57 protein-coding genes (2 of these 57 cut by a window edge) are annotated in these 57671 nt (G+C 52.5%); 40 read left to right on the forward strand and 17 right to left on the reverse strand.

The genetic code is table 11. From position 1 onward, the window contains the following. Positions 1 to 346, reverse strand: the beginning of a protein-coding gene (locus HALA3H3_RS07830; RefSeq protein WP_053856930.1) for a glycosyltransferase family 9 protein. 752 nt of this gene lie to the left of the window's left edge; only the first 346 of its 1098 coding nucleotides appear in the window; the start codon lies at positions 344 to 346; its stop codon lies off the left edge, out of view. Between HALA3H3_RS07830 and HALA3H3_RS07835 the strand changes: the two genes are divergently transcribed. The 8 genes from HALA3H3_RS07835 (at position 345) to HALA3H3_RS07870 (ending at position 9195) form a co-directional block, all read left to right on the forward strand. Next, a complete protein-coding gene (locus HALA3H3_RS07835; protein ID WP_022521015.1) occupies positions 345 to 1064 on the forward strand; it encodes a 3-deoxy-D-manno-octulosonic acid kinase in 720 nt (239 codons plus the stop codon). The genes HALA3H3_RS07830 and HALA3H3_RS07835 overlap by 2 nt on opposite strands. A gap of 102 nt (positions 1065 to 1166) precedes the next feature. Further along, a complete protein-coding gene (locus HALA3H3_RS07840) occupies positions 1167 to 2540 on the forward strand; it encodes an O-antigen ligase family protein (protein WP_022521016.1) in 1374 nt (457 codons plus the stop codon). Continuing rightward, positions 2537 to 3481 (forward strand): glycosyltransferase family 8 protein, encoded by a 945-nt coding sequence (locus HALA3H3_RS07845; RefSeq protein ID WP_022521017.1) that lies wholly within the window; start codon positions 2537 to 2539, stop codon positions 3479 to 3481. The genes HALA3H3_RS07840 and HALA3H3_RS07845 overlap by 4 nt, the downstream gene beginning before the upstream one ends. After that, the gene (locus HALA3H3_RS07850) at positions 3478 to 4632 is read left to right on the forward strand and encodes a glycosyltransferase (RefSeq protein ID WP_053856932.1); all 1155 of its coding nucleotides are present in this window, start codon (positions 3478 to 3480) and stop codon (positions 4630 to 4632) included. The genes HALA3H3_RS07845 and HALA3H3_RS07850 overlap by 4 nt, the downstream gene beginning before the upstream one ends. After that, on the forward strand, positions 4629 to 5411 hold the full coding sequence (locus HALA3H3_RS07855) for a glycosyltransferase family 2 protein (protein ID WP_022521019.1): 783 nt from the start codon (positions 4629 to 4631) through the stop codon (positions 5409 to 5411). The genes HALA3H3_RS07850 and HALA3H3_RS07855 overlap by 4 nt, the downstream gene beginning before the upstream one ends. Before the next feature lie 3 nt (positions 5412 to 5414). Next, the gene (locus HALA3H3_RS07860) at positions 5415 to 6467 is read left to right on the forward strand and encodes a glycosyltransferase family 4 protein (RefSeq protein ID WP_022521020.1); all 1053 of its coding nucleotides are present in this window, start codon (positions 5415 to 5417) and stop codon (positions 6465 to 6467) included. Then, positions 6467 to 7444, forward strand: coding sequence for a glycosyl transferase family 90 (locus HALA3H3_RS07865; protein ID WP_022521021.1), 978 nt, complete (start codon positions 6467 to 6469; stop codon positions 7442 to 7444). Before HALA3H3_RS07860 ends, HALA3H3_RS07865 begins: the two co-directional genes overlap by 1 nt. A gap of 170 nt (positions 7445 to 7614) precedes the next feature. Then, complete coding sequence (locus HALA3H3_RS07870; RefSeq protein WP_101148389.1) at positions 7615 to 9195, forward strand: sulfatase-like hydrolase/transferase; 1581 nt, start codon at positions 7615 to 7617, stop codon at positions 9193 to 9195. Here HALA3H3_RS07870 and waaF read toward each other — a convergent pair. Beyond that, entirely contained in the window at positions 9185 to 10228 is a 1044-nt protein-coding gene (waaF, locus tag HALA3H3_RS07875; RefSeq protein ID WP_022521022.1) for a lipopolysaccharide heptosyltransferase II, read from the reverse strand. The two genes, HALA3H3_RS07870 and waaF, sit on opposite strands and share 11 nt — an antisense overlap. Beyond that, entirely contained in the window at positions 10221 to 11177 is a 957-nt protein-coding gene (gene rfaD / locus HALA3H3_RS07880) for an ADP-glyceromanno-heptose 6-epimerase (RefSeq protein ID WP_022521023.1), read from the reverse strand. The genes waaF and rfaD overlap by 8 nt, the downstream gene beginning before the upstream one ends. 109 nt (positions 11178 to 11286) lie before the next feature. Between rfaD and glyQ the strand changes: the two genes are divergently transcribed. From glyQ to gmhB, 3 genes are all read left to right on the forward strand, one after another. Next, positions 11287 to 12258: a glycine--tRNA ligase subunit alpha gene (glyQ, locus tag HALA3H3_RS07885; protein ID WP_022521024.1), complete on the forward strand. Its 972-nt coding sequence runs from the start codon at positions 11287 to 11289 to the stop codon at positions 12256 to 12258. Continuing rightward, the gene (glyS, locus tag HALA3H3_RS07890) at positions 12258 to 14324 is read left to right on the forward strand and encodes a glycine--tRNA ligase subunit beta (protein ID WP_022521025.1); all 2067 of its coding nucleotides are present in this window, start codon (positions 12258 to 12260) and stop codon (positions 14322 to 14324) included. The genes glyQ and glyS overlap by 1 nt, the downstream gene beginning before the upstream one ends. Before the next feature lie 167 nt (positions 14325 to 14491). Beyond that, entirely contained in the window at positions 14492 to 15040 is a 549-nt protein-coding gene (gmhB, locus tag HALA3H3_RS07895) for a D-glycero-beta-D-manno-heptose 1,7-bisphosphate 7-phosphatase (RefSeq protein WP_022521026.1), read from the forward strand. 256 nt (positions 15041 to 15296) lie between these two features. Here the strand turns inward: gmhB and gyrB are convergent, their stop codons facing one another. From gyrB to dnaA, 4 genes are all read right to left on the reverse strand, one after another. Then, the gene (gene gyrB / locus HALA3H3_RS07900; RefSeq protein ID WP_009286362.1) at positions 15297 to 17717 is read right to left on the reverse strand and encodes a DNA topoisomerase (ATP-hydrolyzing) subunit B; all 2421 of its coding nucleotides are present in this window, start codon (positions 17715 to 17717) and stop codon (positions 15297 to 15299) included. Positions 17718 to 17774: 57 nt separating this feature from the next. After that, the gene (recF, locus tag HALA3H3_RS07905; protein ID WP_022521027.1) at positions 17775 to 18878 is read right to left on the reverse strand and encodes a DNA replication/repair protein RecF; all 1104 of its coding nucleotides are present in this window, start codon (positions 18876 to 18878) and stop codon (positions 17775 to 17777) included. A 125-nt stretch (positions 18879 to 19003) separates the two neighbouring features. Beyond that, complete coding sequence (gene dnaN / locus HALA3H3_RS07910) at positions 19004 to 20107, reverse strand: DNA polymerase III subunit beta (protein WP_022521028.1); 1104 nt, start codon at positions 20105 to 20107, stop codon at positions 19004 to 19006. A 60-nt stretch (positions 20108 to 20167) separates the two neighbouring features. Beyond that, positions 20168 to 21634, reverse strand: coding sequence for a chromosomal replication initiator protein DnaA (gene dnaA, locus HALA3H3_RS07915; protein WP_022521029.1), 1467 nt, complete (start codon positions 21632 to 21634; stop codon positions 20168 to 20170). Between the two features lie 533 nt (positions 21635 to 22167). On the opposite strand from dnaA, the gene rpmH reads away from it, so the two are divergent. The 4 genes from rpmH (at position 22168) to mnmE (ending at position 26009) form a co-directional block, all read left to right on the forward strand. Beyond that, a complete protein-coding gene (rpmH, locus tag HALA3H3_RS07920) occupies positions 22168 to 22302 on the forward strand; it encodes a 50S ribosomal protein L34 (protein ID WP_008959105.1) in 135 nt (44 codons plus the stop codon). A 7-nt stretch (positions 22303 to 22309) separates the two neighbouring features. Continuing rightward, the gene (gene rnpA / locus HALA3H3_RS07925) at positions 22310 to 22708 is read left to right on the forward strand and encodes a ribonuclease P protein component (protein WP_022521030.1); all 399 of its coding nucleotides are present in this window, start codon (positions 22310 to 22312) and stop codon (positions 22706 to 22708) included. A 121-nt stretch (positions 22709 to 22829) separates the two neighbouring features. Beyond that, complete coding sequence (yidC, locus tag HALA3H3_RS07930; RefSeq protein WP_022521031.1) at positions 22830 to 24518, forward strand: membrane protein insertase YidC; 1689 nt, start codon at positions 22830 to 22832, stop codon at positions 24516 to 24518. Between the two features lie 120 nt (positions 24519 to 24638). Further along, entirely contained in the window at positions 24639 to 26009 is a 1371-nt protein-coding gene (gene mnmE / locus HALA3H3_RS07935; RefSeq protein ID WP_022521032.1) for a tRNA uridine-5-carboxymethylaminomethyl(34) synthesis GTPase MnmE, read from the forward strand. Positions 26010 to 26027: 18 nt separating this feature from the next. On the opposite strand, the gene HALA3H3_RS07940 is transcribed toward mnmE, so the two are convergent. From HALA3H3_RS07940 to rdgB, 4 genes are all read right to left on the reverse strand, one after another. After that, positions 26028 to 26873: a 23S rRNA (adenine(2030)-N(6))-methyltransferase RlmJ gene (locus HALA3H3_RS07940; RefSeq protein ID WP_009286356.1), complete on the reverse strand. Its 846-nt coding sequence runs from the start codon at positions 26871 to 26873 to the stop codon at positions 26028 to 26030. Positions 26874 to 26960: 87 nt separating this feature from the next. After that, a complete protein-coding gene (locus HALA3H3_RS07945) occupies positions 26961 to 27635 on the reverse strand; it encodes an OmpA family protein (protein WP_022521033.1) in 675 nt (224 codons plus the stop codon). A gap of 79 nt (positions 27636 to 27714) precedes the next feature. Beyond that, complete coding sequence (hemW, locus tag HALA3H3_RS07950; RefSeq protein WP_022521034.1) at positions 27715 to 28899, reverse strand: radical SAM family heme chaperone HemW; 1185 nt, start codon at positions 28897 to 28899, stop codon at positions 27715 to 27717. Continuing rightward, positions 28892 to 29500, reverse strand: a complete 609-nt coding sequence (gene rdgB, locus HALA3H3_RS07955; RefSeq protein WP_009286354.1) for an RdgB/HAM1 family non-canonical purine NTP pyrophosphatase — start codon at positions 29498 to 29500, stop codon at positions 28892 to 28894. The genes hemW and rdgB overlap by 8 nt, the downstream gene beginning before the upstream one ends. A gap of 281 nt (positions 29501 to 29781) precedes the next feature. On the opposite strand from rdgB, the gene HALA3H3_RS07960 reads away from it, so the two are divergent. From HALA3H3_RS07960 to HALA3H3_RS07985, 6 genes are all read left to right on the forward strand, one after another. Then, positions 29782 to 30474: a response regulator transcription factor gene (locus HALA3H3_RS07960; protein WP_022521035.1), complete on the forward strand. Its 693-nt coding sequence runs from the start codon at positions 29782 to 29784 to the stop codon at positions 30472 to 30474. A gap of 24 nt (positions 30475 to 30498) precedes the next feature. Continuing rightward, complete coding sequence (locus HALA3H3_RS07965; RefSeq protein ID WP_022521036.1) at positions 30499 to 31020, forward strand: CsgE family curli-type amyloid fiber assembly protein; 522 nt, start codon at positions 30499 to 30501, stop codon at positions 31018 to 31020. Beyond that, complete coding sequence (locus HALA3H3_RS07970; RefSeq protein ID WP_022521037.1) at positions 31020 to 31436, forward strand: curli assembly protein CsgF; 417 nt, start codon at positions 31020 to 31022, stop codon at positions 31434 to 31436. Before HALA3H3_RS07965 ends, HALA3H3_RS07970 begins: the two co-directional genes overlap by 1 nt. A gap of 49 nt (positions 31437 to 31485) precedes the next feature. Further along, on the forward strand, positions 31486 to 32316 hold the full coding sequence (locus HALA3H3_RS07975) for a CsgG/HfaB family protein (RefSeq protein WP_022521038.1): 831 nt from the start codon (positions 31486 to 31488) through the stop codon (positions 32314 to 32316). Positions 32317 to 32556: 240 nt separating this feature from the next. Continuing rightward, positions 32557 to 33096, forward strand: a complete 540-nt coding sequence (locus tag HALA3H3_RS07980; RefSeq protein ID WP_022521039.1) for a hypothetical protein — start codon at positions 32557 to 32559, stop codon at positions 33094 to 33096. A 60-nt stretch (positions 33097 to 33156) separates the two neighbouring features. Continuing rightward, complete coding sequence (locus HALA3H3_RS07985; protein ID WP_022521040.1) at positions 33157 to 33918, forward strand: hypothetical protein; 762 nt, start codon at positions 33157 to 33159, stop codon at positions 33916 to 33918. 61 nt (positions 33919 to 33979) lie between these two features. Here the strand turns inward: HALA3H3_RS07985 and HALA3H3_RS07990 are convergent, their stop codons facing one another. The 5 genes from HALA3H3_RS07990 to HALA3H3_RS08010 form a co-directional block, all read right to left on the reverse strand. Next, on the reverse strand, positions 33980 to 34342 hold the full coding sequence (locus tag HALA3H3_RS07990) for a hypothetical protein (protein WP_022521041.1): 363 nt from the start codon (positions 34340 to 34342) through the stop codon (positions 33980 to 33982). Between the two features lie 80 nt (positions 34343 to 34422). Then, complete coding sequence (gene hemL, locus HALA3H3_RS07995; protein WP_009286351.1) at positions 34423 to 35703, reverse strand: glutamate-1-semialdehyde 2,1-aminomutase; 1281 nt, start codon at positions 35701 to 35703, stop codon at positions 34423 to 34425. A 36-nt stretch (positions 35704 to 35739) separates the two neighbouring features. Beyond that, positions 35740 to 36549 (reverse strand): bifunctional hydroxymethylpyrimidine kinase/phosphomethylpyrimidine kinase, encoded by an 810-nt coding sequence (gene thiD / locus HALA3H3_RS08000; protein ID WP_022521042.1) that lies wholly within the window; start codon positions 36547 to 36549, stop codon positions 35740 to 35742. Continuing rightward, a complete protein-coding gene (gene hemJ, locus HALA3H3_RS08005; RefSeq protein ID WP_022521043.1) occupies positions 36549 to 36980 on the reverse strand; it encodes a protoporphyrinogen oxidase HemJ in 432 nt (143 codons plus the stop codon). The genes thiD and hemJ overlap by 1 nt, the downstream gene beginning before the upstream one ends. A gap of 9 nt (positions 36981 to 36989) precedes the next feature. Then, positions 36990 to 38825, reverse strand: a complete 1836-nt coding sequence (locus HALA3H3_RS08010; RefSeq protein WP_022521044.1) for a chloride channel protein — start codon at positions 38823 to 38825, stop codon at positions 36990 to 36992. 134 nt (positions 38826 to 38959) lie between these two features. Here HALA3H3_RS08010 and argC point away from each other — a divergent pair, with 134 nt between their 5' ends. The 19 genes from argC to mgtE all read left to right on the forward strand — a co-directional run bounded on the left by argC (position 38960) and on the right by mgtE (position 56951). Further along, complete coding sequence (gene argC / locus HALA3H3_RS08015) at positions 38960 to 40009, forward strand: N-acetyl-gamma-glutamyl-phosphate reductase (protein WP_022521045.1); 1050 nt, start codon at positions 38960 to 38962, stop codon at positions 40007 to 40009. Between the two features lie 290 nt (positions 40010 to 40299). Then, the gene (gene erpA, locus HALA3H3_RS08020) at positions 40300 to 40653 is read left to right on the forward strand and encodes an iron-sulfur cluster insertion protein ErpA (protein WP_007112206.1); all 354 of its coding nucleotides are present in this window, start codon (positions 40300 to 40302) and stop codon (positions 40651 to 40653) included. Between the two features lie 161 nt (positions 40654 to 40814). After that, positions 40815 to 41591: a transporter substrate-binding domain-containing protein gene (locus HALA3H3_RS08025; protein ID WP_022521046.1), complete on the forward strand. Its 777-nt coding sequence runs from the start codon at positions 40815 to 40817 to the stop codon at positions 41589 to 41591. Positions 41592 to 41709: 118 nt separating this feature from the next. Continuing rightward, entirely contained in the window at positions 41710 to 42381 is a 672-nt protein-coding gene (locus HALA3H3_RS08030) for an amino acid ABC transporter permease (RefSeq protein ID WP_009286346.1), read from the forward strand. A gap of 11 nt (positions 42382 to 42392) precedes the next feature. Further along, the gene (locus HALA3H3_RS08035; protein WP_022521047.1) at positions 42393 to 43163 is read left to right on the forward strand and encodes an amino acid ABC transporter ATP-binding protein; all 771 of its coding nucleotides are present in this window, start codon (positions 42393 to 42395) and stop codon (positions 43161 to 43163) included. 617 nt (positions 43164 to 43780) lie between these two features. Next, positions 43781 to 45685 carry a tRNA uridine-5-carboxymethylaminomethyl(34) synthesis enzyme MnmG gene (gene mnmG, locus HALA3H3_RS08040; protein WP_022521048.1) on the forward strand — a complete coding sequence of 635 codons (1905 nt, stop codon included), beginning with the start codon at positions 43781 to 43783 and terminating at the stop codon, positions 45683 to 45685. Then, a complete protein-coding gene (gene rsmG, locus HALA3H3_RS08045) occupies positions 45682 to 46341 on the forward strand; it encodes a 16S rRNA (guanine(527)-N(7))-methyltransferase RsmG (RefSeq protein ID WP_022521049.1) in 660 nt (219 codons plus the stop codon). Before mnmG ends, rsmG begins: the two co-directional genes overlap by 4 nt. A 61-nt stretch (positions 46342 to 46402) precedes the next feature. Next, on the forward strand, positions 46403 to 47170 hold the full coding sequence (locus HALA3H3_RS08050) for a ParA family protein (protein WP_009286343.1): 768 nt from the start codon (positions 46403 to 46405) through the stop codon (positions 47168 to 47170). Between the two features lie 15 nt (positions 47171 to 47185). Beyond that, positions 47186 to 48115: a ParB/RepB/Spo0J family partition protein gene (locus tag HALA3H3_RS08055; protein ID WP_009286342.1), complete on the forward strand. Its 930-nt coding sequence runs from the start codon at positions 47186 to 47188 to the stop codon at positions 48113 to 48115. Positions 48116 to 48320: 205 nt separating this feature from the next. Then, a complete protein-coding gene (locus HALA3H3_RS08060; protein ID WP_022521050.1) occupies positions 48321 to 48713 on the forward strand; it encodes an ATP synthase subunit I in 393 nt (130 codons plus the stop codon). A 32-nt stretch (positions 48714 to 48745) separates the two neighbouring features. After that, positions 48746 to 49573 carry a F0F1 ATP synthase subunit A gene (gene atpB / locus HALA3H3_RS08065; protein ID WP_009286341.1) on the forward strand — a complete coding sequence of 276 codons (828 nt, stop codon included), beginning with the start codon at positions 48746 to 48748 and terminating at the stop codon, positions 49571 to 49573. A 76-nt stretch (positions 49574 to 49649) separates the two neighbouring features. Beyond that, on the forward strand, positions 49650 to 49877 hold the full coding sequence (gene atpE, locus HALA3H3_RS08070; protein WP_022521051.1) for a F0F1 ATP synthase subunit C: 228 nt from the start codon (positions 49650 to 49652) through the stop codon (positions 49875 to 49877). Between the two features lie 76 nt (positions 49878 to 49953). Continuing rightward, positions 49954 to 50424, forward strand: a complete 471-nt coding sequence (locus HALA3H3_RS08075) for a F0F1 ATP synthase subunit B (RefSeq protein WP_022521052.1) — start codon at positions 49954 to 49956, stop codon at positions 50422 to 50424. 11 nt (positions 50425 to 50435) lie between these two features. Next, entirely contained in the window at positions 50436 to 50972 is a 537-nt protein-coding gene (locus tag HALA3H3_RS08080) for a F0F1 ATP synthase subunit delta (protein WP_022521053.1), read from the forward strand. Between the two features lie 16 nt (positions 50973 to 50988). Further along, positions 50989 to 52533 carry a F0F1 ATP synthase subunit alpha gene (gene atpA, locus HALA3H3_RS08085; protein WP_009286340.1) on the forward strand — a complete coding sequence of 515 codons (1545 nt, stop codon included), beginning with the start codon at positions 50989 to 50991 and terminating at the stop codon, positions 52531 to 52533. A 68-nt stretch (positions 52534 to 52601) separates the two neighbouring features. Continuing rightward, positions 52602 to 53489, forward strand: a complete 888-nt coding sequence (atpG, locus tag HALA3H3_RS08090; protein ID WP_009286339.1) for a F0F1 ATP synthase subunit gamma — start codon at positions 52602 to 52604, stop codon at positions 53487 to 53489. Positions 53490 to 53562: 73 nt separating this feature from the next. Further along, entirely contained in the window at positions 53563 to 54942 is a 1380-nt protein-coding gene (gene atpD, locus HALA3H3_RS08095; protein WP_022521054.1) for a F0F1 ATP synthase subunit beta, read from the forward strand. Positions 54943 to 54966: 24 nt separating this feature from the next. Beyond that, a complete protein-coding gene (locus HALA3H3_RS08100) occupies positions 54967 to 55395 on the forward strand; it encodes a F0F1 ATP synthase subunit epsilon (protein ID WP_022521055.1) in 429 nt (142 codons plus the stop codon). Between the two features lie 173 nt (positions 55396 to 55568). Beyond that, a complete protein-coding gene (mgtE, locus tag HALA3H3_RS08105) occupies positions 55569 to 56951 on the forward strand; it encodes a magnesium transporter (RefSeq protein WP_009286337.1) in 1383 nt (460 codons plus the stop codon). Between the two features lie 26 nt (positions 56952 to 56977). Here the strand turns inward: mgtE and HALA3H3_RS08110 are convergent, their stop codons facing one another. Next, positions 56978 to 57671 carry the 3' portion of a cation diffusion facilitator family transporter gene (locus HALA3H3_RS08110; protein ID WP_022521056.1) on the reverse strand. The gene runs 500 nt beyond the window's last position, so the window shows 694 of its 1194 coding nt (coding positions 501-1194); its start codon lies beyond the right edge, outside the window — the gene reads right to left on this strand; the stop codon is at positions 56978 to 56980.

The raw sequence follows: 57671 nt of genomic DNA on the forward strand, positions 1-57671 counted from the left end.
CCTTGTCATAGCCCACGCGTACGTCGGCCTTCAGCCCAAGCGACAGCACGCTGGCCCGAATGGCCTGCTGCATATGTAGCAACACATCGAAGCGCGTATCGGCAAGCTGCCGCCATAACGCGCGCATTCCGGCAATACCTGTCGACTTGTCGTAAACAACGAACTCGACCCCGGAAAGCCCCGCCAGTAGACTGTGCTCCCCCTTACCGATAATCCAGGTAATGCGCGCATCGGGCCACTGGCGCTGCAACGCCCGCACCGTGGGCACGAGATTGCACACATCTCCTAGGGCGGAGAGGCGCAAAATGGCAATGTGGTTAGGCTGAACAGGCAGAGAGGGCTTCATGCGCTTAGCGGCACTCCGGCAGAGAAATTGGCTGATTTTACATGATGTAGACAGTTTATGTGACGGGCCGGGAACACACCAAATTGATCCAGACTTATTCACGCGCGATTACTGGCGTGAGCGCGGATTAATTGTGGGCGAAGCACCAGGCCGGGGCAGCAGTCTGTTTTTACAGGCAACGCCGACCGAGCAGTGGGTATTAAGGCCCTATTGCCGGGGGGGCATGGCGGCCAAACTCAGTGAGAAACGCTACCTATGGACTGGCGCTGAGCGCACCCGGGCATTTCGTGAACTGCGCTTAACCGCCACGCTTTTTGGGCAAGGGCTGCCGGTACCTCGCCCCGTAGCAAGCTGTGTTACTCGCTATGGGCTTACGTATGAAGCCGCGTTGATTACCGTGCGCATTGCTGGTGCCAAAGCATTCGCTGAGCTACTCGTCAACGATCTTGTGGATGAAGCGTTGTTAAAGCGTGTAGGTGCTATGATTTACCGCTTTCATCAAGCGGGGCTTGATCATGTTGACCTGAACGCCCGCAATATTTTGATCGACCCCAGTGGCACACCTTGGTTGATTGACCTTGATCGCTGCCGCCTCCGTGCGGCGGGAAAGTGGCAGGAAAAGAATTTAGCTCGCTTAGAGCGCTCGCTAAGAAAGTTTTCTGCCATCTCCCACAGTTCAGAATTAATGGGCAGCATTCGACAAGGTTACTGTAGTTAAATTTTTATCGCGACTTGTTAAAACAGCTTTTAAAATACCGGCCAGTTCACCAATGAACATTAATTTTTCATAGATGCAGCAAACAACTGAGAAACTGAGTATATGTTAAGAAAGATCCCTTCAAGCTTATGGGAAACACATTATTTTGGAAAAACGCCCCTACCCTTAATAGCGATAGGCGTATTAACTACGTTGTTTTATATTTTTTCAAAGCCTCACTTTGATGATTTTAGCGACTTCAATAAATTAGTACTATCTCTCTCTGGTTTAATTAGCATTAAAATTTATGCCGCACCAGTATGGAAACACCCTGTTTTTCATATGTTTTGGTGGGCCTTACTGTTAGCAGTGTGTCATTGGTTTTTTTTAACACTGGCACTTCCTGATCTGGCAGGTGACTACCCTAAACTGGATCACATTGCCCGACTGTTCGTATTTATTATATTTGCATGGTGGCTTGCTGGCAGCACACAGAACACGCTACTTTTCTGGAGTATTGCTAGCGCAGCTGTCGTATTGGCGCCATGGATCGCTGGCGATGGCCTCGCTGATTTTCAGCGTGGTTTTCTCGGCGAACGCATTGGGTTTGGTATTCGTAACGTTCAGCATTCAGCGATGTTTTTCGGCACAGTACTGCTTGGATTGCTTATTTTTTTACCACGGCTATTAAGGGCCCCTCTACAACACTATGGCAAACTAAGTTTATGGGTGCTCGCTTTTATTATCATTATAGCTGGCGTTATCATTTCACAAACTCGCGCCACTTGGCTAGGTGTGATAGCAGGCTTATTAACGGCACTTTTCTTAATCTTTATTGAGCATCGGAAAAGTTTTTCAAAAAAATATCTACTCATATTTTTTATTTTATCAGCATGCCTGGCGATTCTTATTATTACCAATAGCTCTTTAGTCATTGAAAGAGCTACTGCAGAATTGGATACCATTCAGGCACTACTGAGAGGTGACTGGAGTTCTGTTCCCCTATCAACCAGTGAAGTACGCTCTAGTGTAGGAGAGCGACTATATAGTTGGCGCGCCGCGATCGATATGATTGCCCAACGCCCCTTGCTAGGCTGGGGTGAGCAAGGCATTGATTATCTATTTGATAACATCCAATATAATCAAGCACACTATCAAGCTTTAAATTTTGGTCATCTACATAACCTCTATCTTGAAATCACACTACAGTATGGCTTGTTAGGTCTAGCTGCTTACTTTTATCTACTAGGGTGGTTTATAACAAACGCACGGCTTGCTTGGAAGCGTGGCGACATGCCGGGTGATGTACTGCTATTTTTCTATGCTTTTTTATGCTTTTGGAGCGTGATTAATCTTTTTGAATCATATTTGATATTTTGGACAGGTGTATTTCTGTTTAATGTTGTTATGGCGGGCGGCCTCGTCCATATATGGAAACCCACATTGCGCACTAACAGTTCAACACCCTCTGTTATATCAGGAAAGGATCGCAAATGATTGATATTGTCCTGTGCTCCGATGAGGCTTATATAGATAAAGCCGCTGCCGTGATAGCGTCAACCGTTTGTCACAGCGAGACACCTGAGGCGCTGCATTTCTATATATTAGGATACAAACTATCTGCAAGTACTCATCAAAAGCTGCACAACTGGTTTACGACACTGCCTGCTGAGCTAACGATCATTGAAGCTGAGAATAGTCGCTGGCCCGAGTTAACATTGGGCCGTTTTGGGCCCGCCGCCATGCTGCGTCTAGGCATGCACAACTGGCTGCCACCAAGCTGCCAGAAAGTTATTTATTTAGACTGTGACCTTGTAGTGCTAGACGATATCGCCAACTTGTTGGCATTCGACATACAGGGCGCTCCCATCGCTAGTGTGGCTAATCTACAAGGAACCGAGCAGAGTCGAATGGGCCTTGGTTATCAACACTATTTTAATTCCGGCGTCCTTCTGGTGGATCTAGAAGGGTGGAAAGCTCGCAATGTGCTAGATCAAGTAGAGCAAATATTAAAGCAGCACGATTACACCTTAAGTTATCCCGATCAGGACGCATTAAATCTCATTTTCCAAGACTGGTATCGACTACCCATGCGCTGGAATATGCAGCCATACTCTTATCCGGCCGTAGAAAAAAAAGCAGCTCACTATGCTGATTGGCAGAAGGAACTTGAACACGCTATCCGTGAACCCGCGATCATACATTTTATTGGCGCACGTAAACCATGGCACGCCGACAGCCGCCACCCACTTGCCTATTTGTATCGGCACTATCTTTCGTTAACACCGTGGCAGCCATCTGTACAAGCTACTCGACCTTCCCTGCAACGACGTCTGAAGCAAATGCTGGCGTGGTTTAAGAATCGGCGGCGCCGCCAGCGATTGCATTGCCACCCTGTGATGCAACTTCCGCCCCACCAAAAGGACTCGCCCACATGAAGGTATTGATTGTCGTGCGTACGTTAAAAATTGGTGGCATGGAACGGGTTGCGGTAAACCTTGCTGACGCCTTTGCGGAACACGGCCATGAGAGCCATTTGATGTACTTTAAGCCGCGCCCCCCTCAGTTAGAACCAAGCAATGAGCAAGTCAAAGTTCACCATTTCGCACTGTCTCGTGCCATGTGGACATCGGGTGTGGGTGGCATTATTGAGGTGGTAGCACGCCTGCTCAATAGCGTGTTAAGGAAAAGCTATTTTTTATTATCAGGCTGGTGGGGTGGAAAACTTTTTCGTCGCGAAGTACGTCGCCTTGAGCGCCAATATGGCACTTTTGATCGGATTATTTTCCGCGGTATTGGTACCTTTGAAACGGTATGGTCCTTCCAAGACCCCCGCGCCTGTTATGTTCTGGAAAATATCGTCAAAACTACCTCAGGCCATGCCCCTTGGCTAGAGCGACTAAAAGCACGCTGTCTATTTCATAACAAACACTTAGTAACCGTATCCCACGGCGTCGAACAGCAAATCGCCACGGTAATGCAGACGCTACAAGTCAAGCCATCCTCGCTGAGAACCATCACCAATCCATGCCCTTTAGAGTCTATCCGAAAGGCCATGTGCGAAGACTTTCCGGAGCGGCCCAATTCTCCATATCTACTCAATGTAGCCCGCTTGGTACCGCAGAAAAACCATCACCTTCTACTGCGGGCGTACGCCAAGATGCGCACAACGCTTCCGCTGGTGATTGTCGGCGAGGGGCCACTGCGCAAAGAACTGGAAGCACTAGCCGTTGAGCTGGGTATTGCGGCACGGGTTACTTTTACCGGTCGCCAACTAAACCCTTACCCTTGGATGCATCATGCTCGCCTATTCATCTTGAGCTCTGCCCACGAAGGTCTTGGCATCGTATTACTTGAAGCGCTGGCCTGCCAAACGCCGATTGTCTCGGTCGATTGCCCAGGCGGGGTACGTGATATTATGACCGGTGAGCTGGAAGCTTATCTGTGTGAAATGACACCGGAGGCGTTAGCAGCCCGTGTCGATGCCATTCTTGATGCTGACGGCTATGCTATTGATGAACGTTGGCTGGAACGTTTTTCTCCAGCGCACATTACTACTGCCTTTTTGCAAGAGACGCCTGCTTCATGATATCGGCTAATATTATTACCTTTAACGAAGAAGCCAATATTGCGGACTGTATTGCTTCCGCTCGCCAAGTATGTGAAGACATCGTTGTGGTGGATTCAGGCAGCCAGGACCGCACCACCGCTATCGCGCGTGAGTTAGGTGCCAAGGTGGTTCAACAAGCCTATTTAGGTGACGGCGTTCAAAAAAATATCGCGCTAGCGCACGTAAAGTACGACTGGGTGCTCAGCTTAGACGCCGATGAACGCCTAACCCCGGAGATGGTCGAAGCGATTGGACAACTAGACCTAGCTGCAACCGAGCATGACGCCTTTGCCTTTCGTCGCCGCAATATGATTGGCTCACGCTGGATTAGAGTCTGTGGCTGGTATCCCGATTACTGTATTCGGCTCTACAACCGGCACCATGCTCGCTTTGCTGATGTAAAACAGCATGCCAGCATAGGGGCTGCCAACCCCAAGCGACTTAACGCAGATATAGTGCATTACTCCTTTGCTAACTTAGGTCAGTTATTTGCCAAGCCAGGGCGAAACTTCAGCGGTCGTGCGGCCAAAATCATGTTTCAAAAGGGGAAGCGGGCCAACTCCTTTTCACCGTTTGCGCATGGCCTGAATGCCTTTGTACGCAAATACATATTCCAGCGAGGCTTCATGGGCGGAGTAGACGGCATGACCGTTGCGATCAGCGCAGGTCTCAATAGCTACTTGAAGTATGCCAAGCTACTCGAATATCAACGCGATCCCAAAGTGCTTGAAGCGGAAGACTTTAATAAGGTTTGGTGATTGATGCATATTACTCATGTAAATTTGGCGCGTGGTTTTCGCGGTGGAGAGCGTCAAACTGAGTTATTAATTAAAACGTTAGCAGAGCATGCACCAAACGATATTGCACAAACGCTGGTTTGCCGTCGAGACTCGCCCATGCGCCAGCACCTGCAGAGTGTAGCGCGACTCAACTTTCAAGCAGCCAATCACCAGTTAGCGGGGCATTTTGATCTCGGCGGGACATCGCTCGGCAAGACACAGCTTGTACATGCCCACGATGCAAAAGGCGTTCATTGGGCTTACTTACACTACCGTTTAAAAGGCACGCCCTATTTAATTACACGCCGTGTCGACTCGCCCGTCAAACGTAAGTGGTTTAATCAGCAGTGTTACTCTCAAGCATCCGCCAGGGTTGCCCTCTCCCACGTCATAAAGCGTCTGCTGGAAGACAATCAGTGTGGCGACGTTACCTTGATACCCAGTGCCTATGCGCGCTTAACGCCCTCGCCTGAGGCGACCAAAAGTTTTCGCAATGATTTTGCCGATAAATTTTTGGTCGGTCATGCAGGCGCCATGGTTGACCGTCATAAAGGTCAGCGAGTGCTATTGCAGGCTGCGCAGAAGCTTGAGCATCAAGCGCCTGATATACAGTTTATTTTTCTAGGTGACGGTGAAGATGCAGAAACGCTAAAAGCAGAATCCTCGTCACTTAGCAATGTTTCCTGGCTGGGATTTAAAAGCAATATTGCCGACTATCTAGCTGGCCTGGATGTGTTTGCATTTCCTTCACGCAATGAAGGCCTGGGCTCTGTGCTGCTGGATGTCATGCAGCTAGGCGTTCCTGTCATTGCTACCAAGGTTGGCGGCATACCCGATATCGTCAAGCACGAACAAACGGGGTTGCTGATACCGTCCGGCGACGCCGATGCAATGGCTAACGACATTATGCGATTAAGGCAGGATCCCGCTCTTCGGCAACGATTGGCCCAAGGAGCCACTGAACGTTTAGATCATTATAGCCCTCAGTCAATGACTGCAGCGTACTGGCACCTCTATCAAACAATAGTGAGTTAATGATTATGCTTGCAGCTTCTGCAAAAGCGCATAAAAATCTTCATAAACTAGGCTTTTATGCGCAACATACCGTTCACCGCCTAATTCCCAGTACGTTTCTGCAACGGCAAAGATTAAATTTACTTCGCTCATTAAAGCAATTGTCAAAAGAGGAGCAGCAGCAGCTACTTCTCCGAGTTAACTACTGTAATCAACTGGAAAACAACGTTGAACTGCCTAAGGAGGCTATAAGTTTATCTAGTTTCAAACGCGAGAAAAGCGGCACTTATTACTTGGATTTGCTCAGTGTGTTGCGCTATTTTCCGCCTGAACTACGCTTCTGCCATCGCTTTGGTGATGTAACCACCGTGCCGGATGCACCTACCTTAGTGAAAAGCCGGCCCATTAATGACCACAATCAAAACTCAGTTTTACTTAAGTTAAACCGTGTTCGTCATTACTACACGGTGAAAGATCCTCACCGCTATGATGACAAGCTTGACCTTGTGGTATGGCGTGGTTCTTGTCATCAAGAACATCGGCGACAATTCATTCGAGACTTTTATGATCACCCGCTATGTAATGTGGGCGATATTCACAAAAATGCGCAAGGTCAGCCCTGGCATAGCCAATTTATGTCGGTACTGGAGCAACTGAAATATAAGTTCGTACTCAGTATCGAAGGCAAAGATGTTGCAACGAATCTCAAATGGATAATGGCCTCTAATTCACTCTGTTTTATGCGACTACCGCGCTTTGAAACATGGTTTATGGAAGGCACTTTGTTACCTGACTATCACTATGTGCAGCTCAAAGATGATTACTCAGACCTTGAGGAGAAAGTCACCTATTACCTTGAAAACCCCGTGGCGGCAAAAAAAATTATCGGTAATGCTAACCGCTACTTCGCTCAATTTATGAATGCTGATAAAGAACGCTTGATGGGTCTTTTGGTTATGCAGAAATATTTCGAGCGCACCCATCAACTTCTCCCGTAGTAGCCGTTATCATCAGAGCTATCAATTTTCTGTAACATCTCCTTTTTCACTGTTTATATTAGGTAAATGTCATCATACGTTATCGCTCTTTCATTGCATGGGATACCGCTAGGCTAGCCACCATTGCATTGACACTAATTGGCCTCAGCCTGGGTTACACGGTCACGGTAATGACCCGTCTGCCCTGGTGGACGCTATTTTTAGTAGCGGCCGCATGGATTGGTGTGGGGCTTAAGCTGCGCTGGGGCCAGCCTGCCAATGCTCGCTATCGTAAAATGTGGCCCTGGTCGCTTGTACCGTTAAGTCTTTGGGGTGTGTACGTTTACTTGGCGGACAGCTTTGGCATTGTCGATTTGGGTGCGGTGTTTTTTCACCTCCAGGCAGGCATAGCCAAGCATGGTGGCGCAGGCAAAATGATTTCCGCGGTGCTCTATACGTTAATAATGATTGGCGTACTGGCGGCCGTGACGTGGCTATCACGCCACGACCAGCGCTGGCGGTTAGCCGAGCGCTTTTTCGCTATTATATTATTGGCTAGCAACCCGCTACTTTATGGCATAAGCCAACGCAGCGCGGCCATTGTCACTGATGACGGCGCCTGGCTGGATCGACGCTACAAGCCGCCCCCTGCCGAGGAACTTAGGGACGCCCCTAACTTACTCATTCTGTATTTGGAAAGCATAGAGCGTACCTACTCTAATGACATATTTGGGGATGCCTACGCCAGTCTCAACGCCCTAGGGGAACGAGGTGCCGTTTTTGAGGGCGTGCGCCAGATGGATAATACGGGCTGGACAATGGCGGGCATGATTGCCAGCCAGTGCGGCGTGCCATTGATGCCTGCTGGACTCCTTCACGACAGCCAGTTCGAGCCTCTTTCCAAGGTTGTTCCCGGGGTCGATTGTCTCGGCGACATTCTTGCTGCACAGGGCTACCAACTAAGCTATCTAGGCGGTGCTAGCACACAATTCGCGGGTAAAGGACTATTCTATCGCGGCCACCAATTCGATACGGTGAAAGGACGTGAAGATTTAGAGCCCCTGCTAGAGAATCCTGAGTATGTAAATAGCTGGGGCCTGTATGACGACACGCTGTATGACATCACCGCCGATGAGATCCGGCATTTAGATAGCCAGAATAGCGGCCCCTGGGGTGTAATTAGCCTCAATCTGGCGGGTCATGCGCCTAATGGTTATCCCTCCCAGTCGTGCGTGGAACGTCAAGGAGAGTTTGACGGCCAGGATATTCTTTATTCGGTGGAATGCGCGACTTGGCTGGCTCAAGATTTGGTTGAACGGTTGGATTCTGAGGGTCTTCTCGATAATACCTTGGTGGTCATACTGAGCGACCATCTGACGATGCGCGTTTCTGTGTGGGATCAATTGACCGCGCTAGACCGCGACAACACGCTGATAATGCTCGGCAACGATATCGAGCCACAGCGTATTCGCCGAGACGCTACCATGCTGGATGTTTTCCCCACGATACTCGATGCGCTGGGCTTTAGTTTAGAGCGCGACCGCGCTGGATTGGGCACTTCGCTTTTCAGTAATAATCGTACGCTGGTAGAGGCCCACGGTATCGAAGTGCTTAATGAGCGTTTACGGGAAGAGACGGCGCTTCAGCACCGCCTTTGGGAGGGCATTTCCCCTCAGCGGCGTGAGTCCGACGAGCCTTCTCAAGAAGTTACTCAAGAGCAAACCCTAGAGACGCCTGCTGACGCGGCAGACGAAGTCGAGCTCATCCATTAACGATCACGCTCTCCCACTGATGAGCCGCGTGAATCTGTTGGTAGACTTGCTCAACGCTGAGCAGATTCAGGCAATTGGTATGCCCCAACGGGCAGGTACGCTGAAAGCAGGGAGAGCAAGAGAGCGCTAGGTAGTGAATGACGGCGTTATCAGTCAGCGGCGGCGTGTAGGCGGGCGATGAGGAGCCATACAGCGCATGGACACGAACACCTACCGCTGCAGCCACATGCATTAACCCCGAGTCGTTGGTGACTACCTGCCGGCAATCCGCCAACAGATCGACCGCATCAGCCAGCTGCGTCTTACCACACAGGTTATGGGCATGGGAAAGCCCCTGTGTGATCTCCTCGCCCGCCGGGTGATCCTTTGCCCCCCCGAGTACGCGTACTTCAAACCCCTCTTCCACCAGCCGTTTGGCTAACTTGTGGAAGTAGCTGACCGGCCACTGCTTGGCAGGGCCGTACTCAGCGCCCGGCATCATGCCAATCGCCGTGCGGGAAGAAAGCGAGTGGTTCAGGCGTAAATTGACCAGATTATCGCGATCAATCTGCAGGCGTGGCTTGGGCAGCACAAAATCACCCCTAGCTGCTTCTTCCAGGGGTAGGCCCAAGGAAACAAAGCGCTTTACCGTTTGATTCAGCACCTGTTTGTCGAGTTTACGGCGCTCTTTGAGAAGCCCATAGCGATGTTCGCCTAAAAAACCTATTCGCTCGGGAATGCGTGCCATGAAGGGTACCAAAGCTGCCTTCCACGAGCGTGGTAGTACAATGGCACGATCAAAACGCCCACGCAGGCGGTTGGCGAGTTCACGGCGGCTGGCCAAGCCAAATTCACCGTGCCCCACTGCCAGCGGCAGCACTTCATCCACTTCGGGCATACGCTCTAAAATAGGCTGTGACCACTTTGGTGCAACCACCCCTATCGTCGCGCCTGGCTGGCGGGCTTTTAAGGTCATAAACAGGCTTTGTGCCATGACCATGTCACCGACCCACGAAGGGCCAATCACCAGCAAGCGCTGAGCTGAATTAGCCATTTAACCACCCCAAGTAGGCCTTCACCCCTTGAGCAACGGTTTTAAACTCAACATCGCAGCCGTTCTCACGTAGCTGACCAATGTCAGCTCGGGTATAGCTCTGATAGCGTCCTTTGAGTTCTTCGGGGAAGGCAATGTAGTCGATCTCACCTTTACCGTAAAAGTCGATAACCGCCTCGCCAATGGCTTTAAAAGGTTCAGCCCGACCAGTGCCAAGATTGAAGATTCCTGACTTGTCAGGATGATCCAAAAACCAAAGATTCACATCGACTACATCGCCCACATAAACAAAGTCACGACTCTGCATGCCTGCCTCGTAGCCGTCATAGCCGCCAAACAGCTTGAGCGTTTCACCATTACGAATTTGCAAGTGGTTGTGATAGGCCACACTGGCCATTTTGCCCTTGTGCTGTTCACGGGGGCCATAGACATTAAAGTAACGAAAGCCCACTACTTGAGTGGTTAACTCGCTCCAGCGCGAACGCACGTGCTGATCAAACAGCAGCTTGGAATAGCCGTAAACGTTAAGCGGCTTTTCGCACTCGGGTACCTCTTTAAATACCTCGCTGCCGCCATAGGTGGCGGCTGACGAGGCGTATAAAAAAGGAATACTCTGCTGCTCGCAGTAATTAAGCAGCACTTTGGAGTACTCGAAGTTATTCTCCATCATGTAGTGGCCATCCCATTCGGTGGTATCCGAGCAGGCGCCCTCGTGGAAAATAGCATCGATCTTAGGTAGCTCGACGCTTTCACCGCGCAGGGCAGCTTTTACCCTGGCGAGGAAATCATCTTTATCAAGATAATCCGCCAGCGTGCAGTCGGCTAAATTGACGAATTTGGTACCATCGCGTAGATCGTCAACGACCATCACATCGTTTCGACCGCGGGCGTTCAATGCTTTAACTATGTTGGCCCCGATAAAACCGGCACCGCCTGTTACCACAATCATACTGTTCTCCTTACCTAAAGCAGCTTGTTGGCATACGTGCCTATAACCCATCTGCCTAGGATTGTATACTTGACGCCTTATGAATTCATGGCCAACGGTGCTTTCCGCGATGAGTGTCTCGACAAACCAATCGACACCCGATGTGTCGACCTTTCAAGGCTTGATCCTTGCTCTGCAGCAGTACTGGGCAGAACAGGGTTGTGTCATCCTTCAGCCGCTCGATATGGAAGTCGGCGCGGGCACCTTCCACCCCGCTACCTTCCTGCGGGCGATTGGTCCCGAAACCTGGAATGCTGCCTATGTACAGCCTTCCCGCCGCCCTACTGACGGCCGCTATGGCGAAAACCCTAACCGCCTTCAGCACTACTACCAGTTCCAGGTGGTGATGAAGCCATCGCCAAGCAACTTACAGGATCTCTACCTGGGCTCACTCAAACGCCTGGGTCTTGATCCGCTGGTTCACGATGTGCGCTTTGTCGAAGATAACTGGGAATCTCCTACTTTGGGCGCCTGGGGCCTGGGCTGGGAAATCTGGTTAAACGGCATGGAAGTGACCCAGTTTACCTACTTTCAGCAGGCCGGTGGCATCGAATGCTATCCGGTCACCGGCGAACTGACCTATGGGCTTGAGCGCATCGCCATGTACCTGCAGGACGTCGACAGTGTGTATGACCTCGTCTGGGCCATTGCCCCCGATGGCAGCAAAGTGACTTATGGCGATGTCTATCTGCAAAATGAGCGCGAACAGTCCGCCTACAATTTCGAACATGCCGATGTCGATCAGCTATTTGCTAACTTTGACCATCAGGAAAAAGAGTGCAGCAAGCTGCTCGCTGCCAGCCTGCCGCTGCCGGCCTACGAACAAGTCCTGAAGGCATCACACACGTTCAACCTATTAGATGCCCGTCACGCTATCTCGGTCACCGAGCGTCAGCGCTTTATCCTGCGCGTTCGCACTATGGCCCGGGATGTCGCCACTGCTTACTTTGAGTCGCGTAAGGCCGAAGGTTTCCCCATGGCGCCAGAAATACTTCGCCGCGAACTGTTACAAGAGCTACTCGCCGATCAGGGAGAGGACTAATGGCTGTTAATACGCTTTTACTAGAACTCGGTGCAGAAGAGCTGCCGCCCACGGCCCTGGACGCTCTTTCCGATGCGTTCGCCGCGAGCATCGAGAAAGGCCTGCAAGAAGCCGATGTTCCCTTCTCCAACGTTACCGCTTTTGCGACACCACGGCGTTTAGCGGTACAGGTGCATGAACTGGCCGACAAACAGCCTGATCGTGACGTTGAGCGCCGTGGCCCAGCGCTGGCAGCTGCCTTTAAGGATGGCGTTGCCACTAAAGCCGCGGAAGGCTTTGCCCGCTCTTGCGGTGTAAGCATCGACGAGCTGATTCATTTAGAAACCGATAAAGGTACTTGGTTAGGTTTTCGTGAGCAGCAGCAGGGAGAATCTATTCAAGCGCTGCTGCCCGAGATTATCCGCAAATCAATCAGCACCCTCCCTGTGCCTAAAAACATGCGCTGGGGCGCTTCACGGGTTGAGTTTTCCCGTCCCGTTCATTGGCTGGTAGCCATTTACGGTAGCGACGTAGTGGCCGCCGAGGCACTTGGCCTAGAGGCTAGCTGCACGACCTACGGTCACCGCTTCCACGCCCCTGATGCCATTCAGCTGGCGCACGCTGATGAGTATGTGGCTACCCTGGAAAATGCCTATGTACTGGTGGATCGTGAGCAACGCCGCGAGCGCATCCGCGAACAGGTATTAGCAGAGGCCGAAGTGCAGGAGGCCAATGCGGTTATCGACGAAGAGCTTCTGGTAGAAGTGAGCGGCTTGGTGGAGTGGCCAGTCGCCCTTACCGGTAGCTTTGATGAGCGCTTTCTGGAAGTGCCCGCCGAGTGCTTGATTTCTTCGATGAAGGCTAACCAGAAATATTTTCACCTGTTGGACGACGCTGGCAAGCTGAAACCGCTATTTATCACCATTGCCAATATCGACAGCGCTGACCCCGACCAGGTCATTGCCGGTAACGAGAAAGTCATTCGTCCGCGCTTAGCCGATGCAGCGTTTTTCTACGACACCGATCGCAAGTACACATTAGCGTCACGCATCCCACAGTTAGAGAGCGTGGTATTCCAGCAGCAGCTAGGCACCCTGGCGGATAAAGCTCGCCGCAGTTCGGTTATTGCGACATTTATTGCCGAACGTATCAATGGCGACGTGGCTCACGCTCAGCGCGCCGTGGCCCTTGCCAAGTGCGACCTTGTGACGGAGATGGTGCTCGAATTCCCTGAACTTCAGGGCATTATGGGACGCTACTATGCTCAGCAAGATGGCGAACCCGCGGAGGTTGCCCAAGCCCTTGAAGAGCAATACCTGCCGCGCTTTGCTACTGATGCGATTCCCCAAAGTGCTACAGGCAAGGCATTAGCCCTGGCGGATCGACTGGATACCCTGGCAGGCATCTTCGGGATAGGCCAACGCCCAACCGGTGCGAAAGATCCTTTCGCTTTACGTCGTGCTTCGATTGGCGTGCTTAACATTCTGGTCAAAGGCGAGCTGGATCTTGACCTGCGCGAGCTGCTTACGGTTGCCTCTGAGCAGCACCAGGGCCTCCCCAAAGCTGACGGGCTGGTTGAGGACGTGCTGACGTACATGTTGGATCGCTTCCGCGCCTGGGGCCAGGATGAAGGCATCAGCGCAGAAATGTACCTTGCCGTTCGTGCGCGCCCAGTCGCAAACCCTCTCGACTTCGCTCGCCGCCTGCGCGCTGTGAAGGCCTTTGCCCAGCGTGACGAAGCCACAGCGCTGGCGGCGGCTAACAAGCGCGTTTCGAATATTTTAAGCAAGCAGGAGCATGACGGCAGCACACAGGTCGATCAACACTTGCTGCAGGAAGATGCCGAGCGGGCACTGTTCGACGCTGTGACAGGTAGCCAAGCACAGGTGGCACCGCTATTTGCTGCGGGTGACTACCAGCGTGCACTCGACGCACTTGCCACACTGCGAGATCCAGTGGATGCCTTCTTTGACCAAGTAATGGTGATGGCGGATGACCCGGCTATTCAGCGTAATCGGTTAGCGCTTCTTGCAAGCCTTCAAGCGCTGTTTTTAGAAGTCGCCGATATTTCGCTGCTCCCTCAGTAGTCGTCGACTAATGGATCGCAAATCCAAGCCCAGCCCTAACGGCTGGGCTTTTTTTATTGTTTGGGGAGTACGTGTTTCACGTGAAACATCTTTGTTAGATCGGGGTAAAATAGTCTTAAATCTCGCGGGCAGAAAGTATCGCCGACAACCGTACCAATAGGATCACTATGCTAAGTGCCGATAACCTTGTCATCCTGGATCGAGACGGCGTCATCAACCATGACTCTGATAACTACATCAAATCTCTCGAGGAGTGGGTACCCTACCCCTCTTCAATCACTGCCATTGCCCGCCTCACCCGCGCGGGATACACCGTTGCCGTCGCAACGAATCAATCCGGGATTGCCCGAGGCTATTATGATGAAGCAACCCTCCATACGATGCATGAACACTTAATTTCGTTAGTAGAAGCGGAAGGCGGGCATATTGCTCATATTGCTTACTGCCCCCATGGGCCAAATGATAATTGCCAATGCCGTAAACCATTGCCAGGAATGCTAATACAGATCCAGCAGATCCTGGGACTAGAAAGTTTAACGGGAAGCTGGATGGTCGGTGATAGCCTTCGCGATCTCCAGGCGGGCGAAGCCGTAGGTTGCGAAACAGCGCTGGTCAGAACTGGAAAGGGAAGTAAAACGGAGCAAGCAGGCGCTGGTCTTGAAAAGAGCAATATCTTCGATGATTTAGCGCAATTTGTTGAATGGCTCATTAAATAACTAAGCGACACCGAGCTGGTAGTCATGATCGCTCTGCGTTGCATGAGTAACTGTTGCATGAGAAATTTGGCTGAAACTAACTACCCTCTTCTGCTTCTGCTACACGTATCCTGATCCTGCCAATCTATCTATGAATAAAAAAAGCGTCGCTATAAAATTCATAGCGACGCCTATCATAGTGGCATTAAACCATACTGAGGCTAAGGATCGTTAAAGCAGTGTTTCACGTGAAACATCTTAACGAATGCAATCCACCTTACACGTCTAAATTTGCCACCAACGCGTTGGTCTCAATAAAGTCACGGCGCGGTTCTACATCGTCACCCATCAAGGTGTTGAACATCATATCGGCACCAACGGCATCTTCGATCGTCACCCGCAGCATGCGGCGGCTATCGGGATCCATGGTGGTGTCCCAGAGCTGATCCGGGTTCATTTCACCCAAGCCTTTATAGCGCTGTACAGACAACCCGCGCTGGCCCTCTTGCATTAGCCACGCCAGTACTTCCGAGAAGTGCGATACCGGCTTCTGCCGCTCGCCACGGGCAATAAAGGCGCCCTCTTCCAGGAAGCCATCCAGGGTTTCGCCCAGCTCAGCGATACCGCGATAGTCGGCGCTTTCAAAGAAGTCGAGGCCCCACCTATACTCAGTCGTCACACCGTGAGCAACCAGCGAGACGGTAGGTAGGAAAAGCCCGCGCTCAGAATCTTCGTGGAGATGGAAGTGGTAACGGGGCCCGCCTTCATAGGCAACCATGTCATCCATGATCTTCTGGAGTTCATCAATCCAGTTCTGCATGGTCACACGATCTTTCAGGCTCTCCTCACCTTTCAGTGCCGAAGCATGAACGATTTGCTTAAGTACTTCATTAGGATAAACCCGCGACAAGCGATCAATTCGCTTCATCACGTTGCGGTACTGGTTCACTAACGCTTCAAGCTGTGAGCCGGAAATACCCGGTGCATTAGCGTTAACATGCAGGCCGGCCCCGTCCAAGGCCGTGGTGGTTAAATAATCCACCATCGCCTGTTCATCTTTCAGGTAAAGCTCTTGCTTGCCGCGCTTAATTTTATAAAGTGGTGGTTGAGCGATGAAGATATGACCACGCTCAATCAACTCCGGCATCTGACGGAAGAAGAACGTCAACAGCAGCGTACGAATGTGCGATCCATCGACATCGGCATCGGTCATGATAATAACCGAGTGGTAACGCAACTTATCGGGGTTAAACTCTTCACGGCCAATGCCGCAACCCAGGGCAGTGATAAGCGTGCCCACTTCTGCAGAGGAGAGCATTTTGTCGAAACGTGCTTTTTCCACGTTCAGAATTTTACCCTTGAGCGGCAAGATAGCCTGTGTACGGCGGTCACGGCCCTGTTTGGCACTGCCGCCTGCCGAGTCACCCTCCACCAAGTAAAGCTCTGACTGACTGGGGTCTTTTTCTTGGCAATCCGCCAACTTGCCAGGTAAACCGGCAATATCCAGCGCGCCTTTGCGGCGGGTCATATCCCGCGCTTTGCGTGCCGCCTCACGTGCACGCGCGGCATCCAGCATCTTATTGACGATCGCCTTGGCTTCGTTAGGCTTTTCAACAAGATACTCGGAAAAGAGACGGCTCATTTCCTGCTCAACCGCTGTCTTCACTTCGCTGGAGACTAGCTTATCTTTTGTTTGAGACGAAAACTTAGGATCCGGGACTTTAACTGAAATAATAGCTGTTAGCCCCTCACGAGCATCATCGCCCGTGGTATTCACCTTGGCTTTTTTCAGCAGGTTTTCAGCTTCAATATAGTTATTGAGCGTACGGGTAAGCCCTGCCCGGAACCCCGCCAAGTGCGCCCCGCCGTCTCGCTGCGGAATATTATTGGTGTAGCAGAAAATATTTTCAGTGAAGGCTTCGCTCCACTGCATGGCTACCTCTACTTCAACGCCGTCATCACGAACAGCGTTAAAGTGGAATACCGGATTAATCACACTCTTATTGGTATTGAGGTGATCAACAAAGGCTCTCAAGCCACCTTCGTAGTGAAACAGCTCCTCTTTGCCGCTGCGCTCATCCAGTAAACGGATAGCCACACCAGAGTTCAAGAAGGATAGTTCGCGAAGTCGTTTGGCTAAAATATCAAAATGAAACTCGATATTGCCAAAGGTTTCTGGCGATGGGCGGAAGTGAACCCGGGTACCGCTTTTTTCGGTTTTGCCCACAACGCCCAATGGTGCTTGAGGAACACCGTGACGGTACATTTGTTCGAACACTTCACCCTGACGCCAAATCGTTAAGCGCAGCTCAGCGGAAAGCGCATTGACAACAGAAACACCGACGCCGTGCAACCCACCGGAAACCTTGTAGGAGTTATCGTCGAATTTACCGCCTGCGTGCAGAACCGTCATAATAACTTCTGCAGCGGAAACACCTTCCCCTTCATGAAGCTCGGTAGGTACGCCACGGCCGTTATCACTCACGGTGACCGACTCATCCGGGTGGATGACAACGCGAATTTCACTGCAATGCCCAGCCAACGCCTCGTCGATGGAGTTATCCACCAATTCGAAGACCATGTGGTGGAGCCCAGTACCGTCGTCGGTGTCACCAATATACATACCTGGCCGCTTACGCACCGCGTCCAGCCCCTTGAGCACCTTGATGCTTGATGAATCGTAAGCCTGCTCGCTCATTGACCACTCCGTTGTGAAGTCTGTCTCATCCTGTATCGTCCTACCCTTCTTCCTGCGCTAGCTGACTTTCTCTAAACCACTAAACCCCTCCTTGCAATGTTTCACGTGAAACATATTTACGGGGGTATCAGTTCGCCAGGCATTCTTCAATGCAGAAGGTTCGACACTGGTAATAAATGCTTGGCACTGCATATCTTCGAGTAAGCCACAAAACTGGTAACGATTTTGCTCGTCAAGTTCTGCGGGCAAATCATCGATAAGATAAATACAGTGCCGCTGTGCTGTTCTTTCCAGAAACCGCCCTTGGGCAAGCTTTAATGCACTCACCACTAACTTTTGCTGGCCTCTGGAAAGCACTTCTACAGCAGGCTGTTTGTTTATCCTGATACGTAAGTCAGCGCGCTGCGGACCTTGCTGAGTAAACCCCATCTGCTGATCAGTTGGCCGACTATCATGTAACACAGTCGCAAGAGTTCGATCTTTATCCCAACCTCTGGCGTAGTGAAGCGACAATCCCGGCAAGGGAAGCAATACCTTAAGTGTCTCTTCAAAGACAGGCAAAAAGTCACTAAACCAAGCACGGCGTAACGAGTCCATCTGTTCACCCCAAAGGGCTAGTTCATGCTCCCACACCGCCATTTCCTGAGGTAGTATTCTACCACGCCTGAGCAGTGCATTCCGATGTTTCAACGCACGCCGGGTGCGCTTCCAGATTGCTAAAAAGTCATGTTTCACGTGAAACACGCCCCAGTCGAGAAACTCACGACGTCCGGCTGGAGAACCTTCAAGCAATCGAAAAGCATCAGGGTTAATTAATTGAAGCGGCATAGCCTCTACCAGTTCCGCCAACCGAGCGTTTTTATCTCCCTTTAAACGAAGCTCCAGCTCCCGCTGAGCTCTTAAACGACGCACACCAAGGGTAACCTCAGGCTCACCACTTAAACGCCCGTACAGCGTCATATACGGCTCATCCGTTTGGATCGCGTTTTTTAACTGGCGAGTACGAAAAGAGCGGCCCATGCCAAGAATATGTACCCCCTCCAACAGACTGGTTTTACCGCTGCCATTAGCACCGCTAATGACATTGATATGCGAAGAGGGCGTCATCTCAACCGGCCTGAGATTGCGCAAAGCGTGGAAATTAAGCAGTGTCAGGCTCATCCTATTATCACCACTTAAAATATCCTCGAAAAAAGGGAGTATTCCAACGCGTTAGCGGCGCTTCTGCTACCAGAAGCGCCGCTAACGTAGCTTGCTTACGTATTGCTGTTACCCGCCCAAAGCGTTTACAGGCGCATCGGCATAACGACATAAAGCGCATCACCGCCGCCGGGCTCTTCCAGCAGCGCGCTACTATTGGGATCAGCCAGGGTAATCTGCACGCGATCTTCATTTAGCACTGTTAGTACATCAACTAAATAGCCGACGTTAAAACCAACTTCCATTGCCCCGCCGTTATACTCAACGGCGATATTCTCCTCCGCTTCCTCCTGCTCGGGGTTGTTGGCCATTACCTTAAGGTTGTTCTCTTCAAGATAAAGGCGCACACCACGGTACTTCTCATTAGAGAGGATAGCAGTACGTGAAAGTACTTGGCGAAGCTCCGCACGCTCGGCAATCAATACTTTATCGCCATTGCGCGGCACGACACGCTCATAGTCAGGAAATTTACCGTCGATTAACTTGGAGGTGAAGGTAAAGTCGCCTGTATGAGCACGCACATGACTGGAGCCAAGCGTCAGGCTGACAGGCTCATCGCTATCGTCTAGCAAGCGCGACAGCTCTAAAATCCCCTTCCGGGGCACAATCAGCTTTTGAGACTGGCTCACAGAGACCTCGATTGGCCGCGAGCACATCGCCAAACGGTGCCCGTCAGTAGCGACCGTGCGAAGCAAATTGCTTTGAATTTCCAGCAGCATACCGTTGAGGTAGTACCGCACATCCTGCTGCGCCATGGCAAACGAGGTCGCTTCTATCAGGTGCTTTAGGGTACCGCGGGGTACGCTAATCTCCTGGCTGCCGTCCGCATCTTCGATATTGGGGAATTCAGCGACCGGGAGCGTCGACAACGTAAAACGTGAACGGCCACTGCGTAGTACCGCGCGGCCCTCTTCAACGGCGAGCTGAATGTCGGACTGATCGGGCAATGATTTGCAGATATCCATCAGCTTACGCGCTGGCACTGTCGCGGAGCCCGCCTGATCGACCTGGCTTGCCACCGTGCGGCCCACGAGCTCGACTTCTAAGTCAGTACCGGTGAGCGACACCTGGTCACCCTCTACCTGAATCAGCACATTAGACAGTACTGGCAGCGTTTGACGGCGCTCAACAACACCAGCGACCAGAGTCAGCGGACGTAGCAGCGCCTCTCGGGAAATCGAAAATTTCATCAATACTCCGGTTCTATATCCTGAAAGACCTGCGTGTAACAGGCCCGTCCCATGGAATGATTAACTGGTCAACAGGCGCAGTAAATTCTTGTAATCCTCACGAATATCCGCGCTCTCTTCCTGCAATGATTTCACTTTTCGGCAAGCGTGCAACACCGTTGTGTGGTCACGCCCGCCAAAGGCATCACCAATCTCAGGTAAGCTGTGATTGGTGAGCTCTTTAGCAAGCGCCATCGCCACCTGACGAGGGCGGGCAACTGAGCGTGAACGGCGCTTCGAAAGCAGATCCGCCACCTTAATCTTGTAATATTCGGCGACCGTACGCTGAATATTATCTACCCCTACCTGCTTATCCTGAAGCGCTAACAGATCTTTCAGAGACTCACGAATAAAGTCTTGGGTAATCGTTTTACCCATAAAGTGCGAATCAGCAATGACTTTTTTCAGCGCACCTTCCAATTCGCGCACGTTGGAACGAATTTTTTGCGCAATGAAGAAAGCCGCATCGTGAGGCAAATCGACCTTAGCCTGGTCGGCCTTTTTCATCAAGATGGCCACACGGGTTTCAAGCTCAGGCGGCTCTATCGCGACCGTAAGCCCCCAACCAAAGCGTGATTTAAGGCGCTCCTCTACCCCACTGATCTCTTTAGGATAGCGATCAGAGGTCAGGATCATTTGCTGACCACCTTCTAATAACGCATTGAAGGTATGAAAAAACTCTTCTTGAGAGCGCTCTTTTCCAGCAAAAAACTGAATGTCATCAATAAGTAACGCATCAACACTGCGATAAAAACGCTTAAAATCATTAATCGCATTAAGCTGGAGCGCTTTAACCATATCGGCGACAAACCGCTCTGAGTGCAGGTATACCACCCGGGCATTTTCACGCCGGGTTGCCAATGCGTTCCCCACTGCATGCATTAAGTGGGTTTTACCCAAGCCTACGCCGCCGTATAAAAACAAGGGGTTATAAGCGCCACCAGGGTTTTCAGACACCTGGCGGGAGGCAGCACGAGCCAACTGGTTAGACTTACCTTCCACGAACGTATCGAAAGTAAAATTCGGATTGAGCCCGCTGCCATGTTTCAGACTGCCTTCTACCTGTACCTGACGTTCATTATTACGCCGACTCGGCGCTTCATCGCGCAGCCTATCGATTTCGCGCTCATCGGCAATATCGCCGCGTGGCGGCGTATGTACCGCTGGCGATGCTGGCCGCGACGGCGAAGCCGATACAGGATTACCTAAATCACGATGCTGAGGGGCCTGGGCTGCCAAACGGCGACTACCCACCGTCAGGCTGACCTTTGGCGGCTTGGCCGGTGCGAGTTCACGCATCAGCTCACTAATCCGCTTGGCATACTTATCGCTCACCCAATCGCGCACAAAACGATTCGGCGCCAATAAGCGCAGCTCGTTGGACTCTCCTTCTTCTGCCTGCAGCGGGCGTATCCAGGTATTGAACTGCTGTGAATTCAGCTCATCCTGCAGGTTGTCCAGGCACTGTTGCCAAAGCGTCAGTGACACTCATCTCACCATCGGTTGAAAACGGCCGACCATTGTAGCGCCCAAAGCCTCGGTTATCCACACGGGTTTAGCCCTCAATATTGGCCTGTGGACAACTAGCGATGAGCCCATGGGAAAACCTTGTGGAGGGACGGGGATAATCCTTAAATACGTGCCTTACACACGGGTTAATCACATCTCGCCAACACCTTGTAGACGGCTTATACGGGACTTACACACAGATTTTTTATTGTTATAGGTAATTGAAAAATATCGCTTAAAACCACTTATCCACAAATAGTATCCCCACTATTAATAACAACAGGTTTAGAACTACCTATAAGTAATAATAGTGACTTTATTAATGGCTACTCTTTCCGTATCAAGCACGCTGGTTGAGGCGTGATAACGCTTTTATGCAAGGAAAAATTGCACCCAGCAGAGGAAGTCTCTACAATTTCCGGTCTTGAATTGAATCTCCCCGGCTAGTTCCTCACTGGACCGGGCTTTTTGGAATTCACTTTCCGTCCTAAACCACGTGGGAATAACGAGTTATGAAACGCACTTTTCAACCTAGCGTTCTCAAGCGCAAGCGCGCGCATGGCTTCCGTGCTCGTATGGCAACCAAAAACGGTCGCGCCGTCCTCGCACGTCGCCGTGCCAAGGGCCGCAAGCGTCTGAGCGCCTGATCTCAGATTGCGTGTACCGCAACAAGGCTTTCCCCGGCAATTACGGTTACTAAATGCTGGGGACTTTAGTCACGTGTTTGAGCAAGCCGACCTGAAAGTGCATGGCAAAGGTATGATGGCGTTAGTTCGCTTTAGTACTCGGGGACACCCCCGCCTTGGACTGGTGGTCAGCAAAAAAAATGTTAAGCGCGCCGTAGATCGCAACCGTTTCAAGCGTCTGGTTCGAGAATCCGTTCGCCTTCGTCAAGATCACCTACCCTCAGTGGATATAGTGGTACTTGCGCGACGTGGCGTTCAGGATCTCGATAACGACACCTTGCATCGCCAGTTACACGGCATGTGGAAACGACTACAGCGTGACGCACAGGCGGTGATCGCAGTACCAACGCCTAAGCGTGACACGTGACCTTTGGTGCACCCCTCGCCGCTCGACCTCGGCCTGCCAACTGGCAGGCTTTCGTGTGTCAAGAGTCGAGTAAATGACACTGCGCCATTAGCATGTTCACCACCCAGCGGGCAGAACCCTCATGGACGTAAAACGACTTTTATTACTGATTCCACTAGCCGTACTCGCTTACTTGCTAGTCGTCCAGTGGAATCAGGATTACGGGCAGCCGAATTACGATTCAGTGCCTGAAACGACGCAACGCAGCAATTCCACGTCTCCTAGCAATGCTGAAGATGGAGAAAGCGGCTTAGCGGTGCCGAGCACGTCTTCACAGCAAAGTGCGGTAGGTGAAGGTATTCCTGATACCGAAAGCGAGACATCAAGCCGCGACTTCATTGCCGTGACCACCGATGTTCTGGATGTGCGTATTGATCCACACGGTGGCGATATTGTTTATGCCGCGTTACCGCAGCACAAACTCTCTCTGGATTCAGACCGTAACTATGTGCTGTTATCCGATAACAGCAGCCGTAGTTACGTGGCTCGCTCAGGCCTGCAGCTCGATGGCCAAGCCAGCCGTATCGCGTTCACGCCTGAAAACTCGGAGTATCGTTTAGGCGATAACGATGACGAGCTAAGCGTTGATCTAACCGCTGATGTTAACGGCGTTGAGGTCATTAAGCGGCTTATCTTTGAGCGCGGCAGCTATGCGGTCAACGTCAACTACTACCTGGCCAATAACACCGACGCACCGGTTAGTGCGCGCTTTATTGGTCAGTTGGCACGCGACAATAGCCCTGACCCATCAAGCGGTGTCTCCATGGGTATGAAATCCTACTTAGGGGCCGCTTACTCAACGCCAGATGCACGCTACGAGAAGATCGACTTTGAGGATATTCAAAGCCATAACTTCGAAAACCGTGAAGCACAGGGCGGCTGGATAGCCATTATTCAGCACTACTTTGTGTCGGCATGGGCGCCTCAGCAGGATCAGCAAAACCTTTTCTACGTCACCACCGACTCCAGTAATCGTAACGTCGTAGCCTTTGCTGGCCCCACCAGCACTGTGGCCGCCGATAGTGAAACCACTCTAGGCGCCACTCTGTACGTCGGGCCAAAAGTGCAGGACTATCTGGAACAAGTCGCTCCCAACCTGCAATTAACCGTAGATTATGGCTGGTTATGGTTTATTGCTAACCCCCTCTTCTGGCTGCTGGATCATATCCACGAGGTAGTCGGTAACTGGGGTTGGTCGATTGTCCTGTTGACCATACTGGTTAAGACAGTGCTGTTCCCGCTTTCAGCCAAAGCTTACAAATCCATGGGTAGGATGCGTAAACTCGGCCCGGAAATGCAGCGCCTGAAAGAGATGTATGGCGACGACCGGCAGAAAATGTCACAAGAGATGATGAAGTTCTACCAGAAGGAGAAGATCAATCCGCTGGGGGGCTGTCTACCTATTGTGATTCAAATGCCTGTCTTCATCGCTCTCTACTGGATGTTGCTGGAGTCGGTTGAGTTGCGGCATGCGCCGTTTATCTTCTGGATTCAGGATCTATCGGTGAAGGATCCGTACTTCATTCTGCCGATTCTGATGGGCATTTCGATGTTCGTTCAGCAGATGTTGAACCCGACACCTCCAGACCCCATGCAGGCGAAGATCATGAAGATGCTACCTATCATCTTTACCTTCTTCTTCCTGTGGTTCCCGGCCGGTCTGGTTATCTACTGGGTGGTCAACAACATCATTTCGGTGGCGCAGCAGTACTACATTACGCGCAAAATCGAAAATGATCCGAGTATCGGCAAAGGCATGAAAACCAAATAGACTGCCTTTGTCATCGCCCTTCAGACCCCCGCCCCGAGCGGGGGTCTGGCGTTTTAAGGTCGATAAATCCAGACTAGACCGATCAAATGCTATTTCTGCCAATTGACTAAGAGATTCAACATGGCCGAACGCCTCTACACGCCTGATACCATAGCGGCACTGGCAACACCTCCTGGACGTGGCGGCGTGGGTATTATCCGCGTCTCAGGGCCTGCCTGCCGCGAAATCGCTCAGGCCATGGTTGGGCATTGCCCTGCCCCACGATACGCTCACTATGGCCCCTTCCAAGGCGCAGAAGGCAGTATTGATGAAGGCATCGCTGTGTTCTTCAACGGCCCCCATTCGTTTACCGGTGAAGACGTACTGGAACTCCAGGGACACGGCGGCCCGATTATTATGGATATGCTGCTGGAGCGCTGTGTGGTCTTGGGTGCCCGCCTGGCGCGGCCGGGAGAGTTTTCCGAACGGGCATTTTTGAACGATAAGCTCGATCTGGCTCAGGCGGAAGCGATTGCCGATCTCATCGATGCCACCTCACGCTCAGCGGCAGAAAACGCCGTACGCTCGCTCCAGGGTGAGTTCTCGAAGCGCGTCTCTGCGCTGGTGGAGCGCTTGATCGAACTGCGCGTTTACGTTGAAGCGGCGATCGACTTCCCCGAAGAGGAGATCGACTTTCTTGCCGACGGTCACGTTGCCCAGCACTTAAGCAGCGTCCAGCAAGCGCTGAGCGACGTACGCCAGGCGGCAGGCCAAGGTGCACTGCTGCGAGAAGGAATGAGCGTGGTCATTGCCGGGCGACCCAATGCGGGGAAGTCGAGCCTGCTAAATGCGCTGACCGAACAAGATACCGCCATTGTGACGGATATCGCGGGCACGACCCGGGACGTGCTCCGTGAGCACATTCATATTGATGGTATGCCCCTACATATCATCGACACCGCTGGATTGCGCGATACGCCTGATGCGGTGGAGAAAATTGGTGTCGCACGTGCCTGGGCCGAAATAGAGAAAGCCGACCGAGTGCTGCTACTCGTTGATGCCAGCACCACTACTTCAACCGACCCCATGGCCATCTGGCCGGAGTTTGTCGCTCGCCTGCCCGACCAGAGCCGCTTAACCCTGGTGCGTAATAAAATCGATACCAGTGCCGAGCCGGCGGGCATTGATTTATCCACAACCATACCCATTGTGCGCCTATCGGCGAAAACCGGTACGGGTGTGGATAACTTGAAAGCGCATCTGAAGGATGTGATGGGTTTTGCCGCCACCACCGAGGGTCGCTTCTCCGCCCGCCGAAGGCACCTGGACGCCCTAGATCGCGCCATGGCAGCCCTTGATACCGGCCGTGCTCAGTTGGATGGATATGGCGCAGGGGAACTGCTGGCGGAAGATTTGCGCGACGCCCAACAAGCCTTAGGCGAGATCACTGGCGAATTCAGCGCCGATGATTTATTGGGCGAAATTTTTGGCAGTTTTTGTATCGGCAAATAGGGTTACTTTTTTCGACAACTACTCTCCCACCCACCAATCCGCCTGATAGCGGCTATCAGCGCCGAGCAGCGGGGTAATTTCTGCCATCGCTGCTGCCAGGCGTTTATCCAACCCCCAGGGCGGATTGATCACCAGCATACCGCTACCGAACATGCCGTGAGCCTGCTCGCCAGGTTCGCGCAGCAGCAGCTCGCTGCGCCATATCTTGCGTATTCCACTGGCCTGCAGCACGTCCAGCAGCATTTGGTGATGCCCGGCAGGCAGCAGCGGGTACCAGATCATCATCACCGCATGGCGAGCCTTTTCCAGGGCCTGGATAGCAGTGTCAGCGACCTCCTGGTACTCCACCTTGCGCTCAAAGCTTGGGTCAATCAGCACGCATACCCTGGGTGTTGCTACCGGCAGCATCGCTCTAAGCCCTGCCAGCCCGTCGCCATACACGCGCTTGACCTGCGCAGGGAGCGCCTGGCCATTCAAGTGCTGGTGTTCGCCCGGGTGCAGCTCAAACAGGCACAGACGATCGTGCTCGCGCAGCGGCTGGCTCAGCCACCAGGGCGAGCCTGGGTAGAGGGTCAATTCATTATGATCTGGCTGCGCCCCAACAATAGCGTTTAACCAGCTTCCCAGCAGCGCGTCGGTTAGCTGTTCACGCTTCTGCCACAGTGGCCAGATGCCCTCACGGTACTCTTGGAGTCGCTGGGTCTCTTTGGTGGCTAGTGGATAAAGCCCTCTACCGGCATGTGTATCTATATATGTAATAGGTGTTTTTTTACGTAATAGGTAATCAGTGACGGCGTAAAGCGTCAGATGCTTGTGTACATCGGCAAAATTACCGGCGTGGTAAGCGTGTTGGTAGGACAGCATGGTAGCTCGTAAACAGGTGAACGAAAAAAGCCCGCTATAGGAGCATAGCGGGCTTTGAGCGGCAATGCGCAGCTTTAAGAGGCTTACTTAGCCCTGGCCGTTACCGGTAGGCGTCAAGGTAATTTCTACCCGACGGTTTTGAGCACGGCCCTGCTCATTGTCGTTGCTGGCGACTGGCTGAGTAGCACCGTAACCAGAAGTATTCAGGCGCATGGATGAAACGCCGTTCTGAGACAAGTAGCTGGCGACGGCTTGGGCACGGCGCTCAGATAGACGCTGGTTATAGCTCGCGTCACCGGTACTATCGGTGTGGCCAGCGATACTAACGCGGGTATCCTGGTACTGAGAAAGTACGTTAGCAACTTCATTGAGTGAGCCACGCGCTTCACTAGTCAGCTCAGCAGAGTCAAAGCCAAAGGTAACGCCGCTGGGCATATTGAGCACGATATCGTCGCCACGGCGATCGATTTCAATGCGTGACCCCTGTAGGTTGTCACGTAGCTGCTGCTCTTGGCGATCCATATAGACACCAATACCAGCGCCCGCTGCTGCGCCTACGGCAGCACCAATTAGTGCACGGTCACGGCGGCTGGTGCTGCCATCGCCAGACAGAGCGCCTGCAGCGGCCCCCACGGCGGCACCAATCCCGGTGCCCATAGCGGTGCTAGAGCGCTGCGTTTGGCCACCGTAAGGATCCGATGTAGCGCAACCGGCCAGTAGAATAGCAGCCGCCAACGGTGTCAGTAGTCGAGAAATACGCATCACTCACTCCTTGTAAGTCGTCAAGCTTGATGGTTCAAGTCTGTTATTTCAGAAAAAAAGAATTTCTGTAGATTGCTGGTCAATCATCGCTGATCAAAGCTAGCAACTCATTCAAGAATAATAGACCTTGAGGCGATGCACGCAGTTTTTCAGGCATTTGCATCAAAAGTCCTTTTTTCTCGGCAGATTGTAAACGCGTGAGTAACATTGCAGGCGCTTGCCCAGTGTTGGCTCTCCATGTCTCAAGCGACACCCCGCCAGTGAGCCGTAAAGCGTTCATGGCAAACTCCAACGGTAGCTCATCCGTTTTTATCAGCTGTTTACCGGCTATAAAGCCACGCAGGTCATCTACGCGCTTTAGGTAGGCGTCTGGCTGGCGAGTTTTCCAGCGCCGTTCAATGTGCCACTCCCCATTTGAGTCAATACGGCTAAGCTTGCCATGAGCACCAGCGCCAATCCCGAGGTAGTCACCAAACTGCCAGTAATTAAGGTTATGGCGGCTCTGGTGACCGGCACTAGCGTAAGCCGAGATCTCGTAGCGCTTGAAGCCCGCCAGCTCCAGGAGCTGATGACCTTTATCCTGAATATCCCAAAGCGCCTCTTCCTCTGGCAGTATCGGGGGGTGGGAGTGAAAGGCGGTATTCGGCTCAAGGGTCAACTGATACCAAGAGAGATGTTCAGGTGCCAATGCCAGCGCTTGGGTAATATCATCCATCGCCAATTGAGGCGTTTGATCAGGCAAACCGTGCATAAGGTCAATATTAATGTTGGTAAAGCCTGCCTGGCGCGCCTGCGCTACCGCAGTAATCGCTTCGTCACCGCTATGAATTCGCCCCAGCGCATGCAGTTGATCAGGCTGAAAACTTTGAATACCCAGCGAAAGACGGTTAATGCCTGCTTTCCGGTAACCAATGAAACGCTCTTGCTCCGTGGTACCTGGATTAGCCTCTAAGGTAATTTCTATCTCTTTAGAGAAGGGTAAACGGATCTGGATCTCTTTCAGTAATCGTTCATAAAACGCGGGCGACATCAGGCTTGGAGTCCCACCGCCAATAAAGATGGTTTTAATTTCTCGACCAGCCGCCAGGTCAAGATCACTATCCAGGTCTTGTAACAGCGCATCTAGATAGGCGGCTTCAGGTAAATCTCGCGGTGTAAAACCGTGTGTGCCCGGCTCATGAGAATTGAAATCACAGTACGGACATTTACGGACACACCAGGGCGTGTGGATATAGAGAGAGAGTGGCGGCAACGTATCAGCCATGCGCCACCTTCAGTAACTCCACTAACCCCTGCAACGCGCGACCACGATGGCTAAGGCGATTTTTACTTTCGCTGGGCAGCTCGGCGACGCTCATACCCTGATCAGGTAACCAGAAAAGCGGATCATAGCCAAACCCCTCCTTCCCTCGGGGATGAGCAAGAATTTCGCCTTCCCAACTCCGTTGCACAATGACCGGCACCGGATCCTTCGGATGGCGCAAATAAACCAGCACACACCAGTAACGCCCACTTCTCTGCCCTTCCGCACAGTCACTTAATGCGGCTAACAACGTTTGGTTATTTTTCTCGTCGCTTCTCGGCTCACCGCCATACCGAGCGGAATAGATACCGGGTGCACCATTGAGTGCGTCTACTTCAAGCCCAGAATCGTCAGCTAATGCAGGTAATCCACTGATGAGGCTCGCTTCACGCGCTTTTAACAGTGCATTTTCGACGAAAGTTAGCCCCGTCTCTTCCACATCCGTGACACCAAAATCCGCCTGGGGGCGAACATCGAACCCCAAAGGTGAAAGTAACTGACTGAATTCTCTTAATTTTCCTGTATTGCCACTGGCAAGTACAAGGGTATTGACGGCGGCCATGGTATGTACTCCTAACATTAGAACTGCAGTTTACGCGCTCACTGCTGGTATCAAAAGCCGTCAAAATGTTACATAACGTATCTAATGATGAGGTAATTAATTTATTGCTTAATTAATAATAAGCATTTGTTAAATAACAATATTTTCCATATTAATGAAAATATTGAAGAGATGAAAAATATTTTTACCATATATTTAATAACAAAACTTTACGAAACGTATCTTATGGTCAACACTTCAGTGGTTACCTGCTCACTCTTTCTTTCCACGAGGGCCACCCAATGTCGCAGGAAAAGTCTACCGGAACGGTGTATGTCGTTACCGAAAAAAGTCCCCAAGTCCAGCTGTTCGCTGAGTACTTGAACAAGCACACCGGTTGTCAAATTAGTATCCACTCCCCCCACGCGGCGCTACCCATTTCCGCTTCCGGCAACATGTTGATTCTTATCGATAGTGATCATATCGGCATTGATGCACTGCCCGAATGGCAAGATAAGTTACCCGATGCACTCACTAAAACTCCTCTAGCCGCCTTTAACATTCACGATATGGATCACGCCCTTGAAGCACTCTCGTGCGCTCAACTAAAAGGCGTGTTTTATCGCAATGAAAGTCTTGAGGTCATCTGTAAAGGCATTCACGCGCTACTTGAAGGAGAGCTATGGATGTCACGGGATTTAATGGCTCGTTTAATTCTGTTTTATCGTAAATACCAAAGTAATGCTTTCCGCCCAGCCTGTGGACTAACTAACAGGGAGATGGAGATTATTTCACTACTTAGTGCTGGCTCTTCCAATCAACAAATTGCCGAAAAACTGTTTGTTAGCGAACACACCGTTAAGTCACACCTATACAACATTTTTCGCAAAATTAACGTTCACAACCGCATTCAAGCGCTCAACTGGATTCATCAGAACCTGGGCCCGATTCTGCCCAATATTGAGACCGCACGCAGTCTTCAACGACATCGTTAGCGCTAATGCGCAAGGGTAACTGTCATGCCATCAATGCACCGTTTATCCATCAACTTTTTCTTCATGGCGGTATGGATCGGGTCATCTTTAGCATTAGCTAACGAACCAACAGCCCCAACCGATGCATTGCCTGCCAACGAACAAGAAGCGATCGACGCTATTAATCAGCTCTCCAGTCCTGATGGGCCAGGAGTGCAAGGAAGCGCTAATGGAGGAAGTGAGCTAACTGGCGTGATGGTAGATAGAACAATCACCATGGCCGGTAAGACCTTCTACCGAGCCTTCAGCCAGCGGGCGATGGATAACCTGATTATCGGCAATGCCACCATCACCATTAAAGAGCGCCCAGATGCCCGCTGGGGTAGCCAAATATGGGTAATGGAAGGCAATCGTATGTATTTCCGCACACAGCTCTCCCCAAGAATAAATGAAGCCGATAGGGCGGCTGTGGAAGCCGTGCAGACCGTCGAAAGAGCACTGATTGAACGGCAAATATCCGCTTCGCTATCTTCCGACAAAGACTTGGGAAAAGAGGAGATTTTCTAATGAACCCAATAAAAAGAACTTGCTTAGTCGTTATGGGAATGGCCTTGGTGCTATCCACAACAGCACAAGCTGGGGAATTAATCTATAAGCCACTTAATCCTTCTTTTGGAGGTGATCCCTTTGTGGGTAGTTATTTACTAGGAAAAGCGCAGGCTCAAGATACCAATAAAGACTCCAGCGCTAGCCGATCAACTCCCACTTCCGCGACAGAAAGATTACTACAAAGTTTAGAGAGCCGACTCATTTCTCAATTAATAGCGGATGTCAGTTCGGGCGATGTTAGCGAAGGTAGCTTTGATAGTGATGAGTTTGGCGTAGTGGTTAGCGACAATGGTGGTCAATTAGTAGTTAGAGTAGTCGATAAGTTAACTGGAGATGTGACTGAAATAAGCGTGGGTGGGCTATTCAATCCTTAAAACAACAAAATAGCTCACTAAAAATTATCCGTCATCTCAGGGGAACACCATGAAAATTATCGCATCACTTATCGTCGCTAGTTTACTAAGCGGCTGCGCCGGCATGGTCGCTACATCGGAAAATTTAGAAGGTGCAGACGCAACGCTTACCCCCCGTGGAGCTACCTACCAAGATTTAATTTCACTCCCCCCCACAGCTGGGCAAATTTTTGTGTCTGTTTATGACTTTCGCGATCAAACAGGCCAATACCGCCCTGCGCCTGCAAGTACTTTTTCAACCGCTGTCACCCAAGGTGCGGCAGCAATGCTAACCGGTGCGCTGGCGGATTCAGGCTGGTTTATACCGCTTGAGCGTGTCGGTTTACAAAACTTGCTTACCGAAAGACGCATTATACGCGCAGAGTTTGAACGCTTTGGCCAGCCCGATACGCTGCCATCCCTGCGTGCTGCCTCGGTGATGTTGGAAGGCGGTATCATCGCCTACGAATCCAACGTGCGCACTGGCGGCGCTGGCGCTGAGTATTTTGGTATTGGTGCTTCAGGGCAGTACCAAGTTGACCAGGTAACGGTCAATTTACGCGCGGTTGAAATATCCACCGGCGAAGTACTGGCTAACGTAACCACAACGAAAACGATCTACTCGAAAGAAATGCGAGCGGGTGTCTATCGTTTTATTGATTTTCGTCGTTTGCTAGAGGCCGAAGTAGGCCTTACCACGAATGAGCCTGTACAGTTGGCGGTCATGTCAGCGATTGAGTCGGCGGTTATTCATCTTATCGCCAGAGGCGTTGAAAACCGACTGTGGAACCTCGCACCAGGTACGAATATTCAAGATACTGTACTTAATGACTACCTAAATTCCCCAACACCCATGCTTTAATATTTCTTATATAAAAAATTAACAACGGCCACATTAAAAGTGGCCGTTGCATACGTAAGCAATACCTAAAGTGACTAAAAAACTAATTCTCTTATGGTGTTTTTAATAGTTATTATTGTTTTAATAATTGTTAAAAAAACAATAGTCATCTCAAAAAAATTCGCTATGGTTAATTTCTAAAAACAAGCCAAACTCAACGCATGAATACAAACTGATACGAAAAGTTTCAAAAGGAAAAATATGAAAACGTTCAGTTACAGTAAGCACATGCGAATCTATTTTACTGCGTTAGTGGCCGCTATTTCTTTAACCAACGCTTCCACCTTATTAGCCGCTGGTAATGACTTTACACGTTTGTCTGAAGAAAACGCACGAATAACTCAATATGCAGCAGGTACATACCATAACAATCTATTAAAAAGTAACGTTAGCATTATTAGTCAAAATGGCAATGACAACCAAGCTAATGTTACACAGTCTCGCTCAGCGAGTTATCAAATGGGTAACATCGCCTATATCTATCAAGATGGATATAACAATCAAGCCAGTATTTCTCAAAATAATGGCGCTAACATTGGTTTAGTAAAACAGGTAGGTTCAAATCACGTCGCGAATATAAGTCAAACTGGCGGCCAATTTGAAATTAAAGCGCAAGTAACTCAATTTGGACAAAATAGTGATATTGCTCTTTCTCAATCGGGCAGTGGCCTTCGCAGCATAAGTGTCGAACAACAAAATTATTCGGGCTATGCGCGGCCGGTCACTATCGATACCAACTGAGTCGCATCCAGCTTCTCAGTTAAAACCAAAGCAAGTAGATCGAAACCAAGGGGAAACACCATGAAAACTCAAATTACTACTATCGCTGCCGCCATTGCTCTAGTTAGCGCGTTCTCAGCACAAGCTCGTGACTACCAAGATTCAACTATCAACGGCGCTGCCAATTACGTGGCAAATCCAGCTTTTGATGAACAAGAAGCAATTCGTTTAGGTTTGAATGGTTTTGATCGGGATGATAAGCGCACTTCGTTAATCATTCAAAATGGTGATGATAACATTGCTGAAACTGATCAATATGGAGATGCACAGTATTCTCGCGTAGTTCAGAAAGGAAATGAGAATAGCTCTTATGTATTACAAAGCGGTAACGAACACGAATCTGTCGTTTATCAAATAGGCGATGAGAACAAATCCACTGTGATACAAAAGGGTGGTGAACGTAATGATTCTTTTGTTCACCAAGATGGTAACGGTAACGACTCCACCGTTGCTCAGTTCTGGAATACTAGCCAGAGCGACTCCATCGTCGAACAATTTGGCGATAATAACTCCTCTGACGTCTATCAGGCATATAACACCGATGAAACTTGGAGTTTTGTGCATCAGGACGGCGACTATAACGAAGCCAAAGTCATCCAAGTTGCAGCGGATCTAAGTGCTTCCTACATTTACCAAGGTGGCGATGGTCACATGGCAGATGTATACCAAGAAGGCCGTAACAACGTATCGACTATCCGCCAAAACGTTTCTTACGGTGGTGCAGCAGCAGCTATTCATTCTCAGGTAGGCCACAATAACTCTGCTATCTCCACTCAGTGGTAACCCACCAAGAACACACAAACCGCCCCCATGGGGCGGTTTTTTATTGCTTAAAAGGTAACAGCTAACGAATCATCAGCGTCAATGTTCCCCCTGCCCCCTGAGTCGATGAACGCGACCGGTTACTGCCTTTTTGAATATCGACTTCCAGCCGCTCATCATCACTTAACAGTTTTACCGTGCCTTCCAGCTCCGTGCCAGTAAAGGTGTACTCAGCAGGTACTGTTCCGCTCTCTTCAACGTGCTCGGTGGTTTCTCCTTCGTGGGTAATCCGCCAGTGGGCGGAAAACTCAGCGCCCGGTGAACCGCTCATGGTGATATGGATCTGGGTCATGTCCTGCTCCTGAGGCGACTGAGCAGCCAGCGGGAAGCAAACCAGCAGCCCCGCTGCGCAGATCATGTATCGCCAAGCCGTTGGTCGTGCCATGAGTGTAACTCTCATATAAGCCAAGAGCCGCTCAAGTTGAGCGGCTCTTGACAGTATAGCTGGCTTTAGGTTACGTGCCGTTACATTACCGCAAAGGCTTTTTCTGCTGCATCCAGCGTGAACTGAATGTCTTCCGGGGTATGAGCACTGGACATAAAGCCTGCTTCGTAAGCAGAAGGCGCCAAGTAAACGCCATGATCGAGCATCGCGCCAAAGAAGCGGCGGAAGGCATCCGGGTTACAGGCGGTGGCTTGGGCAAAGTTATCCACACGGCTTTGAGAGGTGAAGAAAAGTCCAAACATACCGCCCGCCGACTGCGTCATCATCGGCACCCGTGCGGCATTGGCACGCTCCTGAAGGCCCGCACAAAGGGTGTTAACCCGCTGGGTAAGCGCATCGTGGAAGCCCGGTACCTGTAGTTTGGTTAGCAGTGCCACACCTGCAGCCATCGCCAACGGGTTACCCGACAATGTGCCCGCTTGGTAAACCGGCCCCAGGGGGGAGATGTTTTGCATTATCTCGCGCTTGCCACCAAAGGCGCCCACCGGCATGCCGCCACCGACAATTTTTCCCAAGCAGGTTAGATCAGGCACTATACCGTAGTGGGCTTGGGCACCGCCCAATGCCACTCGAAAACCAGTCATCACTTCGTCAAAAATCAGCACGCTGCCATACTCGTTACATACTCGGCGCAGCGTTTCCAAAAAGCCCGGTTGAGGCGGAATACAATTCATATTGCCGGCAACGGGTTCAACAATAATGCAGGCAATCTGATCGCCAATTTCGCTAAAACACGCTTCGACCCCTTCAGGGTCGTTAAACGACAGGGTAATAGTGTGTTCAGCCAGCGACGTGGGCACGCCCGGTGAGCTGGGTTCGCCGTGGGTAAGCGCGCCAGAGCCCGCCTTAACCAGCAGTGAATCAGAGTGGCCGTGGTAGTTACCCTCGAACTTAACGATCTTATCGCGGCCGGTGGTACCTCGCGCCAGGCGAATCGCCGACATGGTGGCTTCGGTGCCCGAGCTAGTCATGCGCACCATATCCATGGAGGGGATCATCTCGCAGATCAAATCCGCCATGGTGGTTTCGACTGCGGTAGGGGTACCAAAGGACAGGCCGTTGTCTAATCGCGCCCGTACGGCTGCCAATACGTCTTGGTCGGCATGCCCAGTGATCATGGGCCCCCAGGAGCCGACATAATCCACGTAGCGATTGCCTTCGACGTCAAACAGAAAGGCACCTTGAGCACGCTCCATAAAGACCGGCGGGCGGTGCAACCCTTTAAACGCCCGGACGGGTGAGTTTACTCCGCCCGGTATATGGCGACTGGCAAGATCGAACAGTTCAGCTGATGTAGTCATAGCATCCTCTCGGTCAATGGCGTACAGAAGATAGGATCAAAAACGGGCAGCCCGTGAAAAACGATGTGGCAAACACTGGCCGCTGGGCGGTTGAAAGCCTTGAGACAAACTTTGCCAAGTAAAGTGCTGAGCCTGCTCACAAGCTGTTGGTAAGCGCTCACCAACAGCAAGACGAGCAGCTAGAGACGATGCCAGCGTGCAGCCAGAACCATGGAACAATTCAGGCAAACGTGGCCACTGCCACTGGCGAGTAGTATCAGGCGAGTGCAGGGTGTGCACCACCTGTTGGTCGTTGCCGGGCAGCGGCTCATCCGTGGCAGTGACCAGAATGGCTTGGCACCCCTGTGACATCAGTGCCACCGCACGGGCCGTATCATCGAAAGGAGTGATGATGTCGGGCGTAAGCTGAGCCAACTCAGCGCGATTGGGGGTTAAGATATCCACAAGCGGTAACAAGCGATCAATAAACAATTGTCGCAAAGCAGGTGTGGATAACTCAGTTCCGCCACCGGCTTTGAAGACCGGATCGGCCACCACGGGAATGCCTGGAAAACGACGAATAATTTGCTCCGCTGCGCGCAGGGTGTCTTCGTCGGCAAGTAGGCCAATCTTAATCGCCGCGACCTGCATCTCACTAATTGCCTCGGCCATTTGGCGCATCGCGGTCGGCTCAGCAGGGATCACGCGGGTCACATTATGACAATTCTGTACCGTCAGCGCAGTGGGGATCGTTACCGCCCAACCACCACAGGCCGCAATGGCTTCACTGTCAGCGATCAACCCAGCGCCACCAGTCGGATCATGCCCGGCGAGTACCAACACCACGGGGGGAAGTGGTTGGCGCATCAAAAGGGCTTCACAACGGCAAGCAGAATAATCGCCACGAGCGCAATCACCGGCGCTTCATTAAACCAGCGAAAAAACACATGGCCTTTGGTACAACGATCCTGGGCAAACTGCTTCAAATAGATCAAACAAACGTGATGATAGGCGATAAGCAGAACCACTAGCGCCAGCTTGGCATGCATCCAGCCCTGGCTAAACCACTCGGGCACCAGATAGAGCATCCAGCCACCAAAAATGAGTACCGCAATCATCGATGGGGTCATGATGCCACGGTAGAGCTTACGCTCCATGGTTTTGAAATAGCTGATGGCCTGTTCGTCGCCGTTATCCCGCGCAGTGGCGTGATACACATACAGGCGGGGTAAATAGAACAGCGCAGCGAACCACGTCACTACGGCCATTAAGTGAATGGCCTTTACCCATAGGTACATTGTCGCTCCTTAAAGTGATGAGTCCTTCTTACGGGTATCATTCTCTCGTACTTCATTGTCACGAAGGTCGGCACCACGGGGGTCAGTGTAGTGATAATAACGTTCGATGGCGCCACGGGTGATAATACCTGAAATACGCCGCTGCTTTGGGCGATAGCCATGAACGACGTAGAGCGCCCCCAGAGCGTTATCCTGCAGTTTTAGAAACGCTTCGGAAAGCGTCGCCTGTAAACCAATCGGTGCCAGCTCTAAACGCTGGCCGGGGATTTCCAGTAGATCAATCAGCTCATCCTCAGGCGGCTCATCCCCCTGCAGCGCCTCATCGTGCTCAAGTAGCCAGCGTGCCAATTCAGCGGCTTTTAGCGCCAGCACAGGTTTTTCCTCTGTTGACCGCTCAATCACTAACCACACTGGGTTCTTCTCTAATAAAAGCCGCGCTTGATCAGGGGTGATCATTCGCTCGGTGCGCACCAGTTGACGCTCCATCACCGCAGGCACCGAAACCCGTGAGAGTGCCTGCATCAACGGCTGCTGAAGCGGGTGAAGCCCGTAGCGCACCGTGCTAATAAAGAAACCTTCACAGCCGGTCAATTGACGCGAGGTTAAGCACGCCACCACCACCGCCAGCATGCCGGGAAGCATGATACTCGGCGTATGGGTTAACTCCAAAAGCGCCATTAGGGCAGCAAGAGGCGCTTGTAACACCGCCCCCATCATTGCGGCCATGCCTAGCATCGCGTAAATACCAGGATCCGCGGCTTTATCAGACCAAAGCCAGCCTCCCAGTAAACCAAACAGTGCACCTGTGGCAGCACCTATGACCAACACCGGGCCGATAATACCGATGGGTACGCCGCCAGCGACAGTTAGCGCTGTAAGCAGTAGTTTGACGATCATTAGCGCCAGCAGCACTTTAATTTCCAGCTGGTTATTGAGCGCCGCCGCCACGCTGTCATAACCGATGCCCTGAACCTGAGGGAACCACCAAGCCACCGCGCCAGTTGCCACACCCACCAAGCCAAGGCGCATCCAGAGCGGCCACAGCATAATCCGCTGGTTGCGTGAAATATGAATAAACAGCCCCGCTAACAGACCAATCACCAGCCCGGTAACCACAATCCACGGCAAGTTGATCAGTGAACCTAGTGCTATCTCGGGGATACGAAAAGCGGGTTCATTGCCATAAGCCAACTGTGCTACCAGCGCCCCCATGGTAGAGGCCAAAATCACGGGCATAAAACTCACCAAGGTGTACTCCATCATCACCACTTCCATGGCAAAGATGACACCCGCGATAGGCGTGTTAAAAGAAGCGGAAATAGCTGCTGCGGTACCGCACGCCACAAGTACTCTGAGACTATTATTGGGCAAACGCATCTGTTGGCCTAGTCCACTGGCCGCCGCCGCGCCCAAATGAATCGCCGGGCCCTCGCGCCCAGCAGAGAGCCCGCCCAATACCACCACAACACCTACCCACCACTGATTTAACCAATTGCGTAACGGAAAACGGCCCTGATGATAGGTAAGCCGCTCAATTACATGGCCAACGCCCAGCTTGCGCGCTGTCGGTTTTTGCCGGTACAGCAGCACACCCACAAGGGTAACCGCCAACATAGGTAGCAGCGCACGCAGCCAGGGCACCATGCTTTCAAACGCTTCTGGGTCGCCATCGGTCATGTAGAGCGCGGCGCCCGCTTCCAATAGCAGCCGAAACGCCACCATCACAGCGCCGGTAATAACCCCCGAGACAAGGCCCAGCAAACAGAGCTGCGGAAGGGCGTCGACGTTGGCCAACTGGCGACGAAAACTCTCTAAGGTAAAATCCGATCGGGAAAAACGCGCCACAGCGACCTTCCTTACTCTTGTATCTTTACACTCTTGTGTATCATAGCTGGATACGCTTAAACAGCTTGGTGTCCTATGCTTAAGCTAATAGCGAATTTGGTTTTCTACTCAGCGGCATCCGTAAGGAGTGAATTGTGATTAAGGTCGGCATTGTTGGCGGTACAGGTTACACCGGCGTTGAACTACTGCGGCTACTTGCCCAGCACCCCCACGTCAACGTAGCCATGATTACCTCGCGCTCGGAAACCGGCGTCAAGGTGTGCGACATGTACCCCAACCTGCGCGGCCATTACGACACGCTGGCATTTAGCGAGCCGGACGCCAAACAGCTGGGCGCCAAACAGCTGGGCGCCATGGATGCGGTATTTTTTGCCACCCCCCATGGCGTCGCCCATGCCCTAGCCGGTGAGCTACTCGAAAACGGCACTCGGGTGATTGATCTATCGGCCGATTTCCGGCTGCGCGATGCTGACGAGTGGAGCCGCTGGTACGACCAGGCCCACGGTGCCCCGGAATTGTTGCAAGAGGCAGTATACGGGCTGCCGGAAATGCACCGGGAGAAAATCAAAAACGCACGTTTAATTGCGGTTCCCGGTTGCTACCCCACCAGCGTTCAGTTGGGCTACCTGCCGCTTCTGGAAGCGGGTTTGATCGACCCAAGCCAACTCATTGCTGACTGCAAATCCGGAGTTACCGGCGCAGGCCGTGGCGCTAAAGTGGGTTCACTGCTTGCCGAAGCCAGCGAGTCGATGAAGGCCTACGGCGCTTCGGGCCACCGCCACCTCCCGGAAATTAGCCAAGGACTTAGGGATATCCAGCAATCCACAGTGGGTTTAACCTTTGTGCCCCACCTAACGCCGATGATTCGCGGCATTCACTCCACACTCTACGGCCAGCTAACCGCTGAGCCGGGCGACCTGCAGACACTCTTTGAGCAGCGCTACGCCGACGAACCCTTTGTCGATGTGATGCCCGCGGGGAGCCACCCTGAAACGCGCAGTGTCAAAGGCATCAACACCTGCCGCTTAGCAGTGCACCGGCCGGGCAATGGCAACACCGTCGTCGTGTTATCGGTGATTGATAACCTGGTCAAAGGCGCTTCAGGCCAAGCAATCCAAAATCTCAACTTAATGTTTGGCTTTGAAGAGAACACAGGACTCACCGCCCCTGCGCTGATGCCTTGAACCAAACACCAGTATGCAGAGGGTACTTCAAAAGGTTTCTTTACCAAGGCAGTTAACGTGGTGCGAGGGCAGGTTGGAGCGAGGGTCTTTCGACATGGATGTCGAAAGTAGCGCCCATGGACGGGTTCACAGCGCCCTCGCGCAAACCTGTCCTCGCCACCGAGGGGATCGGTAGCTAACCTAGACATTCCTAACTAATTCCCAGCAATAGTTGACCAATTTGCTGGGAATTACCCATAATCACCCCCCAATGCCGATTTATTCGTTCTTAAAGCTCGCGGGAGGTACCCATGAGCGGTGCAGAAGCCTTTGTTCCTACTCCACTACTGCTCTCTGATAGCGCACGAAAACGTATTAATGCGCTGATTGCAGAAGAAAATAACCCATCCCTTAAACTGCGGGTCTATGTAACTGGTGGCGGCTGTTCAGGTTTTCAGTACGGTTTCGACTTTGCAGAAAACGTCGCCGACGATGACACCGTAATAGAGTTCGGTAACGCAGCCCTAGTGGTTGACCCCCTCTCCTACCAATACTTGGTAGGCTCCACCGTCGACTACGAAGAGGGCCTGGCGGGCGCACGTTTTCGCGTTCAAAATCCTAATGCCACCACCACCTGCGGCTGCGGCGCCTCCTTTATGGTCTAAACAGCGTTGGCCCGCAGCGCTCCCCGTGACTTGACGCCCTGACGGTTTCTCGCCAAGGTTAATAGGTCAACAACGGCTTAAATAACGGTTTATAAAGAGCATCAAACGGTAAAAAACCGCTTTGTAACCCGCCATCAGCCATATAAAGCACGGGGAAACTTATGAAAATAGCACTACCACTCAGCCTAACCAAAACAACGCTGGCGCTTGCACTGGGATTGGGCAGCGCCAATGCCGCCATGGCCCAAACGCCATCGGTGAACGTGGCCACTGACCCAAGCTTTGTGCCGTTTGAAATGATGGATCAAGAGACCGGCGAAATGGTCGGCTTCGATATGGATATCATCAACGAAGTCGCCGAACGCGCAGGTTTTGAAGTCAACCTCACGACCATGGAGTTCTCCGGCATCATTCCCGCCGTGCAAACCGGCAGCCAGGAAATCGCCATTGCCGGTACCACCATTACGGAAGAGCGTGCCGAAGTTGTCGACTTCTCCGACCCCTACTACGATTCCGGTCTTCGCATTATTGTGCGTGCCGACAATGACAGCGTCGAAACACTAGAAGACCTTCAGGATCTCGCCGTTGGTACCAAAATTGGTTCCACCAGCTACGACTACCTGCAGCAAGAGCTTGGCGAAGATGCTGACATCACCCCCTTCCCGGGTACTGCCGACATGTACATGGCGCTGTTAGGCCGCAACGTTGACGCGGTGCTCTATGACGCCCCTAACGCTGCCTACTTCTCGCAAACCCGTGGCGAAGGCCGTACCAAGGTTGTTGGCCCGCTATATGAAGGTCAGCAGTACGGCATCGTCTTCCACAAAGGCAGCGAGTGGGTGGAACCCACCAACGAAGCACTCGCCGCGATGAAAGAAGACGGCACTTACGATGAGATCTACACCAAATGGTTTGGTGAAGCCCCCAGCGAAGAGTGAGTGTAAAACCTCTATAATAGCGTAACGCCATTACAGGGCCGGGTGGCCAAAACTCCCGGCCCTGCTGCGTTGATCATGTGTTTTTTGCCAACTGCTTTTTTGTTTCAGGAGTCTACGCGTGGACGTCAATTTTCAGTTTGATTGGTCGGCGGCGTTTGGGTCTATCCCTTACCTGCTGCCGGGTATTCCCTGGACGCTACTTATCTCATTTGGCGGCTTGGCCATTGGTTTTTTTATCGGCATATTCTTTGGCCTGTTACGCATTAGCCCCCTGCGCTGGCTACGCTGGCCGGCCATCATTTATGTCGAAGTGTTCCGCGGCACGCCGATTCTGGTTCAAGTACTGTTTATTTTTTACGGCTTACCACAACTGCTGGGTGGGCCAATTAACGCCCTGGTCGCCGGTATTGCCGCGATCGCCGTTAATTCCGGCGCTTACATCTCTGAAATCGTGCGTGGCGGTGTGCAGTCAATTGAGCGCGGTCAAGGGGAAGCTTCGCTCTCTCTGGGCCTTTCCCGCACTCAGGCGTTTCGCTACGTTATCTGGCCCCAGGCGTTTCGGCGCATGATCCCGCCTCTTGGTAACCAGGGCATCATCAGTATCAAAGATACCTCCCTGTTTTCAGTGATTGGCGTCAGTGAGCTGGTGCGCCAAGGGCAGATCTATATCGCCACCACCTTCACGGCCCTTGAGGTCTACTTTATGGTCGCCCTGATGTATCTCGCGATCACCTGGACGCTCTCCATCATCCTGCGCCAACTTGAGCGCAGAGGCCTGGCCGGACAATAAGGACACGCGCAATGAGCGAGACATTGAACAACACAACGCAACCAATTGTGCGTATGCAGCAGCTCAACAAGCACTTTGGCAGCCTGCACGTACTCAACGATATTGACCTTACGATTGTGCCCGGTGAAGTTGTCGTGATCATCGGCGCCAGTGGCTCAGGTAAATCGACGCTGATTCGCTGTATTAACGGCCTGGAAGAGTTCCAATCAGGCAGTCTGGTGGTCGATGACAATGAACTGCTGCCCTATGGAAAGAGCACCCAAGCACTGCAAACCATCCGCACCGAAGTGGGCATGGTTTTTCAGCAATTCAACCTGTTTCCCCATCTCAGCGTCATTGATAATGTCACACTGGCGCCGATGAAAGTGCGCGGTTTAAGCCGTGACGACGCGGTCAGCAATGCCAAACGTTTGCTTGACCGGGTGGGTATCGCCGACCAGGCCGATAAGTACCCCAGCCAGCTCTCAGGCGGCCAGCAGCAGCGTGTGGCGCTCGCTCGTGCCTTGGCCATGGAACCCCGGCTGATGTTATTTGACGAGCCCACATCGGCGCTTGACCCGGAAATGATCGGTGAAGTGCTCGATGCCATGCGTGAACTGGCCAAAGAGGGCATGACCATGGTGATTGTTACCCATGAAATGGGCTTTGCCCGTGAGGTTGCCGACCGGGTGATTTTTATCCATAAAGGCGAGATTACCGAGCAGGGACACCCGGAAAAACTGTTCGATTCACCGCAACATGAACGTACTCAATCCTTCCTTGCGCGGGTGCTTAAACACTAGATGTGAACACTCAATGCCCTCGCGTAGACCTGCGCTTAGCACCTAAATAACGCGTTCGCTAATGCGAAATGACGCTTTTTTACCGGCCTGTCGACACGACAGGCCATTTTTTTGCCTGTGGATAAACTTTTTTTACATTAATCGTTTTTATCTCCGCAAGGACTACCATGGGCGTCTCTCAGCGTTAGCTCCACACCCAACGTTGCTTGTTCACAGGTGCGGTAACAACCTAGGTACTGGCCGGTGGATAAGCCGTGGCCAATTGCATCTGTGGATAAGGCGCTATTTCATCCACAGGCTTAGCACCCTTTCTACCCAGGCACTCCCGCCTTCAAACATGTAGAAGTCAACAATATAAGTTGATGAAATAATTAATAATTATTCGCTTATACACAGAAATTGTCCACACTAGTAGTTACAACATTTACAGAACTTCTCTTATTTTATATTTATGTTGTTATTAATAGAGGCGGTTTAGCGATTTGGGGTGTGGAAAAACCTGACGGTTACCCACAGGGGGTTTATACTTGCCGACTCATTGATCTAAGGTGGCTGCGTCTAGAATCGACTGCATTGGCCACATCATCCGTGCCGACAGGCACAAGACGAGGTGTCTCTTGAATTACCCCGACCGCTTTGACGTGATTGTCATCGGCGGTGGCCATGCGGGAACTGAAGCCGCACTGGCCTCTGCTCGCATGGGCTGTCAGACCCTGCTGCTCACCCATAACATCGAAACTCTGGGCCAAATGTCGTGTAATCCCGCGATTGGCGGCATCGGCAAAAGTCACTTGGTCAAGGAAATTGATGCACTGGGCGGCGCCATGGGGCTTGCCACGGACTTGGGTGGTATCCAGTTTCGTGTGCTCAATGCCAGCAAAGGGCCTGCCGTTCGGGCCACCCGTGCCCAGGCTGACCGCATCCGTTACAAGTCAGCGATCCGCGGAATGCTGGAAAACCAGCCCAACTTAACGATTTTCCAGCAAGCCGCTGGTGATCTGATTGTGGATAACGACACCGTACGAGGCGTCGTCACGGAAACCGGCATTCGCTTTCATGCGGACAGCGTCGTGCTGTGTACCGGGACATTTTTGGGTGGCGTGATTCATATTGGTTTGGATCAAAGCAAAGGCGGCCGAGCGGGCGACCCGCCTTCCAACGCGCTGGCTGAACGTCTGCGCGCCCTGCCGTTTCGGGTTGACCGCCTAAAAACCGGTACGCCGCCGCGCATCAATGCCAAAAGCGTGGATTTTTCCCAGTTGGAAGAGCAGCCCGGTGATAGCCCAACGCCGGTTATGTCCTACCTGGGATCGCGGGAGATGCACCCTCAGCAGGTGAGTTGCCACATTGCTCACACCAATCAGCACACCCACGATCTGATTCTGGCCAACCTTGATCGCTCGCCGATGTATTCCGGCGTCATCGAAGGGATTGGGCCACGTTACTGCCCATCGATAGAAGACAAGGTTCATCGCTTTGCCGATAAATCCAGCCACCAGGTGTTTATCGAACCCGAAGGCTTGGATACCCATGAGCTCTACCCCAACGGCATCTCGACTTCGCTGCCCTTTGACGTGCAGATTCAGGTGGTGCGTTCCATCAAAGGCTTGGAAAACGCCCATATCACCCGGCCTGGCTACGCCATTGAGTACGACTTTTTTGACCCACGAGACTTAAAACACTCGCTGGAAACTAAATTTATCCACAACCTGTTTTTTGCCGGTCAAATCAACGGCACTACCGGCTACGAAGAAGCCGGTGCTCAAGGTTTGCTCGCAGGCCTGAATGCCGCCCGCCGCGCTCAGGAGCTGGACGCCTGGTATCCCCGCCGCGATGAAGCCTATCTCGGTGTACTGGTTGATGATCTGATCACTATGGGTACCAAAGAGCCCTACCGGATGTTTACTTCCCGTGCGGAGTACCGCCTGCTGTTGCGGGAAGACAACGCGGATTTACGCTTAACCGAAGCGGGCCGGGAATTGGGTCTTGTCGACGACACGCGCTGGGCAGCGTTTAGCCAAAAACGCGAGGCTATCGAACAAGAGAGCGCGCGGCTAAGCACCCTGTGGATACAACCGGGAAGCCCAGCGGCTGAACAAGTGGCCGAAAAAACCGGGGCACCGCTCACTCGCGAGTATTGCTTGAGTGATCTGCTTAAACGCCCTGAATTGAATTACAGCGATTTGGCCAATCTGCCCGGCATTGAGGGCACCCTGGTCACTGACCCAGCAGTCGCCGAGCAGGTGCAGATTCAGGCTAAGTATCAAGGCTATATCGATCGTCAGCAGCATGAGATCGATAAACTCAAACGCCACGAAGCCACGCCACTGCCTGCGGAGCTGGATTATTTAAAAGTCGAAGGTTTGTCTAACGAAATTCGCCAAAAGCTGGCTGAAGCGCGGCCGGAAACGCTTGCTCATGCGGCGCGGATTTCAGGCGTTACACCGGCGGCCGTCTCTATTTTGCTGGTGCATCTGAAAAAGCGCCGGTTGGTAGCCGCAGCTGAGGTAGTTAACGGATGAGTTCGTTGAACCCACTGTTGAAGACGCTACCTACAAGCGTTGCACCACGGCTCGATCAAGGCCTTACCCAATTAGGCATCGCCGTTGACGAACATCAACGCCAACAGCTGCTAGGCTTATTGGCACTGTTGCACAAGTGGAATCGGGCTTATAACCTCACAGCGGTGCGCGATGTGGACGACATGGTGTCGCGTCATGTGTTGGATAGCGCCGCTGTGTTGCCCTATGTGCGGGGGCCGCGGCTACTGGATGTAGGTGCGGGTCCTGGGCTTCCTGGTATCGTATTAGCGATATTAGCCCCCCAGCTTGATGTAACACTGCTGGATAGTAATGGCAAAAAGGTGCGCTTTCAGCGTCAGGCGGTAATGGAGTTAGGGCTTGAAAACGTCACTCCCGTACAGGCGCGGGTGGAACAGTTTGAAGCCGCCGCTTTTGATCAGGTGATTTCCCGAGCATTTGCCAGCTTGGTCGATTTTGTCACCTTGACCCGCCAGCTACCCAGCGCCGATGGCCAGTGGTTAGCCATGAAAGGCCCGGGGGCGGATGATGAACTGCGCGACCTGCCCGCCGGTATACGTTTATATCAGCGTCACCTATTGGAAGTACCCTTTGAAGCGGCCCAGCGGCAGCTGCTGATCTTGGATGTTGAAAGCTAAATGTGAAAGCTGAATGTTGAAAGCTGAACGTTGATTCTGACCCCCAGAAGGAGTTGAGTAAGTGAGCCAGATCATTGCCCTGACCAACCAAAAAGGCGGCGTGGGCAAGACCACCTCGGCCGTTAACCTGGCGGCCAGTCTCGCTGCGCTCGACCGTCGCGTACTGCTGGTGGATCTTGACCCCCAAGGCCATGCCAGCATGGGCAGCGGCATCGATAAATACGAGCTCGATAAAAGCGTGCTTGACGTTCTACTGGGCGAAGCAACGGCCGCTGATACGATTGTCAAAAAGCTGGCGGTCAAGTACGACGTACTGCCGGGTAACGGTGATCTCACCGCCGCCGAAGTCGAGCTGCTAGATCGCGATAAAAGCGAGAGCTGCTTAACCAACGCACTAGCTTCGGTCTCGGATGCCTATGACGTAGTGTTGATCGACTGCCCGCCCTCTTTGAACATGCTAACCGTGAATGCATTAACGGCTTCCGATAGCGTGCTGATCCCTCTTCAGTGCGAATTTTACGCCCTGGAGGGGCTGTCGGCCCTGCTCGATACCGTTGAGCAGATTAAGCAAAATGTGAATCCTGATCTTGCCATTGCGGGCATTTTGCGCACTATGTATGACAAGCGCACCAGCTTAACGCGGGAAGTGGATAAGCAGTTGCGTGACTATTTTGGCGACATGCTGTTGAAAACGACCATTCCTCGCAACGTCAAAGTTGCCGAAGCGCCGAGCCACGGATTACCCGTTACGCAATATGCCCGGTTCTCCCGTGGTAGCCAGGCCTATCGTGTGTTGGCGAAAGAGATGATTCGTCGCCTAGCGTTATAAAATGAGGAAAAGCGAATGACGCGTAAACCCGCGCTGGGACGTGGCCTGGATGCCCTGATTGGTGCCGGTGCCCGTCGCCGTGACAGCTTAGAACTTGCCGGTAGCGGCACCCCGTTGGAGCTTTCTGACGCCGCGCGTAGTGCCGCGGCCGATGACGTTAGCGAAGATCGCCTTGAACGTCTGCCGTTAGGGCAATTAACGCGAGGTAAATATCAGCCGCGCCGGGATATTCAGCCCGAAGCGCTAGAAGAGCTGGCAGACTCCATTCGCGCCCAGGGCGTGATGCAGCCCATCGTCGTGCGTCCAATTGGCGTGGATCGCTACGAAATTATTGCCGGTGAGCGTCGCTGGCGGGCAGCCCAACTTGCTGAGCTGGACGTTATCCCGGCGGTGATCCGGGAAGTCAGCGATGAAGTTGCCCTGGCGCTGGCGCTGATCGAAAACATTCAGCGTGAAAACCTCAACGCCATCGAAGAAGCCATGGCGCTCAAGCGCCTGGGCGAAGAGTTTGAGCTTACCCAGCAGCAGATTGCCGACGCAGTGGGTAAATCGCGCACCCAGGTAGCCAACCTGTTGCGCCTGCTGGCGCTAGATCCGGAAGTGCAAACCCTACTCGAACGGGGTGACCTGGATATGGGCCACGCAAGAGCTTTGCTGACGCTGAACAGCACCCAGCAGCGGCAGGTGGCTCATGAGGTGGTCAATAACGATATGACGGTGCGGGCCACCGAAGCGCTGGTGAAAAAAGTCCAAACCAGCCAAACACCAACCAAAACGCCTAACCGTCAAAGCAAGCAGCCCGATGTGGCCAAGCTTGAAACACATCTTGGCGAACTGCTCGGTGCGCCTGTCTCCATTGATCATGGTCAAAAAGGCAAAGGTAAGTTAACGATACGTTATACCAGCCTCGAAGAATTGGATGGCATCTTGAATCATATTAAATAGCAGGCTATTCAATATCACGTAAGAAGCGCACACGTTTTCCCCCTTTGGTCGCAAATCAGCCCTTAAGCGGGCAAAATCGGTGCGACTTCGGTTGAAGGTGTGATAGCGCTTCCCTATAATCGCGCAAGATTTGTGCAGGTTGCCTTGGTTTGTCTAGCTATTAGCTGGTCGAGGTATTGGTTTTTATCAGTGAGGCTGGGCCGGTATGCAGCGATACGAAACCCAGCGTCGAAAAGCCTACATCGTTCGGCTCACGATCGCGCAACTGATGATCACCTTCGTTGGTATGTTGGCCGCCTATCTAGTCGCCGATTTAGAAGGCGTGTCATCGGTTTTTAAAGGGGCGCTGGTAGCCTTATTACCGCACGCCTTTTTTATCAAACGAATGGGGGTTTTACGCGCGAGTAGCCCTTCAAAGGCAGCGATGCGCCTGTTTCGCGCCGAGGCAGGCAAGTTTGGTTTGACGGTGGCACTGTTTGTTGCAGTGTTCGTGGCAGCGCCCCCCTCAAACCCTACTTTCTTTTTTTATGCTTATGTTGCAGTTGTTCTAACGCATTGGCTTACGCCTTGGTTAATGCCAAAAAACGCTAATGCCTAGAAAATTGCACAACTGATTGAGGTGACACATCCATGGCCGCAGGAAACGAAGTCTCAACGACTTACTATATCCAGCACCACTTGCAGAATTTGACCTTTGGCAATCATCCTGAGAACGGCTGGTCGCTGGCGCATTCAGCAGAAGAAGCAAGTGAAATGGGCTTTTGGGCCATTCACCTGGATACCATGGGCTGGTCGATTGCCATGGGGTTGCTGTTTATCTGGATTTTCCGCAAAGCGGGCAAAATGGCCACCACGGGAGTACCCAGTGGTCTGCAAAATGCCGTTGAGATGGTCGTAGAGTTTGTCGAGGACATGATCAAGGGGACATTTAAAGGGCATAACCCGATCATCGCCCCCCTCGCGTTGACGTTGTTCGTGTGGATTCTGTTCATGAACACGCTCAAAATTATTCCGGTCGACTACTTCCCCGTGCTGTTCAGCAAGCTGGGCGTGGACTACATGAAAATTGTCCCCACCACCGATGTGAACGCCACGCTGGGTTTGGCATTAGGGGTATTCGGACTGATCCTTTACTACAGCTTTAAGGTTAAAGGCGTGGGTGGTTTCGCCAAAGAGCTGTCATTGACCCCGTTTAACCACTGGGCGCTGATTCCCTTTAACCTCCTGCTGGAAATTGTCGCGCTGCTGGTTAAACCGTTTAGTTTGGCGATGCGTCTGTTCGGCAACATGTTTGCCGGCGAAGTGATCTTTATTTTGATCGCCATGCTGCCGTTCTGGGCTATCTGGGTGCTGGATGTGCCGTGGGCCATTTTCCATATTTTGATCGTCGTACTACAAGCTTTCATCTTTACAGTGCTGTCCGTGGTGTATCTAAGCGCTGCACACGAGCATCACTAATCCGAGCAATGCTTGAAACACATTAACCCTTAACCTCAACCCTCGACCTTTAACTTGAAAAACTAGGAGCATTACCATGGAACTTATCTACATTGCCGCTTCCATCATGATCGGTCTCGGCGCTCTAGGTACCGGCATTGGCTTCGCTATTTTGGGTGGTAAGCTGCTGGAATCTACAGCGCGTCAGCCTGAACTGGGCGACCAGCTGCAAACCAAAACCTTCCTAATGGCAGGTCTGTTGGATGCCGTTCCGATGATCGGTGTTGGTATCGCAATGTACCTGATCTTCGTTGTTGCCGGTTAATGACAGCTCAGCCGAGCGTTAAGCGCTCGGTTTTGTTTCACTCCGGTCGCCACGAACTTGTCAGAGGTACATTCCTGTGAATATCAACATGACGCTAATCGGGCAGACGATCGCCTTCGCGATCTTTGTCTGGTTTTGCTTAAAGTATGTGTGGCCTCCGATCAGCAACGCGCTTCATGAGCGTCAGAAAAAAATTGCTGATGGCTTGGATGCAGCCAGCCGTGCTAACCGTGATCTTGAGCTTGCTCAAGAGCGGGCGGAGCAGACGCTGCGCGAAAGCAAGGAGCAAGCTTCTCAGATTCTTGAGCAGGCCAACAAACGCTCTGCCCAGATAGTTGAAGAAGCCCGCGAACAGGCCCGCGCCGAAGGCGAACGCCTAGTAGCGAGTGCACGTTCCGAGATTGAGCAAGAAGTGAATCGCGCTAAGGATGAACTTCGTGCCCAGGTCTCTTATCTCGCCGTTATGGGTGCCGAGCGTGTTCTTGAAGCGTCGGTCGACGAACAAGCCCATCGCAAGTTACTCGATGAGCTTGCTGCTGAACTGTAAGGAGGTGAACCATGGCGGAATTACTTACCGTCGCTCGTCCTTACGCTAAGGCAGCGTTTGAATACGCGCGTGATCATGAGGCGCTTGATAGCTGGTCACAAGCGCTGAGTTTTTTAAGTGTTGCGGTAGCAGATGACGTCGTGCGCCATCGGCTAAGCAGTCCCAAATTAGACAGCGAGCAAAAAGTGTCGCTGCTTGTCGAGCTTATTCCTGAGCAACAGGATGAGGCTTTACAGCGATTTTTGACTGTTTTGGCTGACCAGGGCCGCCTGATGGCGTTGGCCTCCATTGCTGATCAGTTCGAGCACCTGCGTGCTGAACACGAGCAGCGGGTTGAAGTGAACGTCACCTCTGCTTACAAGTTAGATAGTAAGCAGAAGACCAAACTAGCGAACGCGCTTAAGAAACGTCTGAATCGCGAAATCTCTATTACTACTCAGGTGGACAAGTCGCTTATTGGCGGTGTCATCCTGCGTGCTGGCGATACCGTTATTGACGGCTCCGTACGTGGTCGATTGAACCGCCTTTCCGAAGCGCTAACCGCTTGAGTCTGAGGGACATGGCATGCAGCAACTGAATCCTTCCGAGATCAGCGACATCATCAAGCAGCGAATTGAAAAGCTTGACGTCGCATCCGAAGCCCATAATCAGGGCACCATCGTCACCGTTTCCGACGGTATCGTGAAAATTCACGGCCTCGAAGACGCGATGTTTGGTGAAATGATCGAATTCCCCAACAGCATCTTTGGCATGGTACTCAACCTGGAGCGTGACTCCGTGGGTGCCGTAGTGCTGGGTGACTACCTGCAGCTCGAAGAGGGCATGACCGCCAAGTGTACCGGTCGTATTCTCGAAGTGCCGGTAGGCCCTGAGCTGATTGGTCGTGTGGTCGATGCGCTGGGTAACCCCATTGATGGTAAAGGCGACATTAACACCACCATGACCGACGCCGTTGAGAAAGTGGCGCCGGGCGTTATTACCCGTCAGTCCGTCGATGAGCCGATTCAAACCGGTCTGAAATCGATCGATGCCATGGTGCCGATCGGTCGTGGTCAGCGTGAGCTGATCATCGGTGACCGTCAAATCGGTAAGTCCGCCATTGCCATTGATGCGATCATCAACCAGAAAGGCAAAGGCGTGACCTGTGTCTACGTGGCGATTGGCCAGAAGCAGTCGACCATTGCCAACGTGGTACGCAAGCTTGAAGAGCACGGCGCCATGGAGCACACCATCGTCGTCGCCGCTGGCGCTGCCGATCCGGCTCCCATGCAGTTCCTGGCCGCTTACTCTGGCTGCACCATGGGCGAATACTTCCGCGACCGCGGCGAGAACGCGCTGATTGTGTATGACGACCTCTCCAAGCAGGCCGTCGCCTACCGCCAGGTATCGCTGCTGCTGCGTCGCCCGCCGGGTCGTGAAGCCTATCCTGGTGACGTGTTCTATCTCCACTCGCGTCTACTTGAGCGTGCTGCACGAGTTAATGTCGACTACGTTGAGAAGTTCACCAACGGCGAAGTGAAAGGCAAAACCGGTTCCTTGACCGCGCTGCCGATCATCGAAACCCAGGGCGGCGACGTCTCCGCGTTTGTACCGACCAACGTGATCTCGATCACCGATGGTCAGATCTTCCTGGAAACCAACCTGTTTAACTCGGGTATTCGTCCGGCGATTAACGCCGGTCTATCGGTTTCTCGTGTAGGTGGTTCGGCGCAGACCAAAATCATCAAGAAGCTCGGCGGTAGTGTCCGTCTGGCGCTGGCTCAGTACCGTGAACTGGCGGCGTTCTCGCAGTTTGCCTCTGATCTTGACGAAGCCACGCGTAAGCAGCTTGAGCACGGCCAACGTGTCACCGAGCTGATGAAGCAGAACCAGTACTCGCCGATGTCGATCGCTGAAATGGCGCTGTCGCTGTATGCCGCCAACGAAGGCTTCCTGGATGATGTCGAAGTGAACAAGGTGCTGGACTTCGAGCGTGCCTTGCACGACTACATGAAGTCTGAGCACGCTGATCTACTCGACAAGATCAACCAGAGCGGCGACTACAATGGTGAGATTCAAGACAGCTTGAAGTCGGGTCTCGAGAAGTTCAAGGCGACTCAGAGCTGGTAATGTTTAGCCCGTCTGTGATGGACGGGTTTGCATGCTTTCTGAGAGCCACGAACGAAGGGTAGATCGCTATGGCAGCTGCAAAAGAGATACGCACCCAGATCGGGAGCATTAAAAATACGCAGAAGATCACCAGCGCCATGGAAATGGTGGCTGCATCTAAAATGCGTAAAGCGCAAGATCTGATGAGAGCTAGTCAGCCTTACGCTAAGCAGATCCGCAATGTGGTCGGCCACATTGCCGATGCGAACCCCGAGTACAGGCACGACTATATGGTCGAGCGTAGCGAGGTTAAGCGCGTTGGTTACATTGTGGTCTCTACAGACCGTGGTCTGTGCGGTGGCTTGAACCACAACCTCTTCAAAGCCTTGCTCAAACAGGCCAGCGAGTGGAAAAAGCAGGGCGCAGAGCAGGATTTTTGCGCTTTGGGCGCTAAGGCCAGCACCTTTTTCCGCAACTACGGTGGCAATTTGGTGGCGGCGAAGAGTGGTTTAGGCGAAGCCCCGACCGTTGAAGGTCTGATTGGCAGTATTAAGGTCATGCTCGAAGCGTACGATGAAGGACGTCTCGACCGGCTTTACGTGGTGCACAACGAGTTTGTTAACACCATGACCCAAAAGCCAGTGGTTCGTCAGCTTCTTCCGCTGTCGCCTGATATGGGCGCAGACGCTGAGCAAGACGACGAAAACGCCCGTCCCGGAAGCTGGGACTACCTGTATGAACCGGATGCCAAGGCGTTGCTCGATAGCCTGCTGGTTCGTTTCATCGAATCGCAGGTGTATCAGGCGGTAGTGGAAAACGGCGCTTGTGAACAAGCCGCCCGAATGATCGCTATGAAAAGTGCCACTGACAACGCAGGCGGCCTTATCGACGATCTGGAGATGGTCTACAACAAGGCCCGTCAGGCCGCCATCACCCAGGAAATTTCTGAGATCGTCGGCGGCGCTGCTGCCGTATAACGCCTAGGGAGTCGACTATTTAAGCGACTCCCGGCAGACAGGTTTCATTTGCAGGTTTTAGAGAGGAACCAAGATGAGCGGACGTATCGTACAAATCATCGGCGCGGTGATTGACGTAGAGTTTCCGCGGGACTCTGTGCCCAAGGTCTACGACGCGCTGAAGGTCTCCGATGTTGGGACCATCCTCGAAGTCCAGCAGCAGCTGGGCGACGGCGTGGTGCGCACCATCGCCATGGGCTCCACTGAGGGCTTGAAGCGTGGCATGGACGTGACCAGCACAGGTGCCGCCATTTCCGTACCGGTAGGTAAGGAAACGCTGGGCCGTATTATGAACGTACTCGGCGAACCGATCGACGAAGCGGGACCGATCGGTGAGCAAGAGCGTATGCCGATCCACCGTAAAGCACCGAGCTATGCCGACCAAGCAGCTTCTAACGAGCTGCTGGAAACCGGTATCAAGGTTATCGACTTGGTCTGCCCGTTCGCTAAGGGTGGTAAAGTTGGCCTATTCGGCGGCGCCGGTGTCGGTAAGACCGTTAACATGATGGAGCTTATCCGCAACATCGCCACCGAGCACAGTGGCTACTCTGTATTCGCCGGTGTTGGTGAGCGTACGCGTGAGGGTAACGACTTCTATCACGAAATGACTGAATCCAACGTTATCGATAAGGTATCGCTGGTTTATGGTCAGATGAACGAGCCTCCGGGTAACCGTCTGCGCGTAGCGTTGACCGGCCTGACCATTGCCGAGAAATTCCGTGATGAAGGCCGCGACGTTCTACTGTTCGTCGATAACATCTACCGTTACACCCTGGCGGGTACCGAAGTATCGGCACTTTTGGGTCGTATGCCATCAGCGGTAGGTTATCAGCCTACGCTGGCTGAAGAGATGGGCGTTCTGCAGGAGCGTATTACCTCGACGAAAACCGGCTCAATCACCTCCGTACAGGCCGTTTACGTACCTGCGGATGACTTGACCGACCCGTCGCCGGCGACCACCTTCTCGCACCTGGATGCTACCGTGGTATTGGCACGTTCTATCGCCGAGCTGGGTATCTATCCGGCGATCGATCCGTTGGACTCCACCTCACGTCAGTTGGATCCGCTGGTCGTCGGTGAAGAGCACTACGCCACCGCTCGTGGTGTGCAGAACGTTCTTCAACGCTACAAAGAGCTTAAGGATATTATCGCCATTCTGGGTATGGACGAGCTGTCTGACGAAGACAAGTTGGCCGTTTCCCGGGCGCGTAAAATCCAGCGCTTCTTGTCGCAGCCGTTCTTCGTGGCCGAAGTATTTACCGGTTCACCAGGTAAGTATGTCTCACTGAAAGACACCATCAGTGGCTTCCAGGGCATTCTTGCTGGCGAATACGACGATATGCCGGAACAGGCCTTCTATATGGTCGGCTCCATCGACGAAGCCGTCGAGAAAGCCAACCAGATGAAGAAGTAATCCCGTCCATTAGGGGGATTCGCTATGGCGAATAGCTTTACTTGCAATATCGTCAGCGCTGAAGCATCGATCTTCTCAGGTACCGTTGAGCAGGTGATTGCTTCCGGGATTATAGGTGACCTGGGTGTTTTGCCGGGTCACGCCCCGCTGCTGACCGAGCTTCAGCCGGGTCCGGTACGCGTGATTCACGATGGCGGCAAGGAAGAGAACTTCTTTGTCTCGGGGGGCTTCATGGAAGTCCAGCCGAATGTCGTGACGATTCTGGCCGACTCTGCATCACGTGCCAGCGACCTCAACGAGGCCGCTGCCGAAGAAGCGCGTCAGCAGGCGCTGAGAGCCTTTAATGAGAAGTCATCGGAGCTCGATTATACTCGTGCTGCCGCTGAACTTGCCGAAGCCGTTGCACAGCTGCGAACGATTCAGCAGCTGCGTAAAAAGGCGGGTAAAGGCTAACACTCACGCACTTGGCGTGTGTCCAACGCCCCTTAAACCCGCTACCAGGGTTTAAGGGGCGTTTTTTTGTTTGGCAGTCAAATAAGTAAGTATGATGAGTTTGGTCAGTAGAATGGGCTGGGTGATGGATTAGCTCGGCAGCACGACGCTTGTAAGCGCAAGGGGGGAGAATCATGGCACTGAATGATGAAAGCCTACAGGAATTAAAAGCCGAGCTGCTCGACGAGTTGGGCAAGGAAGTGCCCAGTAAATCGGTGCTCTCTTTGCGATTGGCCGAAACCCGCTCTGCGGATATCGGTGAAGTGCTCGAAGAGATGATCGAGGATGACGAAGAGCTGCCTGCGGCGCTCGCCCTTCTGGATATTCTTTCTGCGGAACGGGCAGCCAATGTGCTGGGCTATTTGCCTGGGGAGAGCCAGCTCGAGGTGGTAGGAAAGCTGGATGACAGCCAGGTTCTCAAGCTGCTCGAAGAAATGGGGTCGGACGAACGTGCCGATCTGTTCAATCTTCTCAACGAAGACCGTCGTGAGGCACTGCTGCGTCGCATGGCTCACCGCGAGCGAGAAGACCTGAAGCGGCTTGCCAGCTACGAAGAGGGTACCGCCGGCGCCATCATGACCTCTGACTATGTCTCCATAGCCAGTGGCATGACGGTGTCGCAGGCGATGATGAGGGTACGCCAGACCGCTCCCGACGCGGAAACGGTCTATCAGCTGTATATCCTGGATAGCGACGGACAACTGATCGGTACCATGTCGCTGCGTCAGCTTATGGTGGCACGCCCCGGCGCCATTGTTGATGACATTATGATCAAGGATGTCATCAGTACACGGGTTGATAGTGCCCAGGAAGATGTCGCCCGTATTGTGGCGAAGTATGACTTGTTGGCGCTGCCAGTGATCGATGCCGATGAACGCATGGTCGGTATAGTGACCCACGATGACGCGATGGATGTCGCTGAATCCGAGGCGACAGAGGATTTCCACAAGGGGATGTCGATCGGCCAACTGGAAGATGGCGTAAGCCGTGTGAAGCTCTGGAGCCTCTACCGTAAGCGCGTGTTCTGGCTGGTACTGCTGGTCTTTGCCAATCTGTTTTCGGGGGCCGGGATTGCCTATTTTGAAGAGACCATTGCCGCCCAGGTAGCGCTGGTATTCTTTTTACCGTTATTGATCGGTAGTGGCGGTAACGCCGGGGCTCAGGCAGCCACGTTGATGGTGCGCGGCATGGCGACCGGTGACGTTGGCGTCAAAGATTGGGGCAAACTACTGGGCCGCGAGCTACTTGTCGCCGGGTCACTGGGTATCACCATGGCCATCGCGGTAACGCCTATTGGCATTATGCGCGGGGGAGAAGAGCTGGCAATGGTGGTCGCCTTGAGCATGGTGACCATCGTGCTGTTTGGCAGCCTGTTGGGGATGTGCCTGCCGTTCGTACTCGAGCGCTTTAAGGTCGACCCTGCCACGGCATCGGCACCGCTGGTGACCACGCTTATTGATGCTTCCGGGGTGGTGATCTACTTCAGCATCGCCACACTGCTGTTGACAGGGTTATAAGAGGAAACAACCAGCGGGTAGAGGCTCTAGCGCATCGAGCTACTGGCGGCGCGGGTGATAAACAGCACCTCGACGTGGCCGAGCCACTCGATATCGCTAGCCAGCGCTTTTAGTTGGCTAGCGAGGCACTGGGGCGGCTGATGCACTGCGTCATCAATGATCAATGATACCGACACCTTATCGTCCAAGTAGTGCAACTGGAGCTCGTTCAGGGTGCGCCACACAGGGTGCTTGTACCAGCGTGCATCCAGGGCAGCCTCTACTTCAGGGCGGAGTGGAAGGCCGGGAAGGCGGCTAGGATCACCCGCCCCGGCGTCGTCTTCGGGGTCAACGTGGAATATCACATCGGTGAGTGCGGGAAACTCATGGCGTAGGCGACGGCTGACTTCATTACCTATTTCGTGGGCTTCCGACACGGTAATCTTCGGCCCGACCACCACGTGTAGGTCGACCATTACCCAGCCGGCGGATTGCCTGGTACGCAGATCGTGAACACTATCCACACCCGGAACGCTGCAGGCAACATCGTGCATCTGATCCTGTACGTCCTCTGGTAGCGCGGTATCCACCAATTCCCGCGCCGACTCCCACAGCAAGTCCAAACCTACCTTGCCGACTAATAAACCCACAATGATGGCGGCCACGGCATCCAGCCAACCCAAACCAAACTGGGCGCCCACCAAGGCTACTAACACCACGGCAGTGGATAATGCATCACTG

It is taken from the genome of Halomonas sp. A3H3, from assembly GCF_000982975.1.
Taxonomy (GTDB): Bacteria; Pseudomonadota; Gammaproteobacteria; order Pseudomonadales; family Halomonadaceae; genus Vreelandella; species Vreelandella titanicae.

What these genes read in the sequence shown, in the direction of transcription:
- HALA3H3_RS07835 (WP_022521015.1), top strand. Translation starts at nt 345, where the DNA reads ATGCGCTTAGCGGCACTCCGGCAGAGAAATTGGCTGATTTTACATGAT.
- HALA3H3_RS07840 (WP_022521016.1), top strand. Translation starts at nt 1,167, where the DNA reads ATGTTAAGAAAGATCCCTTCAAGCTTATGGGAAACACATTATTTTGGA.
- HALA3H3_RS07845 (WP_022521017.1), top strand. Translation starts at nt 2,537, where the DNA reads ATGATTGATATTGTCCTGTGCTCCGATGAGGCTTATATAGATAAAGCC.
- HALA3H3_RS07850 (WP_053856932.1), top strand. Translation starts at nt 3,478, where the DNA reads ATGAAGGTATTGATTGTCGTGCGTACGTTAAAAATTGGTGGCATGGAA.
- HALA3H3_RS07855 (WP_022521019.1), top strand. Translation starts at nt 4,629, where the DNA reads ATGATATCGGCTAATATTATTACCTTTAACGAAGAAGCCAATATTGCG.
- HALA3H3_RS07860 (WP_022521020.1), top strand. Translation starts at nt 5,415, where the DNA reads ATGCATATTACTCATGTAAATTTGGCGCGTGGTTTTCGCGGTGGAGAG.
- HALA3H3_RS07865 (WP_022521021.1), top strand. Translation starts at nt 6,467, where the DNA reads ATGATTATGCTTGCAGCTTCTGCAAAAGCGCATAAAAATCTTCATAAA.
- HALA3H3_RS07870 (WP_101148389.1), top strand. Translation starts at nt 7,615, where the DNA reads ATGACCCGTCTGCCCTGGTGGACGCTATTTTTAGTAGCGGCCGCATGG.
- waaF (WP_022521022.1), bottom strand. Translation starts at nt 10,228, where the DNA reads ATGGCTAATTCAGCTCAGCGCTTGCTGGTGATTGGCCCTTCGTGGGTC.
- rfaD (WP_022521023.1), bottom strand. Translation starts at nt 11,177, where the DNA reads ATGATTGTGGTAACAGGCGGTGCCGGTTTTATCGGGGCCAACATAGTT.
- glyQ (WP_022521024.1), top strand. Translation starts at nt 11,287, where the DNA reads ATGAGTGTCTCGACAAACCAATCGACACCCGATGTGTCGACCTTTCAA.
- glyS (WP_022521025.1), top strand. Translation starts at nt 12,258, where the DNA reads ATGGCTGTTAATACGCTTTTACTAGAACTCGGTGCAGAAGAGCTGCCG.
- gmhB (WP_022521026.1), top strand. Translation starts at nt 14,492, where the DNA reads ATGCTAAGTGCCGATAACCTTGTCATCCTGGATCGAGACGGCGTCATC.
- gyrB (WP_009286362.1), bottom strand. Translation starts at nt 17,717, where the DNA reads ATGAGCGAGCAGGCTTACGATTCATCAAGCATCAAGGTGCTCAAGGGG.
- recF (WP_022521027.1), bottom strand. Translation starts at nt 18,878, where the DNA reads ATGAGCCTGACACTGCTTAATTTCCACGCTTTGCGCAATCTCAGGCCG.
- dnaN (WP_022521028.1), bottom strand. Translation starts at nt 20,107, where the DNA reads ATGAAATTTTCGATTTCCCGAGAGGCGCTGCTACGTCCGCTGACTCTG.
- rpmH (WP_008959105.1), top strand. Translation starts at nt 22,168, where the DNA reads ATGAAACGCACTTTTCAACCTAGCGTTCTCAAGCGCAAGCGCGCGCAT.
- yidC (WP_022521031.1), top strand. Translation starts at nt 22,830, where the DNA reads ATGGACGTAAAACGACTTTTATTACTGATTCCACTAGCCGTACTCGCT.
- mnmE (WP_022521032.1), top strand. Translation starts at nt 24,639, where the DNA reads ATGGCCGAACGCCTCTACACGCCTGATACCATAGCGGCACTGGCAACA.
- HALA3H3_RS07940 (WP_009286356.1), bottom strand. Translation starts at nt 26,873, where the DNA reads ATGCTGTCCTACCAACACGCTTACCACGCCGGTAATTTTGCCGATGTA.
- HALA3H3_RS07945 (WP_022521033.1), bottom strand. Translation starts at nt 27,635, where the DNA reads ATGCGTATTTCTCGACTACTGACACCGTTGGCGGCTGCTATTCTACTG.
- hemW (WP_022521034.1), bottom strand. Translation starts at nt 28,899, where the DNA reads ATGGCTGATACGTTGCCGCCACTCTCTCTCTATATCCACACGCCCTGG.
- rdgB (WP_009286354.1), bottom strand. Translation starts at nt 29,500, where the DNA reads ATGGCCGCCGTCAATACCCTTGTACTTGCCAGTGGCAATACAGGAAAA.
- HALA3H3_RS07960 (WP_022521035.1), top strand. Translation starts at nt 29,782, where the DNA reads ATGTCGCAGGAAAAGTCTACCGGAACGGTGTATGTCGTTACCGAAAAA.
- HALA3H3_RS07965 (WP_022521036.1), top strand. Translation starts at nt 30,499, where the DNA reads ATGCCATCAATGCACCGTTTATCCATCAACTTTTTCTTCATGGCGGTA.
- HALA3H3_RS07970 (WP_022521037.1), top strand. Translation starts at nt 31,020, where the DNA reads ATGAACCCAATAAAAAGAACTTGCTTAGTCGTTATGGGAATGGCCTTG.
- HALA3H3_RS07975 (WP_022521038.1), top strand. Translation starts at nt 31,486, where the DNA reads ATGAAAATTATCGCATCACTTATCGTCGCTAGTTTACTAAGCGGCTGC.
- HALA3H3_RS07980 (WP_022521039.1), top strand. Translation starts at nt 32,557, where the DNA reads ATGAAAACGTTCAGTTACAGTAAGCACATGCGAATCTATTTTACTGCG.
- HALA3H3_RS07985 (WP_022521040.1), top strand. Translation starts at nt 33,157, where the DNA reads ATGAAAACTCAAATTACTACTATCGCTGCCGCCATTGCTCTAGTTAGC.
- HALA3H3_RS07990 (WP_022521041.1), bottom strand. Translation starts at nt 34,342, where the DNA reads ATGGCACGACCAACGGCTTGGCGATACATGATCTGCGCAGCGGGGCTG.
- hemL (WP_009286351.1), bottom strand. Translation starts at nt 35,703, where the DNA reads ATGACTACATCAGCTGAACTGTTCGATCTTGCCAGTCGCCATATACCG.
- thiD (WP_022521042.1), bottom strand. Translation starts at nt 36,549, where the DNA reads ATGCGCCAACCACTTCCCCCCGTGGTGTTGGTACTCGCCGGGCATGAT.
- hemJ (WP_022521043.1), bottom strand. Translation starts at nt 36,980, where the DNA reads ATGTACCTATGGGTAAAGGCCATTCACTTAATGGCCGTAGTGACGTGG.
- erpA (WP_007112206.1), top strand. Translation starts at nt 40,300, where the DNA reads ATGAGCGGTGCAGAAGCCTTTGTTCCTACTCCACTACTGCTCTCTGAT.
- HALA3H3_RS08025 (WP_022521046.1), top strand. Translation starts at nt 40,815, where the DNA reads ATGAAAATAGCACTACCACTCAGCCTAACCAAAACAACGCTGGCGCTT.
- HALA3H3_RS08035 (WP_022521047.1), top strand. Translation starts at nt 42,393, where the DNA reads ATGAGCGAGACATTGAACAACACAACGCAACCAATTGTGCGTATGCAG.
- rsmG (WP_022521049.1), top strand. Translation starts at nt 45,682, where the DNA reads ATGAGTTCGTTGAACCCACTGTTGAAGACGCTACCTACAAGCGTTGCA.
- HALA3H3_RS08055 (WP_009286342.1), top strand. Translation starts at nt 47,186, where the DNA reads ATGACGCGTAAACCCGCGCTGGGACGTGGCCTGGATGCCCTGATTGGT.
- HALA3H3_RS08060 (WP_022521050.1), top strand. Translation starts at nt 48,321, where the DNA reads ATGCAGCGATACGAAACCCAGCGTCGAAAAGCCTACATCGTTCGGCTC.
- atpB (WP_009286341.1), top strand. Translation starts at nt 48,746, where the DNA reads ATGGCCGCAGGAAACGAAGTCTCAACGACTTACTATATCCAGCACCAC.
- atpE (WP_022521051.1), top strand. Translation starts at nt 49,650, where the DNA reads ATGGAACTTATCTACATTGCCGCTTCCATCATGATCGGTCTCGGCGCT.
- HALA3H3_RS08080 (WP_022521053.1), top strand. Translation starts at nt 50,436, where the DNA reads ATGGCGGAATTACTTACCGTCGCTCGTCCTTACGCTAAGGCAGCGTTT.
- atpA (WP_009286340.1), top strand. Translation starts at nt 50,989, where the DNA reads ATGCAGCAACTGAATCCTTCCGAGATCAGCGACATCATCAAGCAGCGA.
- atpG (WP_009286339.1), top strand. Translation starts at nt 52,602, where the DNA reads ATGGCAGCTGCAAAAGAGATACGCACCCAGATCGGGAGCATTAAAAAT.
- atpD (WP_022521054.1), top strand. Translation starts at nt 53,563, where the DNA reads ATGAGCGGACGTATCGTACAAATCATCGGCGCGGTGATTGACGTAGAG.
- HALA3H3_RS08100 (WP_022521055.1), top strand. Translation starts at nt 54,967, where the DNA reads ATGGCGAATAGCTTTACTTGCAATATCGTCAGCGCTGAAGCATCGATC.
- mgtE (WP_009286337.1), top strand. Translation starts at nt 55,569, where the DNA reads ATGGCACTGAATGATGAAAGCCTACAGGAATTAAAAGCCGAGCTGCTC.